This window comes from Pseudomonas sp. DL (assembly GCF_047199225.1).
Taxonomy (GTDB): Bacteria; Pseudomonadota; Gammaproteobacteria; order Pseudomonadales; family Pseudomonadaceae; genus Pseudomonas; species Pseudomonas aeruginosa.
The window spans coordinates 4,772,635-4,828,658 of record NZ_CP178323.1 but is presented as its reverse complement, the minus strand read 5'-3'; the positions used below and the strand labels follow the sequence as shown (position 1 = coordinate 4,828,658).

Below are 56,024 nucleotides of genomic sequence, written 5' to 3'. Positions count from 1 at the left end.
CGAGGTGGTCAACAGGCTGGTCTTCGCCGAGCCGGATAACCGGGCCGCGCGCGAGCTGCAGGCCGACGCCCTGGAGCAGCTCGGCTACCAGGCGGAGAACGCCGGCTGGCGCAACAGCTACCTCAGCGCCGCCTACGAACTGCGCCACGGCGTACCGCGCGACCAGCCGACGATGAAGGCCGGCAGCGCCGATGCCCTGGCGGCGATGGACACCGGCCTGCTGTTCGACTATCTCGGCGTGCGCCTGGACGCCGGCGCTGCGGAGGGCAAGGCGCTGAGCATCAACCTGCGCCTGCCGGACATCGGCGAGAACTACCTGCTGGAACTGAAGAACTCGCACCTGAACAACCTGCGCGGCGTGCAGAGCGAGGACGCCGGGCAGACCGTGAGCATCGACCGCGCCGATCTCAACCGGCTGCTGCTCAAAGAGGTATCGGCGGTACGCCTGGTCTTCGAGGGCAAGCTGAAGAGTTCCGGCAATCCGCTGTTGCTGGGGCAACTGTTCGGCATGCTCGGCGACTTCGACTTCTGGTTCGATATCGTCACGCCGGCGGCGAAGTCCGAAGGCTGACGACGAAGGCGCCCGAGAGGGGCGCCTGGTCTTTTCAGTAGGCCACGGTGAAGCGCTGGCGATGATGACGGGGCTGCTCGGCCTCGTCGAGCATGGCTACCGCCAGGTCTTCCAGGGAAATCCGGCTCTCGCCCTTGGCGTCGAACAGAACCTGGTCGCCGCCGAGGCGGAACTTGCCGCTGCGCTGGCCGGGTTCGAGGAGCATCGCCGGGCTGAGGAACACCCAGTCCAGTCGTTGCTCGCCGCGCAGTTGGTCGAGGGCGTCGGCGGCGCCGAGGGCGCCCTGCTTCCACTGCTCGGGGAATTCCGGGCTGTCCACCAGGCGCTGGCCGGGGGCGATCTCCAGGCTCCCGGCGCCGCCGAGAACCAGCAGGCGCGGCACGCCGGAGCGTTTCACGCCGTCGAGAATGGCCTGGCTGCCGGCGGTGTGGCGGGCGCGGAGGTCGGCGCTACCCCAGCCGCCGTTGAAAGCGCTGATGACCACTTCGTGGCCTGCCACGGCGCTGGCCACCTGGGCCGGGTCGCTGACGTCCGCCTGCACTACGCAGAGGCCGTCGCGCGCCGCCAGCTTGCTCGGGTCGCGGACCAGGGCGGTCACCGCGTGGCCGCGTTGCAGGGCTTCGTTGAGGAAATAGTGGCCGACGTGGCCGGTGGCGCCGATCAGGGCGATTTTCATGCTGCACCTTCCGTTCGAGAAATGCCGCAGAGCGGCGTCGATCAGCATCATCCGCCCTGCGCTCGCCGGGATAAACCGCTGCGCGGGGGATGCACTCGTTAGCCCAGCTTAATAATCAGACCTCCTCGCTGTCGCTCATCAGGGTCAGGCTGCGGGCCACGGCGAGGGCGATGAACAGGACCCCGATCACTCCTTCGCTGCCGGCCAGCAGGCGCGCCAGCGGGTTGATCGCCTGGATGTCGCCGTAGCCCACGGTGGTCAGGGTCACCAGGCTGTAGTAGACGAAGGTATCCAGGCCGAGTGCGCCATGGCTGGCGATGAAGCTGGCCGGCTGCATCTGTTCGACCATGTAGTAGGCGAGAGCGAAGGCCAGCGCCATCTGCAGGTAGAGTGCGCAGAGTCCGTAGAGCAGCTCGTGGGTCACCGGGCGCTCCTGGGTGACGCGGCGGAACAGCGCGGCGAACAGGGTCAGGTACAGCAGGATCAGGCTCAGCCCGCGCAGCAGGCCGGGCGGCAGGCTGGAGTAGGGACTGCTGAAGTCCGCAGTGGTGTACAGGGCCAGGCTGAACAGGCCGAAGAAGGCCGTCAGGTAGACCAGCGGACTGCGTCTGCGCAAGGTGTTCATCCCGGCCAGCACCAGCAGCAGGAGGCTGCCGAGCACCCGTGGCTTGGTGCTCGACGGCAGGCCGAGGATCGCCGTGAACAGCACGGTGGAAAAGAACAGCAGGCGGAAACGGTAACGCAGCAGCAGGGCGTTCAAGGCGGGCTCCTCGCATCGTCGAATCGACCAGCCTGGGCGCGGACCCGCCTGCCTGTCTATTGGCCTTGGGTCGGATCGAACAATTTCTGCACCACGGAAAAGTCCCGCTCCGCATAGCCCTGCTTCAGCAGCAGACGGTACAGGCTCAGCGCCAGGCTGCCCATCGGCGTGCTGCTGGCGCTGGCCTGGGCGGCTTCCTGGGCCAGCCCGAGGTCCTTGGCCATCAACTGGGCCATGAAGCCGCCGCTGTAGTCGCGCGACGCCGGAGCGTTCTCCATAACCCCCGGCCAGGGGTTGTAGACTTCCAGCGCCCAGTTGCCACCGGAGCTGCGGCGCATGATCTCGGCCAGCACCTTCGCGTCGAGGCCGTTGGCCACGCCCAGGGCCATGGCTTCTGCGGTACCGATCATCAGCACCGCGAGGAGCTGGTTGTTGCACACCTTGGCGACCTGGCCGGCGCCGTCGGGGCCGGCATGGAAGATGTTGCGACCCATGGCCTCGAACAGCGGCCGGGCCTTCTCCAGGGCTTCGGCGTCGCCGCCGACCATGAAGGTCAGGGTGCCGGCTGCCGCGCCGGCAGTGCCGCCGGACACCGGCGCGTCGAGCATCGCCAGGCCGCGCTCGCGGGCGGCGGCGTGGACCTTGCGCGCCGAGGTCGGGGCGATGGTCGAGCATTCCAGCACCAGGGTGCCGGGGGCGATGTGCGCGAGCAGGCCATCGTCGTCGAGGTACAGGCCTTCGACGTGCTGGCTGGCCGGCAGCATGCTGATGACCACGTCGGCGCCCTGCACCGCGTCGCGGGCGCTGCGGGCGGCGCTGGCGCCGGCGGCGACCAGGCCGTCGACGGCGCTCTGCACCAGGTCGAAGACGTTCAGCAGGTAGCCGGCCTTGAGCAGGTTGGTGGCCATCGGCGCGCCCATGTGGCCGAGGCCGATGAAGGCGATCTGTTTCATGGAGCTCCTCCTGTGGCGGCCGCGAGGCCTCTTGGGGATGCTGTGAAACAGCTTAGACGCTATGGACGTGGCGGGCCCGCGCCCTCCTTCGGCAGAGGGCGGCGCGGCGGATCAAAGCCCCGCCAGCGGATGCTCGCCCTCCCAGGTCGGCTCGAAGTGCGCCTCGATCACCGCCTGCGGGATCGATTCCACCTGCGGCCAATGCCAGTTCGGTGCGTTGTCGCGATCGATCAGCCTTGCGCGTACCCCCTCGGCGAAGTCCGGATGGCGCGTGCAGTTCAGGCTCATGGCGTATTCCAGGCGGAACACCTCGGCCAGCGACAGGTAGCGCGCACGCTCGATCTGCTGCCAGACCAGATGCGCGGTCATCGGGCAGCCCTCGGCCAGGGTCTTCGCGCCACGCGCAAGCAGCGGGTCGGCGTCGTCGCGCAGCGCCACCAGCGCCTGCCAGGCGCTCGCCAGGTCCGGCTGGTCGAGCAGTGCGTCCAGGCGCGGCCGGCGCGGGAGCAACTGGGCCTCCGGCAGTTCGCCGCGGGCCTCGTGTTCGAGGGCGCGAAGCAGGCTGTGAAGTTGCACCTGGGGCGACTCGTTCCAGTTCATCTGCACCAGGCCGGCGAGCAGGGCGTCCTGCTGGTCGTCGAGAAGGAAGCGGTCGGCCAGGTCGAGGTCGAGAGCGTCGCGGGCGTTCATCTGCGCCGCGCTCAGGCCGAGGAACAGGCCGAGCCTGCCGGGCAGGCGGGCGAGGAACCAGCTGGCGCCGACGTCTGGGTACAGGCCGATGCCGATCTCCGGCATCGCCAGGCGGCTGGACGGGGTGACGATGCGAATCCCGGCACCCTGCATCAGCCCCATGCCGCCGCCCATCACATAGCCGTGGGCCCAGCAGATGAAGGGTTTCGGGTAGGTATGGATGCGGTAGTCGAGGCGGTATTCATCGGCGAAGAAGCGTCGCGCCAGGGCCGGTACCTCGCCGGGTTGCTCACGGCAGGCGTCCACCAGCTTGCGCACGTCGCCGCCGGCGCAAAAGGCCTTGGCGCCGTTGCCGCGCAACAGCACGCAGGCGATGCCGGCGTCCTCGGCCCAGGCGTCGAGTTTCGCCGCCAGGGCCTCGATCATCGGCAGGGACAGGGCGTTCAGACTCTTTTCCGCATCCAGGGTGGCAATGCCGATGCGGAAGCCATGCAGGCTCGGGCGTTCTTCGAAAAGCACGTTCATGTCGGGGCTCTCGGCTCGGGCGGGCTGTGGCGCAGCCCGCCGGGTTCGATGGGAAGGCTCAGCAGTTGCGCCACTTGGGATCGCGCTTCTCGAGGAAGGCGTTGACCCCTTCGCGGGTGTCCTGGGCGTCGAACAGATCGACGAAGCGCTCGCGCTCCTCCGGCAGCCAGGTGTTCGGCGCGCGTTCGCGGGCACCCTGGATCAGCGGCTTGATGGTGCGGATCGCCACCGGGCTCTGGCGTGCCACCTTGGCCGCCAGCAGCAGGGCGGCGCCGCGCGCCTCGCCGCTGTCCACCACCTGTTCGACCAGGCCGATGCGCAGGGCGGTTTCCGCATCCACCCGCTCGTTGCAGAGGATCATCCGCTTGGCCCAGCCTTCGCCCACCAGCCAGGGCAGCGCCTGGGTCCCGCCGGCGCAGGGCAGCAGGCCCACCGCGGCCTCCGGCAGGGCCATCTGCGCCTGGCGCTCGGCGATGCGGATGTCGCAGGCGAGGGCGCACTCCAGCCCGCCGCCCATGGCGTAGCCGTTGATCGCCGCGATCGACACCCCGCGGAAATCGCGCAGCGCCTCGAAGGCTTCGCCGAAGCGGCGGGCCATCTCGCGAGCGCGGGCCTTGTCGCCGTCGGCGAACATGTTCAGGTCGGCGCCGGCGGAGAAGAACTTCGGCCCCTGGCCGGTCACTACCAGGGCGTAGATATCGTCGTCGCGGTTGAGGTGCTCGATCAGTTGGCGGAGGCCGATCAGCGAGTCGCGGTCCCAGGTGTTGGCCGGCGGGTGGTTGATGGTGATCAGCGCGGTGTGCCCGTGCTTTTCCACGGTGAGCTTGTGGGTCAGGTCGAAGGAGGAAGCCTTGTAGGGTTCGACGGCAGTGTTCATGAAGTCCCTCACTGGATCATGGGCCGGGGCGTCCCGGCACTATCGGATGCGATGGTTCGCGGCGTTCACAGCAGGCGATCGAGCATGCCACCCTGCTCCAGCAGGCGGCGGGCGACGATCACCCGCATGATTTCGTTGGTGCCTTCGAGGATCTGGTGCACGCGGGTGTCGCGTACCCAGCGCTCCAGCGGATAATCGTTGAGATAGCCGTAGCCGCCGTGCAGTTGCAAGGCCTCGTTGCAGACATCGAAGCAGCGGTCGGTGGCGAAGCGCTTGGCCATTGCGCAGTACAGGGTCGCCTCGGCGTCGCCGCGGTCCAGCCGATGGGCGCCGAGGCGGACCATCTGGCGGCTGGCGGTGAGTTCGGTGAGCATGTCGGCGAGCTTGAACTGCAAGGCCTGGAAGGTCGCCAGCGGCTTGCCGAACTGCTCGCGCTCCTCGACGTAGCGCATCGACTGCTCCAGCGCCGCCTGGGCGGCGCCCAGGGAACAACTGGCGATGTTCAGGCGGCCGCCGTCGAGGCCTTTCATGGCATAGACGAAGCCCTGGCCCTCCGGGCCGATGCGGTTGCCGGCGGGGATGCGCACGCCTTCGAAGGTGATGGTGCGGGTCGGCTGCGCGCGCCAGCCCATCTTGTCCTCGTTGCGGCCGTAGCGGATGCCGGGCGCGTCGGCCGGCACCAGGAAGCAGGAGATGCCCCTGGCGCCGTCCTCGCCGGTGCGCGCCATGACGATCAGCACCTGGGTGCTGCCGGCGCCGGAAATGAAGCACTTGCTGCCGTCCAGCACGTATTCGTCGCCCTCGCGGCGGGCGCGGGTGCGCAGGCGCGCGGCGTCGGAGCCGGCATCGGGCTCGGTGAGGCAATAGGAGGCGAGCGACTCGCCGCCGATCAGGCCGGGCAGCCAGGCCTCCTTCAGCGCCGCGTCGCCGAACGAGGCGAGCATCCAGGCGGCCATGTTGTGGATGCTGATGTAGGCGGTAGTGGCCACGCAGCCGGCGGCCAGTTGCTCGAAGATCAGCGAAGTGGACAGCCGCGACAGGCCCAGGCCGCCGTCTTCCTCGGCGATGTACAGGCCGAGGTAGCCCTGTTCGGCGGCGGCGCGGATGACTTCCACCGGGAAGTGATGGTCGCGGTCCCAGTCGGCCGCCTTCGGCGCCAGTTCGTGGCGGGCGAAGGCGCGGGCGCTCTCCACCAGCAGGCGTTGTTCTTCGGTGAGGTCGAAATCCATAGGTCCTCGGGTCACTTGAGATGGATGGTCATGTTCGGGCCGGCCGACGATTCGTCGGTCGTCGGTTCATCGTCGAACCAGCGGCTGGTGACGGTCTTGGTCTCGGTATAGAAGCGCACCGCCTGCTTGCCGTAGGCGTGCAGGTCGCCGTAGAAGGAACCCTTCCAGCCGGTGAAGGAGAAGAACGGCAGCGGTACCGGGATCGGCACGTTGATCCCCACCTGGCCGACCTGCACCGCGTGCTGGTAGCGCCGAGCGGCGCCGCCGGAGCGGGTGAACAGGCTGGTGCCGTTGCCATAGGGATTGGCGTTGACCAGGGCAATCGCCTCTTCCAGGGTATCGACCTCCAGGCAAGCCAGCACCGGGCCGAAGATTTCCTCGCGGTACAGGCCCATCTTCGGCGTCACTGCGCGGAACAGGGTGGGACCGAGCCAGTTGCCGTTGGGATAGCCTTCGACCTGGCACTGCGAGCCGTCGAGCAGGCACTCGGCGCCTTCCGCCTTGCCTTCGGCGATCAGGCGCAGCACGCGCTGGCGCGCCTGCGGGCTGATCAGCGGACCATAGGCGGCGTCCGGGTCCTGCCAGTGGCCGGGGCGCAGGGCGGCCATCCGCTCGGCCAGTTCGGGAATCCACTCGCGCGCCGCGCCGACGAACACCGCCGCGCTGATCGCCATGCAGCGCTGGCCGACGGCGCCGCAACTGGCGCCGACCAGGTTGCCGAGAACCTGGGCCTTGTTCGCGTCGGGGAGGATCACCATGTGGTTCTTCGCCCCGGCGAAGGCCTGCACCCGCTTCAGGTGCGCGGTGCCGGTGCGGTACACGTGCTGGCCGACGGCGACCGAGCCGACGAAGGAAATCGCCCGGATGTCCGGGTGGGTGAGGAGGGCATCGACCTGCTCGCGGCCGCCATGAATCACCTGCAGCACGCCCTTCGGCGCGCCGGCCTCGAGGAACAGCTCGGCGAGGCGGTTGGGTGTCAGCGGATCCTGTTCGGAGGGCTTGAGGACGAAGGTGTTGCCGCAGGCGATGGCCAGCGGGAACATCCACAGCGGGATCATCGCCGGGAAATTGAACGGGGTGATCCCGGCGCACACGCCGAGGGGCTGGATCCAACTGGCGGTGTCGATCTCGCGGGCGACGTTTTCCACCGTCTCGCCCATCATCAGGCTGGCCACGTTGGCGGCGTGTTCGACCACCTCGATGCCGCGCCACACGTCGCCCTTGGCATCGGCGAGGTTCTTGCCGGTCTCCCGGGCCAGCAGTTCGCCGAGTTCGTCGTGGTGTTCCTTGAGCAGGTGCTGGTAGCGCAGCATCAACCGCGCTCGCTCGGGAGCCGGGACTTCGCGCCAGGTCTCGAAGGCGCGCTGGGCGCTGGCGATGGCCTGCTCGATCTCGTCGGCGGTGGCCTTCGGCGCCAGCGCGAGGACGTCCTGGGTCGCCGGATCGGTGACTTCGACCAGCTCGCGGGAACGGCTGCCGCGCCATTCGCCGTCGATCAGCTGGGGGATTGCCTTGGCCATCGTCGCCTCCGCTTCCCGGTGGACCGGGATGTTGTTTTGAGTCGTTATAGCCGGCCGCAAGCCGCCTGTGGATTGACGATCTTGCGCAAGGGATGGACGATCTTGGGATTCAGACTACCGAGTCGCGTCGCCGTGAAGCGTTCCGTACAGACCTCCGCCTGGCCCCTGCCCAACCAGGGGGTGCGTTTCATCACGCCGCCCCGCCTGCGTCGCGCCCTGGCCCGCCATCCGCTCGGCCAGGCCTGCTACCCGCTGGCCCTCGGTTACTATCCGGAGGCGCATGGCCACCACATGCAGCGGCGCGCGCCGGACGACAACCTGTTGATCTACTGCCGGGCCGGACGCGGCTGGCTGGAGTGTGCCGGCGAGCGCGTCGAGGTCGGCGGCGGCGACCTGCTGGTCCTGCCCAAGGGCCGGGAACATGCCTACGGCGCCGACTCGCAGCGGCCCTGGAGCATCTACTGGGTACATTTCGAAGGCGGACTGGCGGAGGATTTCCTGCGTCCGCTGGGCAGCGCCCCGCGCCTGCGCCTGGGCATGCAGCCGCGCCTGCTGGCGGAGTTCGATGCGCTGCTGGCGCTGCGTCGCCAGGGCCTCAGCCTGCCGCACTTCATCCATGCCGCGCACCTGTTGCAGGGCCTGCTCACCTCGCTGGCGGTGCGTCCGGCGCGGGCCAGCCTGAAATCCGGACGGGTGCTGGACATCGACGCGGTGCAGGCGCTGATGCGCGCGCACCTGCACGACAGCCTCAACCTCGACGAGCTGGCGGCGCAGTTCAAGCTGTCGCGCTTCCATTTCGCCAAGACCTATCGCGCCCTGACCGGCCAGGCGCCGATCCAGGATTTCATCCAGATGAAGATGGCCCATGCCTGCCGCCTGCTCGACGAGGGCGCGCTGGAGGTGCGGCAGATCGCCGAGCAGCTCGGCTACGCCGATCCCTATTATTTCTCGCGGCTGTTCCGCAAGGTGGTGGGCATGGCGCCCAGTCACTACCGGGCGCTGCACCAGGGCTAGTGCTCCGGGCATAATGCTGCATCCTGCCCGTGGGCCGAGACCGACAAGGATCGTCGATGCGCAAACCCCTATCGCTCTACCACCCCTGGCTCTACTGGCTGCGGGTCTGGCAACGACGTCTCTGGCGGCACTGCCGCTGGCGTCTTGGCGGCCGTCGCTACGTGCGGTTGCCATCGGTCGACGAGCGGCTGCCGTACCGCTACATCAAGCACACCTCGAAGTTGATCCGCCGCCTCGGCGACAGCGACCTCGCCCTGCAACGCAACAAGGTGGTCAACCTGCGCCTGGCGGTGGACTGCATGAACGGCGTGAGCATCGGCCCCGGCGAGTACTTCTCGTTCTGCCGGCTGGTCGGTCGGCCCAGCGCCCGGCGTGGCTTCGTCGAAGGTATGGAGTTGTCCTTCGGCGAGGCGCGCAGCGGAATCGGCGGCGGCATCTGCCAACTGAGCAACCTGATCCACTGGATGGCCCTGCATTCCCCGCTGCGCGTGGTGGAGCGGGCCAACCACAGCTTCGACCCGTTTCCCGACGAGGGACGGATCCTGCCGTTCGGCTCGGGCGCGGCGATCTTCTACAACTTCATCGACCTGGTGCTGCACAATCCGACGGCGGATACCTTCCAGCTGCGCTTCCATATCGCCGCCCACCAACTGGAAGGCGAACTGCTGTGCAGCGCGCCGCGCCCTGTGCGCTACCACGTCTACGAGAGGGCCCAGCGCTTTGTCCGCGACGGCGATGCGGTGCTGAGGCTCAACGAGATCTGGCGCGACATCCGGGAAAAGGGCCAGGCCGGCACCCTGCTGGCCAGCGAGTGCCTGTACCGCAACCGGGTGCGCGTGAAGTATCCGGTGGAAGAGGCCCGCCTGTCCCGAGATTGACAAGCGCGGCGGGCTTTTCTACGGTTCCGCGGCCACAGGCTGTCGGCGACCTTCTGAAAAAGGCCGGACGACTTTTTCAGTACCGAGACAGGGGGTTCCATGACCGATAACGACGACCGCATCAAGCTCGAGGCGAGCTGGAAGGAAGCGCTGCGCGAGGAATTCGACAAGCCCTACATGAAGCAACTGGGCGAGTTCCTGCGCCAGGAGAAAGCCGCCGGCAAGGTGATCTTCCCGCCCGGGCCGTTGATCTTCAACGCGCTGAACACCACGCCGCTGGAGAACGTCAAGGTGGTGATCATCGGCCAGGATCCCTACCACGGACCAGGCCAGGCCCACGGCCTGTGCTTCTCGGTGCAGCCCGGCGTGCCGACGCCGCCGTCCTTGCAGAACATCTACAAGGAACTCAACCGCGACCTGAACATCCCGATTCCCAACAACGGCTACCTGCAGCGCTGGGCGGAGCAGGGCGTGCTGTTGCTCAATACCTCCCTGACCGTCGAGCAGGCCAAGGCCGGCTCCCACGCCAATGCCGGCTGGCAGCCGTTCACCGACCGCGTCATCGAGGTGGTCAACGAGCGTTGCGAGCGCCTGGTGTTCCTGCTCTGGGGCAGCCACGCGCAGAGCAAGCAGAAGCTGATCGACCCGCAGCGCCACCTGATTCTCAAGTCGGCGCACCCGTCGCCGTTGTCGGCCTACCGCGGTTTCCTCGGCAACGGCCACTTCAGCCGCACCAACAAGTTCCTCGAGCAGAACGGCAAGACGCCTATCGACTGGTCGCTGCCGGACCTCTGAAGGCCGCTGTCGCCCAGCTCTTCACATGGTGGGCGCCGCTGTGTGCCTCTGACCGCGCCCGGAAAAAAAAGCCCGCACGAGGCGGGCTGGAAAACGCCACACATCCAGTGTGGCGGCGTGGCTCGATCAGCCGGCGCGCTTCCTCCAGTAGCGGAAGCACGGCTCGGCGAGGAACAGCACCAGCAATAGCCTCAGTACCTGCAAGGCGGTGACCAGCGGCACCGAGAGCTGCAAGGCTTCGGCGGTCAGGCTCAGCTCGGCGATGCCGCCGGGCATCATGCCGAGCATCAGCGACTGGTGGTCGAGGGTGGTCAGCCAGCCGAGCAACTCGGCGGCGAGCGCCGCGGCGAACATCATCCACAGCGTGCAGACCAGGGTACGACTGACGAAGGCTGGAGCGCTGCGGAAGAAACTGCGGTTGAAATGGCAACCCAGGGCGCTGCCGATCAGCCATTGGCCGACGCCGCTGGAACCGGCCGGCAGGCCGATATGCAGGTCGAAGCCGAGGCTGACGCCGGCCGCCAGCAACAGCGGGCCGAGCAGCCAGGGATTGGGTTGGCGCAACTTCTGCCAGCCCAGCGCGACCAGCGCCCCGGCCGGGAACAGCAGGGCCAGCCAGTGCCAGTCCACCGGCGCGGCCTGGTGCGGGCCTGGCTGGCCGCCGCCGAGCAGGTACTGGAACGCCGCCGGCACCAGCAGCACTACCAGCAACAGGCGCAGGCTCTGCGCTGCAGCGACGCGGCTGAGCACCGCGCCGTGGCGCTGCCCGAGGTTGACCATCTCGCTGGCACCACCGGGCATGCTGGCGAAGAACGCGGTGGCGCGGTCCTCGCCGCTGCGGCGCATGAAGGCGATCGCCAGCACGCTGGAAAGCGTGGTGGCCACGGCGCCGAAGACGATGATCACGCTATGCGCCAGCACTTGCTCGATCACTGCCGGGGTGAAGTGCAGGCCGATGCCGATGCCGACGATCCATTGCCCGCACTTGCGTGCCCCCGGCACTTCGGCCAGCGGCAGGTCGGCCAGGCAACGCACCAGCATCACCGCAAGCAGCGAGCCGATCATCCACGGCAGCGGCCAGCCGACCAGGCTTGCCAGCCAGCCGCCAAGGGCGCCCACCAGCGGCGTCGCCCAGTACAGCCTCCAGGTGACGCGCTCAGGCATCGGCCAGCCCTGTCGCGCGACGGGCCACGCGGCGGCGCCAGGCGCGGACCAGCGGCAACAGCAGCATTACCACCACCAGCGCCCAGGTCACCAGGCTGATCGGGCTCGACCAGAGGATGCCCAGTTCACCGTTGGAGATCGACAGCGCGCGGCGCAGGTTCTGCTCCATCAGTCCACCGAGGATGAAGCCCAGCAGCAGCGGCGAGAGCGGGAAGTCGAGCTTGCGCAGGATATAGCCGATCACGCCGATGCCGACCATCAGGAACAGGTCGAAGGTGGTCGCATGCACGCCGTACACGCCGATCCCGGTGATGATCGCGATGGCCGGCACCAGGGCCCAGTTCGGCACCGCGAGGATGCGGGTGAATACGCGGACCATCGGCACGTTGAGGATGATCAGCATGACGTTGGCGATGAACAGCGAGGCGATCAGGCCCCAGACGATGTCCGGTTGCTGCTGGAACAGCAGCGGGCCGGGAGTGATGTTGTACAGGGTCAGGGCGCCGATCATCACCGCAGTGGTACCCGAGCCGGGCACGCCGAGGGTCAGCATCGGCACCATGGCGCCGCAGGCGGAGGCGCCGATGGCGGTCTCGGGAGCGGCCAGGCCGCGCATGTCGCCCTTGCCGAACTCGCCCTTGGCACCGGCCAGCTTCTTCTCGGTCATATAGGCCACCGCGCTTGCCAGGGTCGCGCCGGCGCCGGGCAGTACGCCCATGACGAAACCGAGCAGACCGCAGCGCAGGTTGACCAGGAATACGCTGGCGGCCTCCTTGAAGTTGAACAGCATGCGTCCGGTGGCTTTCACCGCCTCCTGGCCGTGGTGGGTCTTCTCCAGCAGCAGGAGGATCTCGCTGACCGAGAACAGGCCCAGCACCAGGACCACGAACTGGATGCCGTCGGCGAGGTGGATGCTGTCCCCGGTGAAGCGGTACACGCCGCTGTTGGCGTCGATCCCGACGCTCGACAGGAACAGCCCGAGCAGCGCCGCCAGCAGGGTCTTCAGCGGGCGGTCGCCGGCCATCCCGCCGAGGCAGACGATGGCGAACACCATCAGCACGAAATATTCCGCCGGACCGAAGGCGATCGCCCACTTGGCCAGCAGCGGGGCGAACAGGACCATCCCGCAGGTGGCGATGAAAGCGCCAATGAACGAACTCCAGGCCGACAGCGACAGGGCCACGCCGGCCAGGCCCTTGCGTGCCATCGGGTAGCCGTCGAGGGTGGTCATCACGGTCGAGGCTTCGCCGGGGATGTTGAGCAGGATCGAGCTGATCCGCCCGCCGTATTCGCAGCCCAGGTATACGGCGGCGAGCAGGATCAGCGCGGTTTCCGGCGGCAGGCCGAGGGCGAAGGCCACCGGGATCAGCAGTGCCACGCCGTTGATCGGACCGAGGCCTGGCAGCAGGCCTACGATGGTGCCGATCAGGGTGCCGATCAGCGCGGTGATCAGGTTGGTCGGCGTCATCGCGACGCCGAAGCCCTGGCCGAGGTAGTTCAAGGTTTCCATCACGAAGTCCTCACAGCGGCAGGAAGTCGAGAACGCCCAGCGGCAGCGGGACGTCCAGGGCGCGGTCGAACAGCCAGTAGAGGCCGATCCCGAGCAGGCTCGCGGTGACCACCGCAGGGATTGGCCGGGCGCCGTAGAGAATGGCCATGCAGGAGCCGACCAGGGCGGCGCTGAGGATGAAGCCGAGCGTTTCGAACAGGCCGGCGAACACCAGCAGCAGGGCGATGCAGGCGAGCACCTTGAGCAGCACGGCGCCGCCCAGCGGTTGTTCGTCCTCGGCGTGGCGGATCGGCGTCGGCCGCGCGATCAGCCACGCCAGGCCGGCGCCCATCAGTGCCAGGCAGAGCAGCGGGTAGGCGCGCGGGCCGACCGGTTCGTAGGAAAACGGCGCCTGGTAACGCCAGCCGGCGACCGCCAGGCCGACGCAGGCGAGCAGCCAGAGCCCGGCGAACAGGCGCTGGTACAGGTTGGAACGGGTCATGGGACGATCCTCGTGGCGCGGCCGGGGTCCGGCCGCGCGCGGGCTGGCTTACTGGATCAGGCCGAAGTCCTTGGCCAGTTGCTTGTACTGCTGGACCTGCTGCTTCACGTAGCCGTCGAGTTCCTCGCCGGTCATGGCGAAGGGGAACAGCTCGCGCTGGTCGCGCAGCTTGGCGAAGTCCTCGGAGGCCAGCAGTTGGTCGAAGGCGTTCTTCCACCAGGCGTAGTCTTCGTCGCTGACCTTCGGCCCGAGGTAGAACCCGCGAACCACCGGCCAGACGATGTCGTAGCCCTGTTCCTTGGCGGTGGGGATGTTGGCCATCGCCGCCTCCGGCAGGCGTTCTTCGGAGAACACCGCGAGCAGGCGCATGTCGCCGCTGAGGATGTGCGGCATGGAGTCGGAAATGTCGGTGCTGCCGACCTGGATGTGCCCGCCGAGCAGCGCGGTGGCGATCTCGCCGCCGCCTTCCAGGGCCACGTAGCGCAGGTCGCGCGGATTGATCCCGGCGGCCTTGGCGATCAGCGCGGTCTGCATCCAGTCCTGGCTGCCGACGGTGCCGCCGGAGCCGATCACCACCTTGCTCGGGTCGGCCTTGAGCGCCTTCACCAGGTCGTCGAGGCCCTTGTAGGGCGAGTCGGTGCGCACCGCGATGGCGCCGTAGCTGGTGCCGATGGCGGCCAGCCATTTCACCGCGTTCTCGTCGAAGCGGCCGAACTTGCCCTGGGCCAGGTTCAGCAGCGAGCCGCTGGAGAAGGCGGTGATGGTGCCGGCGTCGCCCGGGCGTTGGGCGACCACCGCGTTATAGGCGACCGCGCCGACGCCGCCGGGCATGTAGGTGACGCGCATCGGCTTGCTCAGCAGCTTGGCCTCGACCAGGGCGCTCTGGGCCAGCTTGCAGGTGAGGTCGAAACCGCCGCCGGGGGACGCCGGGGCGATGCATTCGGGACGCTTGGGTTCGGCCACGGCGGCGCCGGCCAGCAGCAGGCCGGCGGCAACCAAGGCGAGGGGACGAAAAGACAGTTTCATCATCATCGGTGCTCCTGTGGAGTTCTTGTTCTGGCTTACCAGATCGGCAGGGTATAGCTGACGATCAGGCGGTTCTCATCGATGTCGCGGGTGAAATTGGAACGGAAGGTCGCGTTGCGCCAGCGGATTCCGAGGTTCTTCAGCGCGCCGCTCTGGAACACGTACTGCAGTTCGGTGTTGCGTTCCCATTCGCGGCCTTCGCCGCTCTGCCCGGCGAGTTCGACATTGTCGCCCTTGACGTAGCGGGTCATGAAGGTCAGGCCGGGAATGCCGAGGCCGACGAAGTCGTAGTCGTAGCGCAGTTGCCAGGAACGCTCCTTGGGGCCGGCGAAGTCGTTGACCTGGACGAAGTTGACCAGGTACGGGTTGCTGCCTTCCAGGTAGGGGAAGGCGTCGTCGCCGTTCATTCGCTGCCAGGCCGCACCGAAGGCATGGTTGCCAAGGCTGTAGGTGAACATGCCGTTGAGCGACTTGTTGTCGATGCCGCCGGCCTTGGCCGAGCCGCTGTCGGTGCTGCGGGCGAAGCGCAGGTCGCTGGTCAGTTCGCCGGGACCGATCGGCCAGCTGTGCAGCAGGCCGACGAAGTGCTGGCGGTAGACGTCCTGCAGGTTGCTGTAGTGATAGCTGGCGGTGAGTTGGTCGGTGAGCTTGTAGTCCAGTCCGCCGAGGTCGAAGTGATCGGCGCTGACCCCGGCGAAGCGGCCGTTCTTGTCGTTCAGCGCGAGGTCCTCGGAGTCGCTGGAGTCGCGGATCTTGGTCTTTTCCAGGCGCCCGGCGGTGAAGCCGAGGTCCTTGATCTCCTTCGAGGTGAGCAGCGCGCCTTCGAATATCTGCGGGAAGATCCGCCCGTTGTTCGGTTGTACCGATGGCAGCTTCGGAATCAGCGTGCCGACCTTCAGCTCGCTCTGCGAGACCTTGACCTTGGCGGTCAGGCCCAGTTTCGAGTAGGTGTCCGGCGCGCGGCCGTCGGAATCCTTCGGCAGCAGTCCGGTACCGCTGCGGCCGCGGCCGGAGTCGAGCTTGACGCCGAGCATGCCCATGGCGTCGAGGCCGAAGCCGACGGTGCCCTGGGTGTAGCCGGACTGCAGGTTGAGGATGAAGCCTTGCGCCCACTCCTCGCGCTTGGACTGGCCGGGGCCGTCGCGGAAGTCGCGGTTCATGTAGAAGTTGCGGGTTTCCAGGCTGGCCTTGCTGTCTTCGAGGAAGCCGGCGGCGTTGCCCAGGGGCGCGATGCCGGCGAGCACGACGGCGGTGGTGGTCAGGGTGGTGCTGCGGGACGAACGTACAGACCTTGCGGCCTGCGGCAGGGAAGTCGACATGCAGTGGTCTCCGATTCTTGTTCTTGTACGCCGAGCACCACGCTGCAGGGCGTTTTGGCGGACGATCTGCGCCGTCCATCGACTGATCCTAAGACGCCAAGCTTTCGCCAGGCTTTCAGCAATCCCCGGTGGCAGAGAAGCCATTTACCGGAGGGTTTTCCCCGGTACACTTCGCCTCTTGTGCCCTCATCCGGTGGTGGAGAACCGTCCATGCGCATCCTTCTGGTGGAAGATCATCCGCAGCTCGCCGAAAGCGTGGTCCAGGCGCTCAAGGGCGCCGGCTGGACGGTAGACCTGCTGCAGGACGGGGTGGCCGCCGACCTGGCCCTGGCCAGCGAGGAGTACGCCCTGGCGATCCTCGACGTCGGCCTGCCGCGGATGGACGGCTTCGAGGTGCTGGCGCGCCTGCGCGGGCGCGGCAAGACCCTGCCGGTGCTGATGCTGACTGCGCGCGGCGAGGTGAAGGACCGGGTGCACGGCCTCAATCTCGGCGCCGACGACTACCTGGCAAAGCCTTTCGAACTGTCCGAGCTGGAGGCGCGGGTCAAGGCCCTGCTGCGCCGCAGCGTGCTCGGTGGCGAACAGTTGCAGCGCTGCGGCGCCCTGGTCTACGACCTCGGCACCCGGCGCTTCAGCCTCGACGAGCAGCCGCTGACCCTGACCTCGCGGGAACAGGCGGTGCTGGAAGCGATGATCGCCCGTCCGGGGCGGGTGATGAGCAAGGAGCAACTGGCCGCCCAGGTCTTCGGCCTGGACGAGGAGGCCAGCGCCGACGCCATCGAGATCTACGTTCACCGCCTGCGCAAGAAGCTGGAAGGCGGCGCCGTGCGCATCGTCACCTTCCGCGGCCTCGGCTACCTGCTGGAGGCGCAGGGTGACTGATGCCGGCAGCCTGCGCGGAAGGCTGCTGCTGTGGCTGGCCCTGCTCCTGCTGCTGGTGCTCCTGGCGAGCGGCCTGAGCGCCTACTGGAACGGTCGCGAGGTGGCCGACACCGCCTACGACCGGACCTTGCTGGCCTCGGCGCGGGCGATCGCCGACGGGCTCTACGAGAAGGACGGCACCCTGCGCGCCGACGTCCCCTACGTGGCACTGGATACCTTCGCCTACGACAGCGCCGGGCGGATCTTCTACCAGGTCAACGACATCCACGGACGGATGATCTCCGGCTACGAGAATCTTCCGGCGGCACCCGCCGATACCCTGCGCACCGACGACTACCCGGCCCTGGCCAAGTTCTACGACGGCGTCTACCAGGGCGTCGACGTACGCGTGGTGAGCCTGCTGCAACCGGTCAGCGAACCGAGCATGAGCGGCATGGCGGAGATCCGCGTGGCGGAGACCGAAGGCGCCCGCGAGCGCATGGCGCGCAGCCTGATGACCGATACCCTGCTGCGCCTGGGCGTCCTCGGCGTCGGCGCGCTGGTGCTGGTGTGGCTGGCGGTGAGCGCCGCGCTGCGTCCGCTGGATCGCCTGCGCCGCGAGGTGGAAGAGCGCCAGCCGGACGACCTGCGGCCGTTGCCGATGCTAGAGGTCCAGCATGAATTGCGGCCGCTGGTGGAGTCGCTGAACCACTTCACCCAGCGCCTGCGCAGCCTGTTCGAGCGGCAGTCGCAGTTCATCGCCGATGCCGCCCACGAGTTGCGCACGCCGCTGGCGGCGCTCAAGGCGCGCCTGGAACTGGGCCTGCGCGAGCAGGAGCCGGAAGCCTGGCGTTCGACCCTGGAGACCACGGCGAAGAACACCGACCGCCTGATCCACCTGGCCAACCAGCTGCTTTCCCTGGCGCGCATCGAAAGCGGCGCCCAGGCCATTGCCGAGGGTGGCGCCGAGCGTATCGACCTGACCGCCCTGGCCCGGGAACTGGGCCTGGCGCTGGCGCCGCTGGCCTATGCGCGGGGAGCCTCGCTGGCGCTGGAAAGCGCCGGGCCGGTGTGGATCCAGGGTGAACCGACGCTGCTCAACGAATTGCTCAGCAACCTGCTGGACAACGCGCTGGCGCACACCCCGCAGGGCGGCAACGTGATCCTCAGGGTGCTGGAGGGGGGCGTGCTGGAAGTGGAAGACGATGGTCCGGGAATTCCCGCCGCCGACCGCGAGCGGGTCTTCCAGCGCTTCTACCGGCGCGGCGACAGCCCCGGCAGCGGCCTGGGGCTGGCGATCGTCGGCGAGGTCTGCCGGGCGCACCGGGCGCAGATCCAGCTCGACCAGGGCGAACTGGGCGGCTTGCTGGTGCGGGTGCGCTTCCCGGCGGAGTAGGGCGGGGTCTATTGCAGCATGCTGGTGGCGGCTTCCAGGGCGCTGGAGAGGTCTTCGTCTTCCTTCATGTCGACGGTCGGCTCGAGGCCGAGCTTGGCGAACGCCGGGATCTGGCTCCAGTCCAGGCGGGTATAGGGATGCTCGCTGCCAAGGTAGCTCTGCAGGGTGGCGACCTGGACCAGGTCGGTATAGTCCGCGCGCGGCGAGTTGCGGGCGAAGTCCAGGTGCTGGCGCGGGACCTCGGCGATCGGCGCGGGGAAATCCCAGGCCTTGAGAATGCGCTCGCCGATCAGCGGATGGATGCGCTCGATCACATGGCTCAGGCTGATGGAGTCCGACAGCAGCTCGTTGTGATCCTCGGCGTAGGTGAGGATCGGCAGCACGCCGATCTGGTGCACCAGTCCGGCCAGGGTCGCCTGGTCCGGCGCCAGGCGGGTGTAGTGACGGGCCAGCACGTGGCAGATGCCGGCGATCTCGGTGCTCTTGTTCCAGACTTCGCGCATCTTGCGGTCGACCACGTCGGTGGTGGCCTGGAACATCTGCTCCATGGCCAGGCCGGTGGCCAGGTTGCAGGTGTAGTTGATGCCCAGCCGGCTGATCGCCATCTGCAGGTCGGTGATTTCCTTCGGGCTGCGCAGCAGCGGACTGTTCACCACGCGGATGATGCGCGCGGTCAGCGCCGCGTCGTTGCCGATCACCTTGCTCAGGGCCTGGATGCTGACATCCGGGTCTTCCGCCGCCTCACGGACCTGCAGGGCCACCTCGGGCAGGGTCGGCAGCACCAGTTCATCCTGATCGATGGCGCGGATCAGGTCCTGTTGGACTTTGTCGGCAAGCTTGCTCATGGCATTTCCTTTGAAAACGCAATGGCCGGAGCACGCTCTACGTGCACCGGCCATGGGAATACTGGCGGGCCGTCCGCGGACGGCGAGGCACAGTTTACGGTCAGCGCTGGATTTCGCGGTCGCTGTCCAGCGTGTAAGGCAGATTGAGGAGGACGAGCGGCGCTCCTTCGGCGCTTCCGAGGCTGATCCGGCCGTCGGCGACGGCGTCGTCCTGCAGCACGGCGAGCAATTCCACGCTGTTCTCCGGCGTACGGGCGGCCAGTACCACTTCGCCGACGCTGGTGGAATGGACTGGCGAGAACAGCCCGGTGCCGGGCGCCGGCACCTCGTCTGCGTCCAGCGCCAGGCGATACAGGCGGCGCTTGAGGCGGCCGAGATACTGCATGCGGGCGACGATTTCCTGGCCGGTATAGCAGCCCTTCTTGAAGCTGACCCCGCCGACCGCCTGCAGGTTGATCATCTGTGGGATGAACAGCTCGCGGGTAGCGCCGAACACCTGGCCGATGCCTGCGCGCACCTGGCCGAGCAGCCAATCGTCGAGCGGCGCCTCGCGGCTGTGCTCGCGGAGCGTGGCAAGCACCGCCTCGGCGCGCTGCGCCGGAACCCATAGCTCGACGCGGCCGTCGCCCAGGGCGACGGCGAGCAGGTCGCCGTGGCGGGCGATCCTGCCGCTCTCCGCCGGGGTGTCTATCCCCAGGGCGCGCAGTGCCTCGCTGGCGTCGCGCAAGCCTATGCGGAGCCAGGCTGCGCTCTCGTCGGTAAGGCTGGCCTTGGAGAATACGGCGTATTTCTTCAGGTCCGCCAACTGGGCCTCGAGCAGCTCGCCGGCCATCGCCAGCAGCAGGCCGTCGCCCTCGGGCAGGATGCGGAAGCTCGATAGCAGGCGGCCCTTGATGTTGCAGCGGCCGCCGAGGCTGGAGGTCTCGTCGTTGAGGTAGGCGAGGTTGCAGGTCAGCTGGCCCTGGAGGAACTTGGCGGCGTCAGGGCCGCGGACGGCGAGGATGCCTTCATGGACTAGCGGGGTGTGGAAAGCGGGGTCGGCCATTGCGATGCTGCGCGGTCAGTCAGTCAGGACCGTCATCATAGAACTCGGTCCGAGGCTTGTCAGCGGGCAAGAATGCCTGGCGCATCCGCCTTGGCGGTTGTCGGACACTTCCGAGGCCGCCGTCGGCATGGGCCTGCGTCCCGCGCGGATACCCTTGGTTTTCCGGGCAATACGACCAAGGGCGGACGCCGGCGGAGCGACGCCTCGTCATCGGGCCGCGCCATTCGAGCGCAACCGCCCTATAATGCCGGGCGTTTTCGAGGAGCCCGAACATGGCAGATGAAACCGAACTGAAACGACTCTACTGGCACAGCCGTCGCGGCATGCTGGAACTGGATGTGCTGCTGGTGCCTTTCGTGCAGGAGGTTTACCCGGGCCTGGACGCCGAGGACCAGGCGCGCTTCCGCAAGCTGCTGGAGTGCGAGGACCAGGACATGTTCGGTTGGTTCATGCAGCGCGGCGAGCCGGAAGACGCCGACCTGCGGCGGATGGTGCGGATGATCCTGGACCGTGTCCAGCCGGATTGAGCCGTTCGAATGCCGCTGGCGGGTCTCTCCGATCCTGCTGGCGGCGAGCCTGGCACTGTGGGCCCTGGCGCTGCTGTCGATCCTGCTGGCGGCGCTGCCGGTCTGGCTGAAGCCGCCGCTTGCGCTGGTCTGCCTGGCCTACGGTGCCTGGGGGCTGTACCGCCAGGTACTGCTGCGCGGCTCGCGGGCCTTCCGCGGCTTGCGCCATGACGAGCGGGGCTGGCAGCTGTGGAGCGCCGGAAGCGGCTGGCAAGCGGTGCAATTGCGCCCTGACAGCCTGGCGTTGCCCTGGCTGATCGTACTGCGCGTGCGCCTGCCGGGCCGCTGGCGCATCCTCGGCTGCTGTATCCCGGCCGATGCATTGGGCGCCGACAGCCATCGGCGCCTGCGTGTCCGCCTGCGCTTCAGTCGCCGTAGATGGGCGGCACCAGGATAGTGTCGCGGGCTTCGGGCAGCAGGTCCGGATAATCCAGCGTGTAGTGCAGGCCCCGGCTTTCGCGGCGCTGCATGGCCGAGCGGATGATCAGTTCGGCGACCAGTGCCAGGTTGCGCAACTCGATCAGGTCGCGGCTGACCTTGTAGTTGCTGTAGAACTCGTCGATCTCGCTGAGCAGCAGGCGTACCCGGTGCTGGGCGCGCTGCAGGCGCTTGTTGGTGCGCACGATACCGACGTAGTCCCACATGAAACGCCGCAGTTCGTCCCAGTTGTGCGCGATGATCACGTCCTCGTCGGAGTCGGTGACCTGGCTGGCGTCCCAGCTCGGCAGGCTTTCCGGCACGGGCGTGCCGGGCAGGCGCTGGAGCATGTCGGCGGCGGCAGAGCGGGCATAGACGAAGCATTCCAGCAGCGAATTGCTGGCCATGCGGTTGGCGCCGTGCAGGCCGGTGAAGGTGGTTTCGCCGATGGCGTAGAGGCCCGGCACGTCGGTATGCCCGTGCTGGTCGACGAGCACGCCGCCGCAGGTATAGTGAGCGGCCGGCACTACCGGGATCGGTTGCTGGGTAATGTCGATGCCGAAGTCCAGGCAGCGCTCGTAGACGGTGGGGAAGTGCGCCTTGATGAACTCGGCCGGCTTGTGGCTGATGTCCAGGTAGACACAGTCGATCCCCAGACGCTTCATTTCATGGTCGATGGCGCGGGCCACGATGTCCCGGGGCGCCAGTTCGCCACGCGGGTCGAAGCGCGGCATGAAACGCTCGCCATTGGGCAGGCGGAGCAGGGCGCCTTCGCCGCGCAATGCCTCGGTGATGAGGAAACTCTTGGCCTGCGGGTGGTACAGGCAGGTCGGGTGGAACTGGTTGAACTCCAGGTTGCCGACCCGGCAGCCGGCGCGCCAGGCCATGGCGATGCCGTCGCCGGAGTTGCCGTCGGGATTGCTGGTATAAAGGTAGACCTTGCTCGCGCCACCGGAGGCCAGCACGCTGAAGCGGGCACGGAAGGTATCGACTTCGCCGCTTTCCCGATTCAGCACGTAGGCGCCCAGGCAGCGCTTGCTCGGCAGGCCTAGCTTGCGCTCGGTGATCAGGTCGACCGCCACCCGCTGCGACAGCAACTCGATGTTCGGTCGCCGCCGGGCCTGGGCCAGCAAGGTATTGAAGATCGCGGCGCCGGTGGCGTCGGCGGCATGGATGATGCGCCGGTGGCTGTGCCCGCCTTCGCGGGTCAGGTGGTATTCGAAGCTGCCTTCCTCGTGGTTGTGCTGCTCGTCGCGGGTGAAGGGCACCCCCTGTTCGATCAGCCACTGGATCGCTTCGCGGCTATGCTCCACGGTGAAGCGCACCGCATCCTCGCGGCACAGGCCGCCACCGGCGACCAGGGTGTCCTCGACGTGGGATTCCACGGTGTCGGTATCGTCCAGCACGGCGGCCACGCCGCCCTGGGCCCAGTAGGTCGAGCCCTGCGACAGTTCGCCCTTGCTGAGGACGGCGATGCGCAGGTGTTCCGGAAGGGTCAAGGCCAGACTCAGGCCGGCGGCGCCGCTGCCGATGACCAGTACATCGTGTTGATAATGTTGGCTCATGCCCGCATTTCCCCGTGGTGGAGCCCTAGTATATAGAAGGGCCTGGCGGCACAATAGCGCACCCCCGCTGCCGGTCCGGCGGATGAGCTGCGGGCCTGTCATCGGCAGGCGTCATCAGAGCGGGGCGATGTAGTGCTGGAACTTTCTTAGACGCATCGGTTCCAAAGCAGGATGCCTGAAGACCTCGTCCGGTTGGCCTACCCAGCGGCACAGAGGCCGGGCCCTGAGCCCGATGCAATCCATTTTCGCGGGGCCCGGACACGATGTCCGGGGCCGCACGTCACGAGCGAGGAAAAAACTCGTGACGCATGCTTGGAGGGGAGAACTTTTGCAAGAAGCCCGAGTCTATCTTGGCAAGACGATTCGCTGGGACGCTCGAAGCTCCTCCAGGTTCGAAGAGGAGCTTTCATGCTAACCCAGGAACAGGATCAGCAACTGGTTGAACGGGTACAGCGCGGAGACAAGCGGGCTTTCGATCTGCTGGTACTGAAATACCAGCACAAGATACTGGGATTGATCGTGCGGTTCGTGCACGACGCTCAGGAAGCCCAGGACGTAGCGCAGGAAGCCTTCATCAAGGCATACCGTGCGCTCGGCAATTTCCGCGGCGATAGTGCTTTTTATACCTGGCTGTATCGGATCGCCATCAACACCGCGAAGAACCACCTGGTCGCTCGCGGGCGTCGGCCACCGGACAGCGATGTGACCGCAGAGGATGCGGAGTTCTTCGAGGGCGACCACGCCCTGAAGGACATCGAGTCGCCGGAACGGGCGATGTTGCGGGATGAGATCGAGGCCACCGTGCACCAGACCATCCAGCAGTTGCCCGAGGATTTGCGCACGGCCCTGACCCTGCGCGAGTTCGAAGGTTTGAGTTACGAAGATATCGCCACCGTGATGCAGTGTCCGGTGGGGACGGTACGGTCGCGGATCTTCCGCGCTCGTGAAGCAATCGACAAAGCTCTGCAGCCTTTGTTGCGAGAAGCCTGACACAGCGGCAAATGCCAAGAGAGGTATCGCTATGAGTCGTGAAGCCCTGCAGGAAACTCTGTCCGCTGTGATGGATAACGAAGCGGATGAACTCGAGTTGCGGCGGGTGCTCGCAGCTTGCGGCGAGGATGCCGAGCTGCGTTCCACCTGGTCGCGTTACCAGTTGGCGCGGTCCGTCATGCACCGCGAGCCTACCCTGCCGAAGCTGGATATCGCTGCGGCGGTCTCTGCTGCCCTGGCCGACGAGGCCGCTCCGCCGAAAGCGGAGAAGGGACCGTGGCGGATGGTCGGTCGCCTGGCGGTCGCTGCCTCGGTGACCCTGGCGGTGCTGGCCGGCGTGCGTCTGTACAACCAGAACGACGCCCTGCCGCAGATGGCGCAACAGGGGACCACCCCGCAGATCGCCCTGCCTCAGGTGAAAGGCCCGGCCGTGCTGGCCGGCTACAGCGAAGAGCAGGGGGCGCCGCAGGTGATCACCAACTCCTCGTCCAGCGATACCCGCTGGCATGAGCAGCGTCTGCCGATCTACCTGCGTCAGCACGTGCAACAATCCGCCGTCAGTGGTACAGAGAGCGCGCTGCCCTACGCTCGGGCAGCCAGCCTGGAAAACCGCTGAGGAGAGACATGCGCACCACCTCCCTGTTGCTTTTGCTTGGCAGCCTGATGGCGGTTCCCGCCACTCAGGCTGCCGACGCTTCCGACTGGCTGAATCGTCTCGCCGAGGCCGATCGCCAGAACAGTTTCCAAGGCACCTTCGTCTACGAGCGCAATGGCAGCTTCTCCACCCATGAGATCTGGCATCGCGTGGAGAGCGATGGTGCGGTTCGCGAGCGCCTGCTCCAGCTCGACGGCGCGCGCCAGGAAGTGGTCCGGGTCGACGGGCGCACCCAGTGCATCAGCGGCGGCCTTGCCGACCAACTGGCCGATGCCCAGCTGTGGCCGGTGCGCAAGTTCGATCCCTCCCAGCTGGCTTCCTGGTACGACCTGCGCCTGGTCGGCGAATCCCGTGTCGCCGGCCGCCCGGCAGTGGTCCTTGCGGTGACTCCGCGCGACCAGCATCGCTACGGCTTCGAGCTGCACCTGGACCGCGACACCGGCCTGCCGTTGAAGTCGCTGCTGCTGAACGAGAAGGGGCAGTTGCTCGAGCGCTTCCAGTTCACCCAGTTGAATACCGGCGCGGCACCTGCCGAAGACCAGTTGCAGGCGGGCGCCGAATGCCAGGTCGTCGGCCCGGCCAAGGCCGACGGCGAGAAGACCGTGGCCTGGCGCTCGGAATGGCTGCCGCCAGGTTTCACCCTGACCCGCAGTTTCATGCGTCGCAGTCCGGTCACCCCCGATCCGGTCGCCTGCCTGACCTATGGCGATGGCCTGGCACGATTCTCGGTGTTCATCGAGCCGCTGCACGGTGCCATGGTTGGCGACGCGCGCAGCCAGCTCGGCCCGACCGTGGTGGTTTCCAAGCGCCTGCAGACCGATGACGGCGGCCAGATGGTGACCGTCGTCGGCGAAGTGCCGCTGGGCACCGCCGAGCGGGTGGCGCTGTCCATCCGGCCCGAGGCCGCCGCCCAGAAATGATCGAGGAGCAGGGGCGAGTGGTGGCGACCGAGCCGGGAGCGGTATGGGTCGAGACCGTGCGCCGCAGTACCTGCTCGTCCTGCTCGGCCAATGCCGGTTGCGGCCAGGGGCTGATGCAGCGCCTGGGCGTCGGCGCGGGGCGTGCCCGGGTGCGCGCGTTGAGCGACCTGAGCCTGCGGGTCGGCGATGCGGTCGTCCTAGGAATTCATGAAGACCTGTTGTTGCGCGCCTCCGTCCTCTTCTATCTTTTCCCTCTGCTCGGGTTTTTCGTGGCAGCATTGCTGGCGACCCGGGCGGGCCTTGTCGAACCTCTGATCATCGTGTCCGGGCTGGCGGGTTTGCTGGCGGCCTGGCTATTGGTGCGTCGGCATGCTCGTCGTCATGCCGATGATCCAGCCTCGCAGCCGGTGGTTCTGCGAGCGCTGATTTCCGGGCCGTCCGATTCGGCCTGAGTCTTTCTCTTCCCTCGAACATCACGGGAGCTGTAGTCGATGCATACCCTAAAACGCTGTATGGCTGCGATGGTGGCCTTGCTGGCCTTGAGCCTGGCGATGACGGCCCGGGCAGAACTGCCGGACTTCACGCCTTTGGTCGAACAGGCGTCGCCGGCGGTGGTGAATATCAGTACGCGGCAGAAGCTGCCGGATCGCGCCATGGCGCGCGGGCAGCTGTCGATCCCCGACCTCGAAGGGCTGCCGCCGATGTTCCGCGACTTCCTCGAACGCAGCATCCCGCAGGTTCCGCGCAATCCGCGCGGCCAGCAGCGCGAGGCGCAATCGCTGGGTTCCGGCTTCATCATCTCCAACGACGGCTACATCCTCACCAACAATCACGTCGTGGCCGATGCCGACGAGATCCTGGTGCGCCTGTCCGACCGTAGCGAGCACAAGGCCAAGCTGGTCGGCGCGGACCCGCGCAGCGACGTGGCGGTGCTGAAGATCGAGGCGAAGAACCTGCCGACCCTGAAACTGGGCGATTCGAACAAGCTGAAAGTGGGCGAATGGGTCCTGGCCATCGGTTCGCCGTTCGGCTTCGATCACTCGGTCACCGCCGGTATCGTCAGTGCCAAGGGTCGTAGCCTGCCGAACGAGAGCTACGTACCCTTCATCCAGACCGACGTGGCGATCAACCCGGGTAACTCCGGCGGTCCGCTGCTGAACCTGCAGGGCGAAGTGGTCGGCATCAACTCGCAGATCTTCACCCGTTCCGGCGGCTTCATGGGCCTGTCCTTCGCCATTCCGATCGATGTCGCGCTGAACGTCGCCGACCAGTTGAAGAAAGCCGGCAAGGTCAGTCGCGGCTGGCTGGGCGTGGTGATCCAGGAAGTGAACAAGGATCTCGCCGAGTCCTTCGGCCTCGACAAGCCGTCCGGCGCGCTGGTGGCGCAACTGGTGGAAGACGGCCCGGCGGCCAAGGGTGGCCTGCAGGTGGGCGATGTGATCCTCAGCCTGAACGGCCAGTCGATCAACGAGTCCGCCGACCTGCCGCACCTGGTGGGCAACATGAAGCCGGGCGACAAGATCAACCTGGACGTGATTCGCAACGGCCAGCGCAAGTCCCTGAGCATGGCGGTAGGCAGCCTTCCGGACGACGACGAGGAAATCGCCTCGATGGGCGCTCCGGGCGCCGAGCGCAGCAGCAACCGCCTGGGCGTGACCGTCGCCGACCTGACCGCCGAGCAGCGCAAGAGCCTGGATATCCAGGGCGGCGTGGTGATCAAGGAAGTCCAGGACGGTCCGGCCGCGGTCATCGGCCTGCGTCCGGGCGATGTCATCACCCACCTGGACAACAAGGCGGTGACCTCGACCAAGGTCTTCGCCGACGTGGCCAAGGCCCTGCCGAAGAACCGTTCGGTTTCGATGCGGGTGCTGCGCCAGGGACGCGCCAGCTTCATTACCTTCAAGCTGGCCGAATAAGCCGGCTGGCGAAAAAAGGGCGGTTTCCACCGCCCTTTTTCATGCCCGTCAATCCGTTACCTGCGTGACGCCTTGCCCGAGCATCAGGTAAACTCCCCGGCTATTTTTCGGCGGATTGCCGCCCTTGCCCTTTTCGAGTGTGTTGAGCCGTGAGCGACCTGAGCCATATCCGCAATTTCTCCATCATTGCCCATATCGACCATGGCAAGTCGACGCTGGCCGATCGCTTCATCCAGATGTGCGGCGGCCTCTCCGATCGCGAAATGGAGGCCCAGGTCCTGGACTCCATGGACCTGGAGCGCGAGCGCGGGATCACCATCAAGGCCCACAGCGTGACCCTGCACTACAAGGCGCAGGACGGTAAGACCTACCAGCTCAACTTCATCGATACCCCCGGCCACGTCGACTTCACCTACGAAGTCAGCCGCTCGCTGGCCGCCTGCGAGGGCGCGCTGCTGGTAGTGGACGCCGGCCAGGGCGTCGAGGCGCAGTCCGTCGCCAACTGCTACACCGCCATCGAGCAGGGGCTGGAAGTGATGCCCGTGCTGAACAAGATGGACCTGCCCCAGGCCGAGCCGGAGCGGGTGAAAGAGGAAATCGAGAGCATCATCGGCATCGACGCCACCGACGCCGTGGCCTGCAGCGCCAAGAGCGGGATGGGCGTGCTGGAGGTGCTGGAGCGCCTGGTGACCGCCATCCCCGCCCCGGAAGGCGAGATCGAGGCGCCGCTGCAGGCGCTGATCATCGACTCCTGGTTCGACAACTACCTCGGCGTGGTCTCGCTGGTACGGGTGAAGAACGGCCGGGTGAAGAAGGGCGACAAGATCCTGGTGAAGTCCACCGGCAAGGTCCACCAGGTGGACAGCGTCGGGGTATTCACTCCGAAGCACACCGAGACCGTCGACCTGAAGGCGGGCGAGGTGGGCTTCATCATCGCCGGTATCAAGGATATCCACGGCGCGCCGGTGGGCGATACGCTGACCCTGAACAACACGCCGGACGTCGAGGTCCTGCCGGGCTTCAAGCGGGTCAAGCCGCAGGTCTACGCGGGCCTGTTCCCGGTCAGCTCGGACGATTTCGAGGACTTCCGCGACGCCCTGCAGAAACTGACCCTCAACGACTCGTCGCTGCAATACGAGCCGGAAAGCTCCGAAGCCCTGGGCTTCGGCTTCCGTTGCGGCTTCCTCGGCATGCTGCACATGGAGATCATCCAGGAGCGCCTGGAGCGCGAATACGACCTGGACCTGATCACCACCGCGCCCACGGTGGTCTTCGAGATCGTGCAGAAGAATGGCGAGATCATCTACGTCGACAACCCGTCCAAGCTCCCGGACCTGGCGTCGATCCAGGAAATGCGCGAACCGATCTGCCGCGCCACCATCCTGGTGCCCAAGGACCACCTGGGCAACGTGATCACCCTGTGCATCGAGAAGCGCGGCGTGCAGCGCGACATGCACTTCCTCAGCGGCCAGGTGCAGGTGGTCTACGACCTGCCGATGAACGAGGTGGTGCTCGACTTCTTCGATCGCCTCAAGTCCACCAGCCGCGGCTATGCTTCCCTGGACTACAGCTTCGATCGTTTCGAGCCGTCCAACCTGGTTCGTCTCGACGTGCTGATCAATGGCGAGAAGGTCGACGCCCTCGCCCTGATCGTCCACCGCGACAACGCCCCCTACAAGGGCCGCCAGCTGGTGGAGAAAATGAAGGAACTGATCCCGCGGCAGATGTTCGACGTGGCGATCCAGGCAGCCATCGGTGGGCAGATCATCGCCCGCTCGACGGTCAAGGCGCTCAGGAAGAACGTGCTGGCCAAGTGTTACGGTGGCGACGTGAGCCGTAAACGCAAGCTGCTGGAGAAGCAGAAGGCTGGTAAGAAAAGGATGAAGCAGGTCGGTAGCGTGGAAATTCCCCAGGAAGCCTTCCTCGCCGTGCTCAAAGTGGATAGCTAGAACCCATGACACTCAATTTCCCGTTGTTGCTGGTCATCGCCGTGGCTGTATGCGGCGCCCTGGCCCTGGTCGACCTGGTGCTGTTCGCGCCGCGTCGGCGGGCCGCGATCTCTTCCTACGAAGGGCAGGTGAACGAGCCCGATCCGGCAGTGCTGGAGAAGCTCAACAAGGAACCGCTGCTGGTGGAGTACGGCAAGTCGTTCTTCCCGGTGCTGTTCATCGTGCTGGTGCTGCGTTCCTTCCTGGTCGAGCCGTTCCAGATTCCCTCGGGGTCGATGAAACCTACCCTCGAGGTCGGCGATTTCATCCTGGTCAACAAGTTCGCCTACGGTATCCGCCTGCCGGTGCTGGACACCAAGGTGATCCCGATCGGTGATCCGCAGCGCGGCGATGTCATGGTGTTCCGCTATCCCAGCGAACCGAACATCAACTACATCAAGCGCGTGGTCGGCCTGCCCGGCGACACCGTGCGCTACACCAAGGAAAAGCGCCTGTACGTCAACGGCGAGCTGGTGGCGGAGAAACTGGTCGGCGAGGAACCGGGCACCCTGGGCAGCGTGACCCTGTACCAGGAGAAGCTGGGCCAGGCCGAGCACCTGATCCGCAAGGAAATGAGCCGCTATCGCATCGAGCCCGACCGCCAGTGGACCATTCCCGCCGGCCACTACTTCATGATGGGCGACAACCGCGACAACTCCAACGACAGCCGCTACTGGAACGATCCGAAGATCCCCAAGGATCTGCTGGGCATGGTTCCGGACCGCAATATCGTCGGCAAGGCCTTCGCTGTATGGATGAGCTGGCCCGATCCGAAGATGAGCAACCTGCCGAACTTCTCCCGGGTCGGCGTGATTCACTGACCTGTGCGCAGGTTCGCCACGCGGAAGGGCGCTCCTGCTGAATAATCGCGAAGCGGGGCTGCTCCCGAGGGCAGCCCCGCTTTCACTTCCGCGAACGCCGCCGCAGGGCCCTGCCCGATGGCGTTACCGCTCGCTGGACGGAATAACTACACTGACATGAGGTCCGACATGAGGTTCGCGCGTTCGCAGAAGGGGATGTCCCTGCTGGGGTGGCTGGTGGTGCTGGGCGTGGTGGCGTTCTTCGCCAGCGCCGCGTTCAAGATCATCCCGCACTACTTGGATTACTACTCGCTGGAGAAGGTGATCACTTCCGTGGAGACCGACAAGGCGGCCGAGGTGCGTTCCGTGCCGGAGTTCTACAGCTACGTCGGCAAGGGGATGCAGATCAACGGCATCCGCAACCTGGACCTGGAGAAGGCCCTGGAGGTGCAACTGGAAGACAACCAATTCCGGGCGCACCTGAAATATGAAAAACGCGAGCCACTGATCAGCAATATCGACCTGGTGGTCCACTTCGACAAAGAATTCCGTGTACGCATGCCGTGAGTAATTCGCTGGACCGACTCGAGCGCAAGCTCGGCTATACCTTCAAAGACCGGGACCTGATGGTCCTGGCCCTGACCCATCGCAGCTACGCCGGGCGCAACAACGAGCGCCTGGAGTTCCTCGGTGACGCCATTCTCAACTTCGTCATCGGCGAGGCGCTGTTCCACCACTTCCCGCAGGCTCGCGAAGGCCAGCTTTCGCGCCTGCGCGCGCGATTGGTCAAGGGCGAGACCCTGGCCCTGCTGGCGCGCGGCTTCGAGGTGGGCGACTACCTGCGGCTGGGCTCGGGCGAGCTGAAGAGCGGCGGGTTCCGCCGCGAGTCGATCCTCGCCGATGCGATGGAAGCCCTGATCGGCGCCATCTACCTGGATACCGGCATGGACTCCGCGCGCGAGCGGATCATCGCCTGGCTCGGACCGCAACTGCGCGAGCTGACCCCGGTGGACACCAACAAGGACCCCAAGACCCGCCTGCAGGAGTTCCTGCAGTCGCGTGGCTGCGACCTGCCGCGCTACGAGGTGGTGGATATCCAGGGCGAACCCCATTGCCGGACCTTCTTCGTCGATTGCGAAGTGGCCCTGCTGAGCGACAAGACCCACGGGCACGGCGGCAGCCGCCGCATCGCCGAGCAGGTGGCCGCGGCCGCCGCGCTGGTGGCCCTGGGCGTGGAGAATGGCCATGACTGACATGCACGACGACATCCCCGCCGGCAGCCGTTGCGGCTACGTGGCGATCGTGGGGCGCCCCAATGTGGGCAAGTCCACCCTGCTCAACCACATCCTCGGGCAGAAGCTGGCGATCACCTCGCGCAAGCCGCAGACCACCCGCCACAACATGCTCGGGATCAAGACCGAGGGCGAGGTGCAGGCCGTCTACGTCGATACGCCCGGCCTGCACAAGAGCGGCGAGAAGGCCCTCAACCGCTACATGAACCGTACCGCCAGCGCGGCATTGAAGGATGTCGACGTGGTGATCTTCGTGGTCGACCGCACCCGCTGGACCGAAGAGGACCAGATGGTCCTGGAGCGCGTGCAGTACGTCAGTTGCCCGGTGCTGATCGCGGTGAACAAGACCGACCGCATCGAGGAAAAGGCCGACCTGCTGCCGCACCTCGAATGGCTCACCCAGCAGTTGCCGAAGGCCGAGGTAGTACCGATCTCGGCGCAGCACGGGACCAACCTGGACGTGCTGGAGAAGCTGGTCGCCGAGCGTCTGCCGGAAAGCGAGCACTTCTTCCCCGAAGACCAGATCACCGACCGCAGCAGCCGCTTCCTGGCCGCCGAGCTGGTCCGCGAGAAGATCATGCGCCAGCTCGGCGCCGAGCTGCCCTACCAGATCACCGTGGAGATCGAGGAGTTCAAGCAGGAAGGTCGCATCCTGCATATCCATGCGCTGATCCTGGTGGAGCGCGAGGGGCAGAAGAAGATCATCATCGGCGACAAGGGCGAGCGGATCAAAAGCATCGGCCAGAACGCGCGCAAAGACATGGAAGTGCTGTTCGACTCCAAGGTCATGCTCAACCTCTGGGTCAAGGTCAAGGGCGGCTGGTCCGACGACGAGCGCGCCCTGCGCTCGCTGGGCTACGGCGACCTCTGACCGTTCCCGGCAGCCCGGCGCCAGCCGGGCGCCATCCCTCTCGCGCCCGGTCGACCCGCCATGTCCTTCGCCGCCGCCCAAGCCACCTACGTGCTGCATAGCCGGCCGTACAAGGAAACCAGCGCCCTGGTGGACTTCTTCACCCCGCTGGGTCGCCTGCGCGCGGTCCTGCGCGGCGCCCGCGGCAAGGCTGGCGCCCTGGCGCGGCCATTCGTGCCGCTGGAAGCGGAGTGGCGCGGGCGCGGCGAACTGAAGACCGTGGCCCGCCTGGAAAGCGCCGGTGTTCCCAACCTGCTCAATGGCCAGGCGCTGTTCAGCGGTCTCTACCTCAACGAGCTGTTGATCCGCCTGTTGCCGGCGGAAGACCCGCAGCCGGAAATCTTCGCCCACTACGCCGCGACCCTGCCGCTGCTGGCGGCGGGGCGCCCCATCGAACCGCTGCTGCGCGCGTTCGAATGGCGCCTGCTGGAGCAACTGGGCTATGGTTTCGCTCTCGATGTCGACATCGATGGGCGCCCGATCGAGCCGCAGGCGTTGTACCAGCTTTTGCCAGAGGCCGGCCTGGAGCCGGTGGCGCAACTGCAACCCGGGCTGTTCCAGGGCTCCGAACTGTTATCCATGGCCGACGCCGACTGGAGCGCCCCCGGCGCCCTGGCGGCGGCCAAGCGCCTGATGCGCCAGGCGCTCGCTCCCCATCTGGGCGGCCGGCCGCTGGTCAGCCGCGAGCTGTTCATGAACCGTAAGGAGTCACCCCGTGACTGAAGCCACTCGAATTCTGCTCGGCGTGAACATCGATCACGTCGCCACCCTGCGCCAGGCCCGGGGCACCCGCTATCCGGACCCGGTGAAGGCCGCCCTGGACGCCGAGGAAGCCGGCGCCGACGGTATCACCGTGCACCTGCGCGAGGACCGCCGGCATATCCAGGAACGCGACGTGCGGGTGCTCAAGGAAGTGCTGCAGACGCGGATGAACTTCGAGATGGGGGTCACCGAGGAAATGCTCGCCTTCGCCGAGGAGATCCGGCCGGCGCATAGCTGCCTGGTCCCCGAGCGCCGCGAGGAACTGACCACCGAGGGCGGCCTCGACGTCGCCGGCCAGGAACAGCGCATCCGCGACGCGGTGCGACGCCTGGCTGCGGTGGGCAGCGAAGTGTCGCTGTTCATCGATCCCGATCCGCGGCAGATCGAGGCCTCCGCCCGGGTCGGCGCGCCGGCTATCGAACTGCATACCGGTCGCTACGCCGACGCCGAAGACCCCGAGGAGCAGGCCCGCGAGCTGCAGCGGGTACGCGAGGGCGTGGCCCTCGGGCGTTCCCTCGGCCTGATCGTCAACGCCGGGCATGGCCTGCACTACCACAATGTCGAGCCGGTCGCGGCCATCGACGGCATCAACGAGCTGAACATCGGCCACGCCATCGTCGCCCACGCCCTGTTCGTCGGCTTCAGGCAGGCGGTGGCCGAGATGAAAGCGCTGATGCTGGCCGCGGCGACCAAGCGCTGAGGCAATCGCGCCCCGCTTCCCGTCGACCTGCGGGGCGGATGAAAGCATGAAAAAAAGCCCATCCGAGGATGGGCTTTTCCCTATTCGCTGTCAGGGCTTGCGCGCCACCAGCGTGGCGCGCATCGGTGCCGGCAGGCCTTCGACGGTTCGCGAACGGTCCTGCGGATCGAGGAATTCCGGCAGCGACTGGAAACGCATCCATTCGGTGGAGCGTTGTTCCTCGACGCTGGTCAGGCTGACGTCGACGCAGCGCGCGTCGGCGAACCCGGCGCGGCGCAGCCAGAGCTCCAGGGCTGCCACCGAGGGCAGGAACCAGACGTTGCGCATCTGCGCGTAGCGGTCCTCGGGCACCAGCACGGTGCTGGCGTCGCCTTCCACCACCAGGGTCTCCAGGACCAGTTCGCCGCCGCGCTTCAGGCAGTCCTTGAGCGCCAGCAGGTGGTCGATGGGCGAGCGACGGTGATAGAGCACGCCCATGGAGAATACCGTGTCGAAGCCTTCGAGCTTCTCCGGCAGGTCTTCCAGGGCCAGCGGCAGGTGCCAGGCCGGCAGCTCCGGCAGGTAGCGCTTGGCGGCGAGGAACTGGCAGAGGAACAGCCAGTTCGGATCGACCCCGACCACGCTTTCCGCGCCGGCGCCGAGCATGCGCCACTGGTAGTAGCCGTTGCCGCAGCCGACGTCGAGGACGCGTTTGCCACGCAGTTCGACATGTGGCGAGACACGCTCCCATTTCCAGTCGGAACGCCATTCGGTATCGACCTGTACGCCGAAGAAGTCGAACGGCCCCTTGCGCCAGGGAATCAGCCCTTGCAGCGCTTCCTTCACCTGCGCTTGTAGCGCCGCATCGTGGTCGCTGTGCAGGGCGAAGCGCTGGGCCAGTTCGACCTTCGGCGCGGGCACCTGGGGCAGGCGCTGGACCGCGCTCCACCAACGGGCCAGGTCGCCGTGGCCTTCCTCGATGCGCGCGGCGATCTGCGCGGGCAGGCTGGTCGCCCAGCCGTACAGCGGAGAGCCGGCGAGGTGTCGCTGGAGGGCGTCGAGGGCGAGGTGCTGGATCATGGCAGGGCGATCATCGAGGCGAAGTTGAGACACTGGAACCATTGGCTGACCCGGCTGAAGCCGGCGGCCAGGAGCCGTTCACGGTGTTCCTCGAAGGTGTCGGGGAGCATGACGTTTTCCAGCGCGCTGCGCTTCTGCGCGATCTCCAGCTCGCTGTAGCCGTTGGCACGCTTGAAGGCGATGTGCAGGTCGGTGAGCAGCGCGTGCTCCTGCGCATCGGCGAAGCGCAGTTTCTCCGAGAGGATCAGCGCGCCGCCGGGCAGCAGTGCCTGGCGGATCCTGCGCAGCAGGCCGAGGCGCTGGTCGGGGGCGACGAACTGCAGGGTGAAGTTCATCGCCACCAGCGAGGTGGGTTGCAGGTCCAGGGCGAGAATGTCGGCCTCGATCAGCTCGACCGGCAGCAGCTCCTGGTACATGGCGTCCTGGGCATGCAGGTATTCACTGCAGCGCTCGATCATCGCGTGCGAGTTGTCCACCCCGATCACCCGGCAGCCGTCGTTGCGGACGTGGCGGCGCAACGACTGGGTGACCGCGCCGAGCGAGCAGCCTAGGTCGTAGAGCACGCTGTTCGGCTGGGCGAACTGCGCGCCGAGTACGCCGATGTTCTCGACGATGGTGGGGTAGCCCGGCACGGAGCGCTTGATCATGTCGGGGAACACGCGCACCACGTCTTCGTTGAACACGAAGTCGGCGACACGTTGCTGGGGTTGGGCGAACAGGCGATCGGACTCGCTCACGCGGGTGACCTCGGGCATCACGGCTTTTCAGGGGGCCGAATTGTAGCCGAGGGATGAGCGTCGCCCAACTGCGCGGCGACGATTCACCCATGCGCGCAGGCGAATCACCTGAGCTTGTCGGAGAAGTACTCTCCCGCGCCCTGCAGCGGACCCAGCGGGTTCTTCTTGTCTTCCAGGCGATGGATGTTCGGTTCGCCGTTGCTGACCTTGTGCACCAGCACGTCGTTGACGAAGACGAACACCGCCTTGAACGACCAGCCCTGCAACTCCCGTTTCTTGCGGAAGTTGAACACGTCCGCCCAGAAGCTGCCGACCCGCTGGGTGTCGGTCTTGCTGAAATCGAAGGCGTAGCCGATGCAACGGTCCTTCGCTTCCAGGCATTGCACCAGGCCGCCCGGCAGGTAATCGATGGGGATGTTCGGCTGGATGAACATGAGCCGCACGTCGATGAACGACAGCATGCGGCCGTTGCCCTGGGTCAATGGATCGAAACCCAGCCCGAACAGCTGCGAACGGGTCGTGCTGCCGGGTTGCGCCTGGGAATAGCGCAGTTCGGCATCGAGGTAGTCGACGAAGGGGGATTGGACTTCCGCTCGTTCGCTGGGCAGCAGGCTGCCGCAGGAGGAAACGAAGACAGTGGATGCCCAGAGCAGTGAGTAACGAAGAGCGGTGCCCATGACGCGCCTCCTTTCGGTGCCGTCGTAGATTGAGTAATAGACGACGCCAAAAAGGCCTGCCGGAATTTATTCAATCGGCTGAAAGCAGCGTGGTTGCTGGTCTGGCGGCGGATTTCCGGCGGCCCGGAAAGTCATTCGAAAGAAAGCCTATAGCGCTCGCCGAGGACCTTCAGGGTGCCTTCGCGACGCAGTTGGCGCAGCCCTTCGTCGAGTTCCGCGAGACGCGCGTCGACCTCCGGCAGGTGCGGACTGAGGCCGACGTGCAGCGGCTGCCGCCCGGGCAGTTCGCCAGCGCGGCGGACCTGTCCGGCGAGCTGCGGATGATGCTCCAGGTAGTGCTCGATGATGTCGCGGTCTTCCAATAGCACGTCGATGCGGCCGAGCAGCAGTTTCTGCAGGTTGCGCGGCAGCACGCGCTCGCCGCCGAGGACCTGCAGGTGCAGGTCGTCGTCGCCGGCCTGGCTGCGCCAGGCTTCGAAGCGCGGATTGTTCACGTAGCCCTGGGCGAGGCCCAGGCGCTGGCCGAGCAGGGATGCATCGCCGGAGTAGCGCCAGTCGCTGTCGTGGCGGGTGTAGAAGGCCAGCCCGACCCAGCCGATGGGCTCGCTGCCGACCCGCAGGCCGTCGAGTCCATAGGCGCCGACCAGGCCGTCGCGATGGCCGTCGCGGACCATCTGCACGGCGCGCGGCCAGGGCAGGCTGTCGAAGTGCGGTGGCTCCCGAAGGACCTGGCTGAGCGCCTCGACCAGGTAGCCGGGCCGCTGCGGCGTGCCAGGGCACAGGTAGGGGCAGCCGTCGTCGCCTGCGAAGCGCAACGGTTCGGCCAGCGAGAGCAGAGGAGCGGCGCAGGACAGGGCGAGCAGGACGAAGGAGGCGCGGAGCATGGAGTCCTCGGGGCGACGGGGCCTGTCAGGATAGGCCAGGTCGCCACGGCGCAGGACGTCGGTCTTCGTACAGAATGTGTCCGCCGCGGGCAGCGGTTTCAGCGCACCTGGATCGCGCAGGAAAAGCTTTCCGCCGGTTCCGCGTCCTTTTCCCAGGGCCGCCGGTAGACCAGTTCCAGGCGGTCGTCGCCGCTGGCGGCGACGCGGAAGCGCCAGGTCGATTCGCCGCCGCTGCCAACCAGGCCACTGTCTTCTTCGGAATTGCTGTAGACCTCCGGGCCAAGGCGCTTGAGCACGCTGGCAGCAGGGTTGCGCAGTTCCCAGCGGAAGCCGGTGGTGGGATTGCTCGGCAGGGTCAGCACCAGTTCCTGGCCTTGCGTCAGCTTCAGCGGCGAACAGTCGTCGGCGTCGTCCAGGGTGACCACCGGCTTCTGTTGCCCGGCGCAGCCGGCCAGGACCACGATGGACAATGGCAGCAGCAGACGGGGGGGGGAAAAGGACATGCAGCGCTCCTCGGCTCGAATGGAAAGGGCGCCAGCATAAACCCTGCTGGCGCCCGAGTGCCAAGGTTGGCGCGGCGGACGGCTGAACCGGTCGGCCATCCGCCGCCGGCTCAGGCCGGGAACAGCACCTTGGCCACGTCGCCGTAGCGCTTGGCGAAATGCACGGTCAGCCCTTCCCTGAGATAGTCGGGCAACTCTTCGAAGTGGCCGCGGTTGGCTTCCGGCAGGATCAGCTCGAAGATCTTCTGCCGGCGCGCGGCGATCACCTTCTCGCGGACCCCGCCGATGGGCAGGACCTGGCCGGTCAGGGTCAGTTCGCCGGTCATCGCCACGCCTTTCTTCGGCACCTGGTTGCGCGCCAGGGAGAGCAGGGCGCTGGCCATGGTGACGCCGGCGCTGGGACCGTCCTTGGGCGTGGCACCTTCCGGCACGTGCAGGTGGACGAACGCCTGGTCGAAGAAGGTCGGGTCGCCGCCATACTTCTTCAGGTGCGAGCCGATGTAGCTATAGGCGATCTCGGCGGATTCCTTCATCACGTCGCCGAGCTGGCCGGTGAGCTTGAAGCCACGGTTCAGCGTGTGGATGCGGGTCGCCTCGATCGGCAGGGTGGCGCCGCCCATGCTGGTCCAGGCCAGCCCGGTGATCACGCCGATCCCGGAAAGCACCTGCTCGCTGCGGAACACCGGCATGCCGAGGTAGTCCTCGAGGTCCCTGGGACCGATCTTCACCTTCGACTCGGGATCCTCCAGCAGTTTGACCACCGACTTGCGCACCAGCTTGCCGAGCTGTTTCTCCAACTGGCGCACCCCGGCTTCCCGCGCATAGCCCTCGATCACCGCGCGCAGCGCGGCATCGCTGATGCTCAGGCGGCCCTTGGGTACGCCGGCCTTTTCCAACTGCTTGGGCCACAGGTGGCGCTTGGCGATGGCCAGTTTTTCCTCGGAGATGTAGCCGGACAGGCGGATCACTTCCATCCGGTCGAGGAGCGGTCCGGGGATCGAGTCGAGGGTGTTGGCGGTGCAGACGAACAGCACCTTGGACAGGTCCAGGCGCAGGTCCAGGTAGTGGTCGAGGAATTCGACGTTCTGCTCCGGGTCGAGGGTTTCCAGCAGCGCCGAGGCCGGGTCGCCCTGGTAGCTGGCGCCGAGCTTGTCGATCTCGTCGAGCATGATCACCGGGTTCATCACCTCGACTTCCTTCAATGCCTGCACCAGCTTGCCGGGCAGGGCGCCGATGTAGGTGCGGCGGTGGCCCTTGATCTCCGCCTCGTCGCGCATGCCGCCGACGCTGAAACGGTAGAACGGCCGGCCGAGGCTCTCGGCGATGGATTTGCCGATGCTGGTCTTGCCCACTCCCGGCGGGCCGACCAGGAGCACGATGGAGCCGGCGATCTCGCCCTTGAAACTACCCACGGCGAGGAACTCGAGGATGCGATCCTTGATGTCGTCGAGGCCCGCGTGATGCTTGTCGAGGACCTTGCGCGCATGCTTGAGGTCGAGCTTGTCCTTGCCGTACACGCCCCAGGGCAGGGCTGTGGCCCAGTCCAGGTAGTTGCGGGTGACGGCGTACTCGGGCGAGCCGCTCTCGAGGATCGACAGCTTGTTCAGCTCTTCGTCGATACGCTTGCGCGCCTGCTCGGGCAGCACCTTGCCTTCCAGGCGGGCGCGGAATTCGTCGGCGTCGGCGCTCTTGTCGTCCTTGGTGATGCCCAGCTCCTGCTGGATGATCTTCAACTGTTCCTTGAGGAAGAATTCGCGCTGGTGTTCGCCGATCTTGCGGTTGACCTCGGCGGACAGTTCCTTCTGCAGGCGCGCGACTTCCACTTCCTTGCGCAGCAGCGGCAAGACCTTCTCCATCCGCTTGAGGATCGGCACGGTGTCCAGCACTTCCTGCAGTTCGCCGCCGGGCGCGGTGGTCAGGGCCGCGGCGAAGTCGGTGAGTGGCGACGGGTCGTTGGGACTGAAGCGGTTCAGGTAGTTCTTCAGTTCCTCGCTGTACAGCGGATTGAGCGGCAGCAGCTCCTTGATCGCGTTGATCAGGGCCATGCCGTAGGCCTTCACTTCGTCACTGGGATCGATCGGGGTCTTCGGATAGTCCACCTCCACCATGAACGGCGGACGATGGCGCTTGATCCAGCCCCGGATACGCACCCGCGACAGGCCCTGGGCGACGAACTGCAGCTTGCCGCCCTCGCGCGAGGCATGGTGCACCCGGACCAGCGTGCCGTGCTCGGGCAGGCTGTTGACGTCGAAGTGGCGCGGGTCTTCCGGAGGATTGTCCATGAAGAACAGGGCCAGCGAATGGTGGTCGGTCTTGGCCACCAGTTCGAGGGTTTCCGCCCAGGGTTCTTCGTTGACGATCACCGGCAGCACCTGCGCCGGGAAGAACGGGCGGTTGTGGATCGGGATCACGTAGAGGGTGGTCGGCAGGGTCTGGCCGGGCAGCACCAGGCCGGTGCCGGCGGGCTGCGCGTCGCTGATGTGTTCGGGATTAACGTCCTGGTCGCTCATGAGGCACCTGACTGACTGAAACATGAGAGTCTAGATGGGGCCCCGGGGGCGGGTTTCAATCCCTGTCCGTTCAAGGATGTTGCCGAAGGTTTCCACGCAGCACGCGGTACGCGGGTACCACTTGCGGCAAGGTGCTGGGCAGCGTCGGGCAAGTCGAGTAGAGTGCGCAAAAATTGAGCAGTTGCCGTTCATGTTCGACACCCGCCTCATCCGTCTGCCCGACCAGTCGCACACCCACGCCCACGAGCATCACCAACTGGTGATGTCGCTGGCCGGGCGCGCCGAATTCGAGGTCAACGGCTGTGGCGGGGAAGTCTGCCGGATGCGCGCCTGCCTGGTGCCGGGCGAGGCGGGCCACGTGTTCGCCGGGGTGGGCGACAACCGCATGCTGATCATCGACCTGGGCGAGGACAACCCGACCCCGGAAGACCCCGACCTGCTCGCGCGCCTGTTCGAGGCGCCGCGCTACCCGACCCTGGACGCCGACTTCCAGAACCTGCTCAGCTACGCCGGCGCCGAACTGGCCCGCTACGGCAGCGACCCGCTGCTGACCCGTGCCCTCGGCGGAGTGCTGATCCGCGCCCTGCACCTGCGCCTGTTCGGCGAGCAGCAGCCCCTGGCGGCCAGCGGGCCGCTCGACCTGGAGCGCCTGGACGCGCATATCGTGCGGAACCTGGCGCGGCGCATCACGGTCGCCGAACTGGCCCAGGTCGCCTGTCTCAGCCCGAGCCATTTCCACGCGCAGTTCAAGGACAGCGTCGGCCTGACCCCGCACCAGTACCTGCTCAAGGTCCGCCTCGACTGCGCCGCGCGGTTGCTGCGGGAAAGCCGCCTGCCTCTGGTGCGGATCGCCGAGGAATGCGGCTTCTCCAGCCAGAGCGCGCTGACCACGGCGATGCGCCGCTACCTGGGGCTGACGCCGAAGTCGCTGCGCAAGGGCTGAGCGCCATCCGCCACCTTCGGCGGATAACCGCAGGCGGTTATTCGCCCTACCGGGAGTGGTGTAGGACGGATAACGGCGCGGACGTCATCCGCCGAGCGAATTCGTCCCGCACGGCCTGTCTCAGAACGCCACCTTCACCCCCGCCTCGATGCCGCGTCCCGCCGCCGGCACCCGGTCGCGCAGGATCGAACTGGCGTAGCGCACGGTCTGGTTGGTCAGGTTGGTGCCCTTGACGAAGGCCAGCCAGCGGCTCTCGCCGAGGTCGAAGTTGTAGCCGAGGCTGGCGCCGAGGGTGGTGTAGCCGTCGGTGGAGAGTTCTTCCTCCGGCACGCGGTGCTGCGAGGCGGCGTGTTCGACGTCGACCCGCGCCTGCCACTGCTGCAACTCCCAGATCAGCGCGGTGTTCAGGCGCAGCGGGGCGATGCGTGGCAGCGGTTCGCCGGTGTCCTTGTTCTTGGCGCGGGTGTAGTCCCCGGAGAGTTCCAGGTCGAAGTTGCCGTACGGGCTTTCCAGCAGGTGGATGCGGTCCTGCGCCTCGACGCCGTAGAAGTCCGCGCGAACGCCGCTGTAGAGGTATTCCGGCAGCGCCTCGTCATCGCCGGCGGCGACCACTTCGCCTTCCTCGTTGCGATGGCGACCGCTGGCGAGCAGGCCGATGTAGTTGGAGAAGCGGCTGTAGAACACCCCGACGCTGCCCTTGTGCACGCCGTTGTCGAAGCGCAGGGCGAGGTCGGTGGAGACCGCCTTTTCCTTGTCCGCGTCGGCATCGCCTACCTCGTAGGTGCCGGTGGCGGCGTGCGGACCGTTGGCGTACAGCTCGTAGAAGGTCGGGGCGCGCTCGGTGTAGCTGAGGGTGGCGGCCAGCGACCAGGTCGGCGTCAGCTTGTACACCGCGCCGGTGGACAGGCTGCCGGTGGTGAAGCTCTGTGAACCGTCGTTCTCGGCGAAGCGCTCGTTGCCCTTGGCGTCGGGGTCCACGCGGGTGTGCTCCAGGCGGGCGCCGAAGCTGAGGTCGAGGCGGTCGCTGAGCTTCCATTCCTCCAGGGCGAACAGCGCGGCGCTGTCGGTTTCCGTGTGCGGCACGAAGGCTTCCTCGCCGAGGGCGGAGAAGCGGCTGTTGGCGAACTGCGCGCCGACCACCCCGTTCAGCGGGCCGAGCGGGCGGTGGCGGGCCTCGATGCGGCCTTCGTAGCCTTCGTTCTTGAAGGTGGTGCCGGTCTCGCCGTCCTCGATTTCCTTGTGCTCGTACTTGGTATAGGCGGCGTCCAGCTTCAGCGAGGTGAACGGGCCTTCGAGGTCGCGGATCTCGGAGGCGAAGGCGTAGCGGTCCTGCTGCATCTTCAGGCGCACGTCGTCCTCGGCCGGCGAGCCATAGTTGCTGTCGTAGCCGCTGTAGGAGAGGCCGGCGTAACCGTGCTCCCAGTGATAGGAGCCACCGACGGCGCCGCCGTCCTGGCGGCCGTCGCTGTTCTGCACCCGATGCTTGCCGGTGTCGCCGTCGATCTGCCGCTGGCGGCTGGAATGGGCGTAGCCGGGAATCCTGACGTCGTTGAACTCGCGGCTGGCGGCGTCCACGTGCAGGGCGAAGTTGCCGTCGCCGGCCTCCAGTGCGCCGGAGCGGCTACGGGTGGTGTCGGCGCCGCCGTAGCGCAGTTCGCCGCTGCCGTGGATGCCGTCGACGGGTTCGCTGGGGATGCGGTTGTCGAAGCTGTTCACCACCCCGCCGATGGCATTGCCGCCGTAGAGCAGGGCGGCCGGGCCGCGTACCACTTCCAGGCGCTCGACGCTGTTGGGGTCTTCCGGCACCGCGTGGTCGTAGGACAGCGACGAGGCGTCGAGCGCACCGATGCCGTTGCGCAGCAGGCGGATGCGATCACCGTCCATGCCGCGGATCACCGGTCGGCTGGCGCCCGGTCCGAAGTAGGTGGAGGACACCCCGGGCAGGCCGTTGAGGGTTTCGCCGAGGCTGCCTTTCTGTCGCAGGGTCAGCTCGTCGCCTTCGAGCACGCTGCTGGGCGTGGCGGGAGATTCGTTGCCCAGCGGGTTGGCGGTGATCACCTGGGAGGGCAATTCGCTGGGGCGGCCGTCGGCGCCGAGCGTTTCCCCCGAAACGATCAGGCAGGCCAGCGCCAGTGGCGTGAGAGGCCAGAGCGGACGGGAAGGGAAAAGGCCGGAAGAGGACATTGCGGGCTCCATGGTCATGGGTCGGACTTTTTTCAGGCCAAAGCGAACCCAGGCCCTTCCCGGAGGAAGGGCGACGGGGTCGGATCGGCGTATTTATTGGGATGTTATATTATTTCTTTTTGTGTCGGTAGACCCGCGTAGCCACTCTGCATGGCGTCGTGCCGACGTGCAGCGGCAATGTCCGCATGCCTGCCGGCGAAGAGGAACGGGAAAGTTCCGCAGCCAGGAGTTTTCCGCAAAAACTCCAGAGTCTTTCGCAAGAATCGCCCCTCTCGCAGCCACTACATTCCGCTATCCGCTGGTGCCTCGCGCCGGCGGAATGGGCCTGACCCATACTGATCCGTATTCCCGCGCCACAGGACGTGCCGCGCCGCCGGCACAACCCGCCGGCGGCGGTGCCCCGGGCAATGGACGCCTGGCCGGACTTCTTTCAATAACAATGGCTCCACAAGAGGAGGGCGTGATGTTCAAAGCCAGTCACGTCTTGCAGGGCGAGGACCAGACCCGGTCCGCAGCCGAATTCTTCCCTGTCATCAGCGCCAACTACGCGGTCGACGAGGAAGCCTACCTGGGCGAACTGCTGCAGCTCGCCGACCCCGGTCCCGACGGCATCGAGGCTATCCGCCGCAACGCCCGCGCACTGATCGAAACCGTGCGCAGCCGGGACAACGCCGTCGATACCCTCGACGCACTCCTGCGCCAATACAGCCTGGACACCCAGGAAGGCCTGATGCTGATGTGTCTGGCCGAGGCGCTGTTGCGTGTGCCTGACGCGGCGACCGCCGACGCGCTGATCCGCGACAAGCTGTCCGCCGCCGACTGGCAGCGCCATCTCGGCCAGAGCGACAACGTTCTGGTCAATTTCGCCGCCTGGGGCCTGGTGATGACCGGCAAGGTGGTGAACATCGACGAACGCACCGACGGCCGCGCCCCGAGCGTCATCAGCCGGCTGGTGCAGCGCTCTGGCGAACCGGTGATCCGCGCCGCGATGAACCAGGCGATGAAGCTGATGGGCAAGCAGTTCGTGCTTGGCCGGACCATCTCCGAAGCGCTGAAGAACGGTCGTCCATGCCGCGAGCAGGGCTACACCTATTCCTTCGACATGCTCGGCGAGGCCGCGCTGACCGCCGCCGACGCCGAGAAATACATGGCCGACTACCGCCAGGCCATCGACACCGTCGGCGCCGAGCCGCAGGTCGGTCCGGGGCCGCGGCCGTCGATCTCGATCAAGCTCTCGGCGCTGCATCCGCGCTACGAAGTGGCGCAACGCGAGCGGGTGCTCAGCGAGCTGTTCGCCAATGTCCTGGAACTGGCGGTGCGCGCGCGCAAGCTGAACGTCGGCATCACCATCGACGCCGAGGAAGCCGATCGCCTGGAGCTGTCCCTCGAACTCTACGAGAAGCTGATGCGCGACCCGGCCATCGCCGGCTGGGGCGAGTTCGGCCTGGTCATCCAGGCCTACTCCAAGCGCTGCCTGCCGGTGCTGGTATGGCTGACCCTGCTCGGCCGCGAGCTTGGCGCACGCATCCCGCTGCGCCTGGTGAAGGGTGCCTACTGGGACAGCGAGATCAAGCAGTGCCAGGTGCAGGGCGCCGATGGCTACCCCGTCTACACCCGCAAGGAAGGCACCGACACTTCCTACCTGGCCTGCGCCCGCTACCTGCTCAGCGAGCACACCCGCGGGGTGATCTACCCGCAGTTCGCCAGCCACAACGCCCACACCGTGACCGCCATCCTCGCCCTGGCCGACGAAGCCAGGGCCGCCGGCGGCGAGGAGCGCGACTTCGAGTTCCAGCGCCTGCACGGCATGGGCGACGCGCTGTACGACACGGTGATCGAGAAGTACCGCCGCAACGTGCGCATCTACGCCCCGGTCGGCGCGCACAAGGACCTGCTGCCGTACCTGGTCCGCCGCCTGCTGGAGAACGGCGCCAACTCTTCCTTCGTGCACAAGCTGGTGGACCCGCGCGTGCCGGTGGAGACGCTGATCCAGCACCCGGTTACCCAACTGCGCCAGTTCAAGACGCTGGCCAACGACCGTATCCCTCTGCCCCAGGCGATCTTCGGCGCCGGGCGGAAAAACTCCCAGGGCATCAACATGAACATCCAGAACCAGTGGAACGAGCTGGAGCTCGCCTACAAGCCGCACCTGACCCGCCAGTGGCAAGCCGCGCCGATCGTCAACGGCGAGAAGCTCTCCGGCCCGGCCCACGAAGTGCGTTGCCCGTACGACCTGGAGAGGCTGGTCGGCAGCGTCCAGTACGCGTCCGCCGAGCAGGCCGGCAAGGCCCTCGACGTGTTGCAGGCGGCCTGGCCGCGCTGGAGCGCCACCCCGGTGGACGAGCGTGCCGGCATCCTCGAGCGTCTCGCCGACCTGCTGGAAGCCCAGCGCGGCGAGCTGATGGCGCTGTGCACCCTGGAAGCCGGCAAGTCGTTGCAGGACGGTATCGACGAGATCCGCGAGGCGGTCGACTTCTGCCGCTACTACGCCCAGCAGGCCCGCCAGCGCCTGGTCCGCGAGGAACTGCGCGGCCCGACCGGCGAGCGCAACGAGCTGTTCTACGAAGGCCGCGGCATCTTCGCCTGCGTCAGCCCGTGGAACTTCCCGCTGGCGATCTTCCTCGGCCAGATCAGCGCCGCGCTGGTGGCCGGCAACACTGTGCTGGCCAAGCCGGCCGAGCAGACCAGCCTGATCGCCGCGCGCACCGTCGAACTGATGTTCGAAGCAGGCCTGCCGAAGGACGTTATCGCCCTGCTGCCGGGCGACGGCGCCACCCTCGGCGGCGTGTTCTGCCGTGACGCGCGGGTCGCCGGGGTGGCCTTCACCGGCTCCACCGACACCGCCCGCATCATCAACCGCCAACTGGCCGAGAAGCCCGGCGCCATCGCCACCCTGATCGCCGAGACCGGCGGGCAGAACGCGATGATCGTCGATTCCACCGCTTTGCCGGAACAGGTGATCAAGGATGCGGTACAATCCGCGTTCACCAGCGCCGGCCAGCGCTGCTCCGCGCTGCGCGTGATGTACGTGCAGCAGGACATCGCCGAGCGGGTGATCGAGTTGCTCAAGGGCGCCATGGCCGAGCTGAAGGTCGGCCCGACCGACGTGCGCGTCAGCGACGTCGGCCCGGTGATCGACGCCGAGGCCAAGGCCGGCCTGGAGCAGCACATCGCCGCGCTGAAGGCCGCCGGCAAGCTGATCGCCGAGACCAAGGTGCCGGGCAACCTGAACGGTCACTTCGTCGCTCCCGTCGCGTTCGAGATCAGCGGCATCGACGAGCTGAAGAAAGAGAACTTCGGCCCGGTGCTGCACGTGGTGCGTTATGCCGCGCAGGACCTGGAAAAGGTCGTGCAGGCGATCAACGCCACCGGTTTCGGCCTGACCATGGGGGTCCATAGCCGCAACGAGGAAACCGCCCGTCGCATCGAAGAGCTGGCGCGGGTCGGCAACCTCTACATCAACCGCAACCAGATCGGCGCGGTGGTGGGCGTGCAACCGTTCGGCGGCCACGGCCTGTCCGGCACCGGTCCCAAGGCCGGCGGGCCGAACTACCTGCTGCGTTTCGTCAGCGAGCGCACCACGTCGGTGAACACCACCGCGGTGGGCGGCAACGCGTCGCTGCTGTCGCTGGCCGACGCCGAGTGATACTCCGTTCCCGGGCGCCTTGGCGCCCGGGTCGGTTTCCGGGGTTCGCCGCAGCGAACGCCGAGGGAAATGACCGCCGTTCCGGTGCGTGCCCGGAACGGACCATAAAGGACGATTTTCCCTGCCCGACAGGGGAGGGATCGTGAGGCGTGGGCCTGTTCGGACTCGTTTGAGGCCACCCACGTTTCCGGCTTGCTCCGGCAAGCGCTCACGGAGTGACGCCACAAGCGCCATTCTGCCAACCAAGGGCCCGCTACCCGTTGCTTGCACACGCAAGGGCCCGGATAAAAACAAGCAATAGGGGAGTCCCTATGAGTGTCAATACGCCCACGCTGATCACCTTCGTGATCTACATCGCGGCCATGGTCCTGATCGGCCTGGCGGCATATCGCTCCACCAACAACTTCTCCGACTACATCCTCGGTGGCCGCAGCCTCGGCAGCTTCGTCACGGCGCTGTCCGCCGGCGCCTCCGACATGAGCGGCTGGCTGCTGATGGGCCTGCCCGGCGCGGTGTACCTGTCGGGCCTGTCCGAAAGCTGGATCGCCATCGGCCTGATCGTCGGCGCCTACCTCAACTGGCTGTTCGTCGCCGGCCGCCTGCGGGTGCAGACCGAGCACAACGGCAACGCGCTGACCCTGCCCGACTACTTCACCAACCGCTTCGAGGACAACAGCCGCCTGCTGCGGATCTTCTCGGCCCTGGTGATCCTGGTGTTCTTCACCATCTACTGCGCTTCCGGCATCGTCGCCGGTGCGCGCCTGTTCGAGAGCACCTTCGGCCTCTCCTACGAGACCGCGCTGTGGGCCGGCGCCGCGGCGACCATCGCCTACACCTTCATCGGTGGCTTCCTCGCGGTGAGCTGGACCGACACCGTGCAGGCCTCGCTGATGATCTTCGCGCTGATCCTCACCCCGGTGATCGTGATGCTCGCCACCGGCGGCGTCGAGCCGACCTTCACCGCCATCGAGCTGAAGGACGCGACCAGCTTCGACATGCTCAAGGGCGCCTCCTTCATCGGCGTGATCTCGCTGATGGCCTGGGGCCTGGGCTACTTCGGCCAGCCGCACATCCTGGCGCGCTTCATGGCCGCCGACTCGGTGAAATCGATCCCGGCCGCGCGCCGCATCTCCATGACCTGGATGATCCTCTGCCTCGGTGGCGCCGTGGCCGTGGGCTTCTTCGGCATCGCCTACTTCCAGGCGCATCCGGAGCAGGCCGGCGCGGTCAGCGAGAACCCCGAGCGGGTATTCATCGAGCTGGCCAAGATCCTGTTCAACCCGTGGATCGCCGGCGTGTTGCTGTCCGCCATCCTCGCCGCGGTCATGAGCACCCTGAGCTGCCAGCTGCTGGTCTGCTCCTCGGCGCTCACCGAGGACTTCTACAAGGCCTTCCTGCGCAAGGGCGCCAGCCAGCTGGAACTGGTCTGGGTCGGTCGCGCCATGGTGCTGCTGGTGGCGGTGATCGCCATCTGGCTGGCCTCCAACCCGGAAAACCGCGTGCTCGGCCTGGTGTCCTATGCCTGGGCCGGCTTCGGCGCCGCCTTCGGCCCGCTGGTGCTGTTCTCCCTGCTGTGGAAGCGGATGACCCGCAACGGCGCGCTGGCCGGCATGATCGTCGGCGCGGCGACGGTGATCCTGTGGAAGAACCTGTTGGGCTGGACCGGCCTGTACGAGATCATCCCCGGCTTCCTCTTCGCCAGCGTCGCCATCGTCGTCTTCAGCCTGCTCGGCAAGGCGCCTTCGACGAGCATGCTCAAGCGCTTCGACGATGCGGAGCAGGAGTACCGCGAGGCGCACCAGGGTTCCGCCGCTCCGGTAACCCAGCGCTGATCGAGCCTGCGGGCGGGTAAAGCGCCCGCGCATGGAGACGGCCCGCCCCGCAAGGTGCGGGCCGTCGTTTTGTCCGGCGGCTGCTGCGCCTGGCCGCGCAGGACGGATAACGGCAGCCGCGTTGTCCCTGTCCCGCCGCGCCGCTCAGGCGTCCCGCTCCAGCCGGCAAGCGTGCCCCGACTGTCGTGCCTCCAGCCTCAGCCATTCGAAGAATGCCTTCACCGGCGGATGACGTTCCCGTCCGGGCACGCATAGCGCGCTGTAGCCGGCGCCGTCGACACTGATATCCGCTCTGTAGGGTCGCAGCAGGCCGCTGGCGACGCTTTCCGAAACCAGGATCGAACTGGCCAGCACCAGTCCCTGGCCGGCGATGGCCGCCTGCAGGGCGTAGTGCTCCTCGTCGTACTGGCGGATCACCGGCTGGCCCTCCATCCAGTCTTCGCCGGCCTGCGCGCACCAGGCCTCCCAGCCGTGGGCGTAGAGCCTGGAGTTGTGCCAGCGCACGCTGATCAGGGTCGGCTGCCGTTCTGCGGCCAGGGCGACCTGGGCCGGCGAGCCGTAGACCGCGAAGCATTCGTCGAACAGGCAGAGACCGTAGAAGTTCGGATGGTCGTCGAGGCTGTAGCGGATCACCAGGTCGATGCTGGCGTCCTGGTGCAGGTCGAGGACTTCGCAGTTGGTGTCCAGGCGCAGGTTGATCTGCGGGTGCGCGGCGTAGAAGCGGCCGAGACGCGGCACCAGCCAGAGGGCGGCGAAGGCCGGGGTGGTGGAGACCGTCAGGTTGCCTACGCTGCGCTGCGGACGCAGCGTGTCGACGCTCTGCGAAATTTCCAGCAGGGCCCCGTGCAGGCTGCGGAACAGCCGTTCGCCACAGTCGGTCAGGCGCACTTTCCGTGGCAGGCGCTGGAACAGCGGAACGCCGAGCCAGGCTTCCAGCGAACGGATCTGGTGGGAAACCGCGGTTGGCGTTACCGCAAGCTCCTCGGCGGCGGCCTTGAAGCTCGACTGGCGGGCCGCCGATTCGAAGGTGCGCAACGCGGTCAGCGGCAGGGAAGCGAACATTGGAATCTCCATGGGTGAACTGAATTCACCCTGAACAACTATTGCTCATTTGTCGGGAACCCCCGCTGCCAATAATTTCTGGCTCCAGGAGAAGGGCCTTGAGGCCATTCGAGTCTAGCCGAATCCAAGGAGATACAGATGAGTAGAATTCTTGCAGTGCATGCCAGTCCGCGAGGCGAGCGCTCGCAGTCCCGGCGTCTCGCCGAGGTTTTCCTGGCGGCCTATCGCGAAGCCCATCCGCAGGCCCGCGTGGCTCGCCGCGAAGTCGGCCGGGTACCGCTTCCGGCGGTCACCGAGGCCTTCGTCGCCGCCGCCTTCCATCCCCAGCCGGAACAGCGTTCGCTGGCGATGCAGGCCGACCTGGCGCTGAGCGACCAACTGGTCGGCGAACTGTTCGACAGCGACCTGCTGGTGATCTCCACGCCGATGTACAACTTCAGCGTGCCCAGCGGCCTGAAGGCCTGGGTCGACCAGATCGTGCGCCTCGGGGTGACCTTCGATTTCGTCCTCGACAATGGCGTCGCCCAGTACCGGCCGCTGCTGCGTGGCAAGCGTGCGCTGATCGTCACCAGTCGCGGTGGCCATGGCTTCGGCCCGGGCGGCGAGAACCAGGCGATGAACCACGCCGATCCCTGGTTGCGCACCGCGCTGGGTTTCATCGGCATCGACGAGGTCACGGTGGTCGCGGCGGAAGGCGAGGAATCCGGCGGCAGGTCCTTCGAGGACTCCTGCGCCGAGGCGGAACAGCGCCTGCTGGCGCTGGCGCGGTCGGCCTGAGGAGCCGCCATGGCCTGGTTCCATCTGCTGGTGGCGGCGGCCTTCGAGGTCGCCTTCGCCATGGGCATGAAGTTCTCCAACGGCTTCGGCAGACTCTGGCCGTCGTTGCTGACGGTGGTCGCGGCGATCGGCGGGATCTATTTCCTGACCCTGGCGCTGCGCGAGTTGCCGGTCAGCGTCGCCTATCCGATCTGGACCGCGATCGGCTCGCTGGGCACGGTGTTCCTCGGCGTCCTGCTGCTTGGCGAGAGCCTGACGGCGGTGAAGCTGGTTTCTGTCGGGTTGATCGTCGCCGGGGTGGCCGGGCTCAAGTAAGCGATGCGGCATTTGGCCTACAATCGGCCGCGTTTCCGTTCCTTCGAGAGCAGCCATGCTGACCACCCTGGCGGTGTCCAACTACCGCACCCTGCGCGACCTGGTGATGCCGCTGCGGCGCCTGAACCTGATCACCGGCGCCAACGGCGCCGGCAAGTCCAACGTCTACCGGGCCTTGCGCCTGCTGGCGGACAGCGCGCGCGGCGAAGTGATCCCGTCGCTGGCGCGCGAGGGCGGCCTGCCATCGACCCTGTGGGCGGGACCGGAGGACATCAGCCGGGCCATGCGCAGTGGCGCCCAGCCGATCGAAGGCAGCGTGCGCCGGCAGTCGGTGAACCTGCGCCTGGGCTTCGCCGGGGAGGATTTCGGTTATTGCATCGACCTCGGCCTGCCGGAGCCAAGCCAGAGCAAGTTCGGTCTCGACCCGGTGATCAAGCGCGAATGCATCTGGGCCGGCCCGTTCCTGCGCCCGGCCAATGTCCTCGTCGACCGTCGCGGGCCGTTGTTGCGCGCACGCGGCGGCGGTCGCTGGGAAGTGGCGGCGCAGCACCTCGCCACCTTCGACAGCATGCTGGGCGCGGCGGTGGACCCGCGACAGGTGCCGGAACTGCTCGGCCTGCGCGAGCGGATCCGCTCCTGGCGCTTCTACGACCATTTCCGCAGCGACGCCGAGGCACCGGCGCGGCGGCCGCAGATCGGCACCCATACGCCGGTGCTGGGCGCCGACGGCGCCGACCTGGCCGCGGCCCTGCAGACCATCCGCGAGATCGGTGATGCGGCGGCGCTGGACGAGGCGGTGGACGATGCCTTTCCCGGCAGCCGCCTGCACATCGACAACCCGGGAGGGCGCTTCGAAGTGCTGATCGAGCAGCCCGGCCTGCTGCGGCCGCTGCGCACCGCGGAGCTGTCGGACGGCACCCTGCGCTACCTGCTGTGGATCGCCGCCCTGTTGTCGCCGCGGCCGCCGGCGCTGCTGGTGCTCAACGAACCGGAAACCAGCCTGCATCCCGACCTGCTGCCGGCCCTCGGGCGCCTGGTCGGCCAGGCCGCGCAGCACTCCCAGGTGCTGGTGGTGTCGCACGCCGCGCGGCTTGTCGCGACGCTCGAAGAGCACCCGGAATGCCATTCGCTGGGGCTGGAGAAGGACTTCGGCGAGACCCGCATCCAGGGGCTGCGCGAGCTGGACCGACCGGCCTGGTACTGGCCGGTGCGCTGAACCGCTACAGGCGGCCGATCTGTTGCGGCGACAACGGTACCTGGCAGCGGGTGGCGGTGCGTGGGTCGAGGTAGTCCCTGAGGAGCGGTGCCATGCCCTTGAGTACCTGCACTGGCAGGGCCGAGGTGAACTTGAACTGGCTCGACTCGCTGCCGTCGACGTAGGCGGTGAGGGTACCGAAGTGCCGCGGGCCGATGTAGAAGACGAAAGTGGCGGTGCGGTTCAGTGCCTTCGAACTGCGCACGTGGCCGCCGGCGCTGAAGGTCTGCAGGCGGTTGTCGCCGGTGCCGGTCTTGCCGCCCATCACCAGTGGCGCGCCGTCCGGACGGCTGAAGGTGCCTTGCAGGCGCCGCGCGGTGCCGGCGTCGACCACCTGGGACAGCGCGTTGCGCAGGGTCGTGGCGACCTCCGAGGTCATCACCCGCTGGCCGAGGGTGGCTTCCGGGGCGAAGCGCGTCTCGTAGGGCGTACCCAGGGCGAAGTCGAGGTGCTCCAGGCGCAGGGTCGGCATGCGCACGCCATCGTTGACGATGATCCCCATCAGTTCGGCCAGCGCCGCCGGGCGGTCGCCGGAGCTGCCCAGGGCGGTGGCGTAGGAGGGCACCAGGTGATCGAAGGGATAGCCGAGTTTCTTCCATTGCTGGTGCAGGTCGAGGAAGGCCTCCACCTCCAGCAGGATGCGGATGCGCTTGTCGCGGGCGTTCTTGTGCCGCGACTTGAACAGCCAGCCGTAGACCTCCTTGCGCTCGGCGCCGCTGGCCGCCACCGCCTCGCCGAAGGTCGCCTGCGGCTGCTTCTGCAGATAGCCGAGCAGCCATAGCTCCAGCGGGTGCACGCGGGCGACGTAGCCCTGGTCGTTGAGGTTGAACTTGCCCGGGCCGTAGCGCTCGTACAGCTCGGCGGCGCGCTTGTCGGTCAGGCTGCCGTGGGGCAGGCGTTCGCGGAGGAAGGCGCTGAAGCTCGCCAGGTCGGCCTGTGGCTGCAGGTAGCGGTGGATCGCGGCCAGCCGCACCGGCCAGGGACGCAGGCCGTCGAGGAAGGTCTCCAGGCGCTGGTTGGCGTCCTTGTCGCGGTACTTGACCCAGAAGCGGCGCAGGTAGACCTGGCTTTCCTTGTCGACGAAACGGTCGAGGTAGTCGGCGCGGCGCGGGTCCTTGTCGTCGGCCAGCAACTGCACCTTGCTCCCGGCGTTCTGGTAGATATCGTGGCGGATCAGGTCGCGCAGCAGGCGCACGAAGGGCAGGTTGATCGATTCGCGCAGGGCTTCCAGCAGCATCGGCCGGCGGCCGTTGTCTTCCTTGCGGAAGTTGTTGAAGGTGTGCAGCCCGCCGCCGGTGAAGAAGCTCTCGTAGGGGCTGGCCGAATAGCGCCGTTCCATGGCCGCCTGGAGCATCGCGGAAAGATCGCGGTCGCGGCTGGCGACCAGGTAGTCGATGCCCCAGCGGAGGATGAAATCGAGCGGCTCCACTTCCACCTTGCGCAGCTCGGCGACGCTCATGCCGCCATAGTCGCGGTGGATCTGCGCGACGGTCTCCAGGTAGCTGGCCAGCACCCGTAGCTTGGCGGTGGAGCCCAACTCCAGCTTGCTGCCTTCGTTGATGTCGAAGGGCTGGTCGGTGTTGTCGGTCTGCACCCGCACCTGGTTGCCGCTCGGCGTACGTTCGAACAGGGTGAAGCTGTAGCGTACCGAGCGGGTCGAGGTCGGGGTCAGCAGGCGTTCGCCGATCAGCCCGAGCTGGGCGGCGTAGTCCGGGTCGGCGAGTTTCTGCAAGTAGGCGGTGACGCTTTCCTGCAACTCGTGCTGGAGGGTGGTATTGGCCCGCAGGTCGAGACGGTCGAGGTCGTACAGTGGCACGCCGAGCATCCCGGCCAGGCGGGTGCGAGCCAGGGTCACGCCCTTGTTGGTCGGCAGCGGTTGCACCGTCGGCTGGCTGCGTGGGTCGCGGAACGCCAGCTTCTGCGCCAGCGCCGCATCGCGTAACGGCGCCTCGATGACGCCGGCCTGGGTCAGGACCCGCAGGTGGCTGTCGGTCATCCGGTCCAGCTCGTCGCGGCCGCGCGGCGCCAGATAGAAGGAAGGCCGGCGGTGGGCGATCATCAGCGCCAGCACCTGGCGCAGGGCCAGGCCCTGGGCGGCGAGTCCGGCCTTGCCGTCGAGTGCCTCGCCGACCTGCCGGTAGTCGGCGCCGTACCAGACCCACAGGCCATCGGCCAGGCCGGTGACCTCGCCGTAGCCCGGCGCCGCCGACAGCGGCACCGAGTTGAGGTAGGTGAGCACGATGTCCTGGCGCGCGGCGAAGTTGGCCGGGCCTTCGCGATAGCTGCGTACGCTGGCCGAGAGCATCTGCCGCAGCTTGTCGCCGATGCTGCCGGTGCGCCCTTCGGCAGAGTGGCGGTATTTCTCGATCTGGGTCGCCAGGGTGCTGCCGCCGGAGGAGTGCGCGCTGAAGCCGAGCATCTTGCCGACCTGCGACAGCGCCGCCTGGGTGAAGCGACCCCAGTCCACCGCCGGGTTGAGGTAGGGGCGTTCGTGATCGAGCAGGTCGCGGTTCTCGATGAACAGCAGGCTCTGCACCACCAGCGGCGGCAGGCTGGCGAAGTTCGCGTAGCGCCGTTGCGGATAGCGGAAGTCGTAGATCGGCACGCCGCGGCAATCGGCGATGTCCAGCCCGGCCTGGGCCTTTTCCGCGTAGGGCGGGAACAGCCGGTGTTCGGCGTAGCGCATCAGTGCCGGGGAGAAGTGCGCCTGGCGGGTGATGGCGTAGTCGCGGTCGTACAGGCGCTGCATGAACGAAGGCAGCAACTGGTAGCCGAGGCGGCGGTCGAAGGGGCCGTCCGCCGGGAACAGGATGGCCTCGCTGGGACCCTGGCGCACCTCGTAGTCCAGGGTCGCGGCATAGCGTGCCAGCTCGCGTGCCTGCAGCCGCGAGGTGTGCGCTTCGTGAAGTACCACGATGCCCACCGCGGCGAGGATCGGCAAGGCGAAGCCGATCAGCATCAGGCGTTGGCGGAGACGGCTTTTTCGAGGAGAAGCGGAGGCAGGGAGACTGCAGGGTTGCAGCTCGGAAGGGTCGTTCGTGGATCGTTCTGATGCACCCATGCTCGCACCGCCTGTAGCTGCGCAATTCATCCGCACCTGGGGGGAAGTCTAGTTGTCCCGCTGCAACCCTGCTGTCATTCGTGCAAGGAAAATCTCCCCGGTGGCAATCGGACGACCGAGGATTGGAGCGGCGTGGCGCAGGGGTTAGAGTGTCTGTCTGAGTTCCTTGTGTTTCGGGTCCGGAATGTCGATGCGCACACTTTTTCCCCTTCTCGTCGGTGTCGTCCTGGCGGGTTTCTCCGGCCTCGCGGCGCAGGCCGCGCCGGCGCCCTTCTACAAATGGCAGAGCAAGCTCGACGGCCAGGTCGCCTGCATGCAGACCTCGCCGGGAGACGGCTGGGTCAGGCTCGACGGCCCCTACCGCGATCTCCGCTGCCGCGAACCCCTGCGCTGACCCCATGCAGCGCAGCCGGCTGCTCGAGCGCAGCTGGCGCCTGCAAGGCCAGCGCGAAACCGTCCACTCCCGGCTCGGCCGGCCGCTGTCCCTGCTGCTGCGCGCGCGGCCCAGGGAGTGAATCCATTCAGCGTTGGCGGTCCTTACGCCTTTGGTCCAGTTGCCCCATCGCGGGGCATGACGGCCTTGAAATCTTGTGTAAAACTCCGGCCCGACCTCAGTTGTAGTCGACTCCCGCAATGCCCACGTCCGCTCCACGAGAGCGGACAGCCTCTTCCGGTGTGCAGTCCTGGAACCTATGACGCCCCGTCGTCGCCCGCTGTGCGGTATCGCGCAGGGGCCGCGCCGTTGGTGAAATCCGCTTCCCTACCCCGACCGCACGAGCGAGTCCGCAACTGATCTATCTCAATAACAAAATGAGGTTGTTCCCATGTCGTCTGTCGGCGAACAGAAGGTTCAAGACGGCTCCCTGAAGCGCGAGCTCGGTGAGCGACACATCCGCCTGATGGCGCTCGGCGCCTGTATCGGCGTCGGCCTGTTCCTGGGCTCGGCGAAGGCCATCCAGATGG

The 56,024-nt window shown here is 67.0% G+C and carries 52 protein-coding genes (2 of these 52 only partly in view); 28 read left to right on the top strand and 24 right to left on the bottom strand.

From position 1 onward, the window contains the following. On the top strand, window positions 1–571 hold the end of the coding sequence (locus ACI766_RS22545) for an alkyl/aryl-sulfatase (RefSeq protein ID WP_019372103.1). It extends 1,406 nt beyond the left edge of the window; 571 of the gene's 1,977 nt are visible here — the last part of the coding sequence; its start codon lies beyond the left edge, outside the window; its stop codon occupies window positions 569–571. 34 nt (window positions 572–605) lie between these two features. On the opposite strand, the gene ACI766_RS22540 is transcribed toward ACI766_RS22545, so the two are convergent. The 7 genes from ACI766_RS22540 to ACI766_RS22510 form a co-directional block, all read right to left on the bottom strand. Then, window positions 606–1,247 carry an NAD(P)-dependent oxidoreductase gene (locus ACI766_RS22540; RefSeq protein WP_031689765.1) on the bottom strand — a complete coding sequence of 214 codons (642 nt, stop codon included), beginning with the start codon at window positions 1,245–1,247 and terminating at the stop codon, window positions 606–608. 115 nt (window positions 1,248–1,362) lie between these two features. Continuing rightward, the gene (locus ACI766_RS22535) at window positions 1,363–2,007 is read right to left on the bottom strand and encodes a potassium channel family protein (protein ID WP_003085490.1); all 645 of its coding nucleotides are present in this window, start codon (window positions 2,005–2,007) and stop codon (window positions 1,363–1,365) included. Between the two features lie 56 nt (window positions 2,008–2,063). Next, a complete protein-coding gene (gene mmsB / locus ACI766_RS22530) occupies window positions 2,064–2,960 on the bottom strand; it encodes a 3-hydroxyisobutyrate dehydrogenase (RefSeq protein ID WP_003454697.1) in 897 nt (298 codons plus the stop codon). 111 nt (window positions 2,961–3,071) lie between these two features. Beyond that, window positions 3,072–4,175 (bottom strand): enoyl-CoA hydratase/isomerase family protein, encoded by a 1,104-nt coding sequence (locus ACI766_RS22525; RefSeq protein ID WP_003114169.1) that lies wholly within the window; start codon window positions 4,173–4,175, stop codon window positions 3,072–3,074. A gap of 58 nt (window positions 4,176–4,233) precedes the next feature. Next, a complete protein-coding gene (locus tag ACI766_RS22520) occupies window positions 4,234–5,052 on the bottom strand; it encodes an enoyl-CoA hydratase (RefSeq protein ID WP_003085498.1) in 819 nt (272 codons plus the stop codon). A 65-nt stretch (window positions 5,053–5,117) separates the two neighbouring features. Further along, a complete protein-coding gene (locus ACI766_RS22515) occupies window positions 5,118–6,281 on the bottom strand; it encodes an isobutyryl-CoA dehydrogenase (protein ID WP_003085499.1) in 1,164 nt (387 codons plus the stop codon). A gap of 11 nt (window positions 6,282–6,292) precedes the next feature. Further along, window positions 6,293–7,801: a CoA-acylating methylmalonate-semialdehyde dehydrogenase gene (locus ACI766_RS22510; protein ID WP_031689764.1), complete on the bottom strand. Its 1,509-nt coding sequence runs from the start codon at window positions 7,799–7,801 to the stop codon at window positions 6,293–6,295. A gap of 132 nt (window positions 7,802–7,933) precedes the next feature. Between ACI766_RS22510 and ACI766_RS22505 the strand changes: the two genes are divergently transcribed. The 3 genes from ACI766_RS22505 to ung all read left to right on the top strand — a co-directional run bounded on the left by ACI766_RS22505 (window position 7,934) and on the right by ung (window position 10,488). Further along, window positions 7,934–8,815 (top strand): AraC family transcriptional regulator, encoded by an 882-nt coding sequence (locus ACI766_RS22505; protein WP_003106441.1) that lies wholly within the window; start codon window positions 7,934–7,936, stop codon window positions 8,813–8,815. 56 nt (window positions 8,816–8,871) lie between these two features. Further along, on the top strand, window positions 8,872–9,693 hold the full coding sequence (locus ACI766_RS22500) for a VanW family protein (RefSeq protein WP_003114171.1): 822 nt from the start codon (window positions 8,872–8,874) through the stop codon (window positions 9,691–9,693). Between the two features lie 99 nt (window positions 9,694–9,792). Then, window positions 9,793–10,488 carry a uracil-DNA glycosylase gene (gene ung, locus ACI766_RS22495; protein ID WP_003106436.1) on the top strand — a complete coding sequence of 232 codons (696 nt, stop codon included), beginning with the start codon at window positions 9,793–9,795 and terminating at the stop codon, window positions 10,486–10,488. Between the two features lie 126 nt (window positions 10,489–10,614). Here ung and ACI766_RS22490 read toward each other — a convergent pair whose 3' ends face one another. Genes ACI766_RS22490 through ACI766_RS22470 form a run of 5 tightly spaced genes read right to left on the bottom strand, consistent with a single transcriptional unit; the run spans window position 10,615 to window position 15,988 of the window. Then, window positions 10,615–11,652 (bottom strand): AbrB family transcriptional regulator, encoded by a 1,038-nt coding sequence (locus ACI766_RS22490; protein WP_003114172.1) that lies wholly within the window; start codon window positions 11,650–11,652, stop codon window positions 10,615–10,617. Next, entirely contained in the window at window positions 11,645–13,162 is a 1,518-nt protein-coding gene (locus ACI766_RS22485; RefSeq protein ID WP_003116509.1) for a tripartite tricarboxylate transporter permease, read from the bottom strand. Before ACI766_RS22485 ends, ACI766_RS22490 begins: the two co-directional genes overlap by 8 nt. 10 nt (window positions 13,163–13,172) lie before the next feature. Beyond that, the gene (locus ACI766_RS22480) at window positions 13,173–13,643 is read right to left on the bottom strand and encodes a tripartite tricarboxylate transporter TctB family protein (RefSeq protein WP_003101933.1); all 471 of its coding nucleotides are present in this window, start codon (window positions 13,641–13,643) and stop codon (window positions 13,173–13,175) included. Window positions 13,644–13,691: 48 nt separating this feature from the next. Continuing rightward, window positions 13,692–14,675, bottom strand: a complete 984-nt coding sequence (locus tag ACI766_RS22475; protein WP_004348207.1) for a tripartite tricarboxylate transporter substrate binding protein — start codon at window positions 14,673–14,675, stop codon at window positions 13,692–13,694. Between the two features lie 29 nt (window positions 14,676–14,704). Continuing rightward, the gene (locus tag ACI766_RS22470) at window positions 14,705–15,988 is read right to left on the bottom strand and encodes an OprD family porin (RefSeq protein WP_003114177.1); all 1,284 of its coding nucleotides are present in this window, start codon (window positions 15,986–15,988) and stop codon (window positions 14,705–14,707) included. A 210-nt stretch (window positions 15,989–16,198) separates the two neighbouring features. Between ACI766_RS22470 and ACI766_RS22465 the strand changes: the two genes are divergently transcribed. Together ACI766_RS22465 and ACI766_RS22460 are read left to right on the top strand one after the other, a co-directional pair. Next, the gene (locus ACI766_RS22465) at window positions 16,199–16,870 is read left to right on the top strand and encodes a response regulator (RefSeq protein WP_003085524.1); all 672 of its coding nucleotides are present in this window, start codon (window positions 16,199–16,201) and stop codon (window positions 16,868–16,870) included. Beyond that, a complete protein-coding gene (locus ACI766_RS22460; RefSeq protein WP_003101943.1) occupies window positions 16,863–18,245 on the top strand; it encodes a sensor histidine kinase in 1,383 nt (460 codons plus the stop codon). The genes ACI766_RS22465 and ACI766_RS22460 overlap by 8 nt, the downstream gene beginning before the upstream one ends. 8 nt (window positions 18,246–18,253) lie before the next feature. On the opposite strand, the gene ACI766_RS22455 is transcribed toward ACI766_RS22460, so the two are convergent. Then, the gene (locus tag ACI766_RS22455; RefSeq protein ID WP_003114179.1) at window positions 18,254–19,090 is read right to left on the bottom strand and encodes an HDOD domain-containing protein; all 837 of its coding nucleotides are present in this window, start codon (window positions 19,088–19,090) and stop codon (window positions 18,254–18,256) included. Window positions 19,091–19,190: 100 nt separating this feature from the next. Beyond that, window positions 19,191–20,135, bottom strand: a complete 945-nt coding sequence (locus tag ACI766_RS22450) for a YgfZ/GcvT domain-containing protein (RefSeq protein WP_019396903.1) — start codon at window positions 20,133–20,135, stop codon at window positions 19,191–19,193. Window positions 20,136–20,407: 272 nt separating this feature from the next. On the opposite strand from ACI766_RS22450, the gene ACI766_RS22445 reads away from it, so the two are divergent. Then, window positions 20,408–20,662 (top strand): succinate dehydrogenase assembly factor 2, encoded by a 255-nt coding sequence (locus tag ACI766_RS22445; RefSeq protein ID WP_003085532.1) that lies wholly within the window; start codon window positions 20,408–20,410, stop codon window positions 20,660–20,662. Then, the gene (locus tag ACI766_RS22440; protein ID WP_003454678.1) at window positions 20,646–21,098 is read left to right on the top strand and encodes a protein YgfX; all 453 of its coding nucleotides are present in this window, start codon (window positions 20,646–20,648) and stop codon (window positions 21,096–21,098) included. Before ACI766_RS22445 ends, ACI766_RS22440 begins: the two co-directional genes overlap by 17 nt. Here ACI766_RS22440 and nadB read toward each other — a convergent pair. Continuing rightward, on the bottom strand, window positions 21,067–22,683 hold the full coding sequence (nadB, locus tag ACI766_RS22435) for an L-aspartate oxidase (protein WP_003114182.1): 1,617 nt from the start codon (window positions 22,681–22,683) through the stop codon (window positions 21,067–21,069). The two genes, ACI766_RS22440 and nadB, sit on opposite strands and share 32 nt — an antisense overlap. Before the next feature lie 408 nt (window positions 22,684–23,091). Here nadB and rpoE point away from each other — a divergent pair, with 408 nt between their 5' ends. The 12 genes from rpoE to pdxJ all read left to right on the top strand — a co-directional run bounded on the left by rpoE (window position 23,092) and on the right by pdxJ (window position 33,616). Next, window positions 23,092–23,673: an RNA polymerase sigma factor RpoE gene (gene rpoE / locus ACI766_RS22430; protein ID WP_003085543.1), complete on the top strand. Its 582-nt coding sequence runs from the start codon at window positions 23,092–23,094 to the stop codon at window positions 23,671–23,673. A 31-nt stretch (window positions 23,674–23,704) separates the two neighbouring features. Then, on the top strand, window positions 23,705–24,289 hold the full coding sequence (gene mucA, locus ACI766_RS22425) for an anti-sigma factor MucA (protein ID WP_003101958.1): 585 nt from the start codon (window positions 23,705–23,707) through the stop codon (window positions 24,287–24,289). An 8-nt stretch (window positions 24,290–24,297) separates the two neighbouring features. Next, a complete protein-coding gene (mucB, locus tag ACI766_RS22420) occupies window positions 24,298–25,248 on the top strand; it encodes a sigma factor AlgU regulator MucB (RefSeq protein WP_003101960.1) in 951 nt (316 codons plus the stop codon). After that, a complete protein-coding gene (gene mucC / locus ACI766_RS22415) occupies window positions 25,245–25,700 on the top strand; it encodes an alginate biosynthesis regulator MucC (protein ID WP_003110245.1) in 456 nt (151 codons plus the stop codon). Before mucB ends, mucC begins: the two co-directional genes overlap by 4 nt. Before the next feature lie 39 nt (window positions 25,701–25,739). Then, complete coding sequence (gene mucD / locus ACI766_RS22410; protein WP_003101964.1) at window positions 25,740–27,164, top strand: serine protease MucD; 1,425 nt, start codon at window positions 25,740–25,742, stop codon at window positions 27,162–27,164. 149 nt (window positions 27,165–27,313) lie between these two features. After that, entirely contained in the window at window positions 27,314–29,113 is a 1,800-nt protein-coding gene (lepA, locus tag ACI766_RS22405) for a translation elongation factor 4 (RefSeq protein WP_003085555.1), read from the top strand. Between the two features lie 5 nt (window positions 29,114–29,118). Then, window positions 29,119–29,973 carry a signal peptidase I gene (gene lepB, locus ACI766_RS22400; protein WP_003101969.1) on the top strand — a complete coding sequence of 285 codons (855 nt, stop codon included), beginning with the start codon at window positions 29,119–29,121 and terminating at the stop codon, window positions 29,971–29,973. A gap of 168 nt (window positions 29,974–30,141) precedes the next feature. Further along, complete coding sequence (locus ACI766_RS22395) at window positions 30,142–30,519, top strand: DUF4845 domain-containing protein (protein ID WP_023086589.1); 378 nt, start codon at window positions 30,142–30,144, stop codon at window positions 30,517–30,519. Continuing rightward, window positions 30,516–31,205, top strand: a complete 690-nt coding sequence (rnc, locus tag ACI766_RS22390; protein WP_003085565.1) for a ribonuclease III — start codon at window positions 30,516–30,518, stop codon at window positions 31,203–31,205. Before ACI766_RS22395 ends, rnc begins: the two co-directional genes overlap by 4 nt. Further along, window positions 31,198–32,115: a GTPase Era gene (gene era, locus ACI766_RS22385; protein ID WP_003085566.1), complete on the top strand. Its 918-nt coding sequence runs from the start codon at window positions 31,198–31,200 to the stop codon at window positions 32,113–32,115. Before rnc ends, era begins: the two co-directional genes overlap by 8 nt. A gap of 60 nt (window positions 32,116–32,175) precedes the next feature. Continuing rightward, window positions 32,176–32,877 carry a DNA repair protein RecO gene (gene recO / locus ACI766_RS22380; protein ID WP_003101972.1) on the top strand — a complete coding sequence of 234 codons (702 nt, stop codon included), beginning with the start codon at window positions 32,176–32,178 and terminating at the stop codon, window positions 32,875–32,877. Continuing rightward, window positions 32,870–33,616: a pyridoxine 5'-phosphate synthase gene (pdxJ, locus tag ACI766_RS22375; protein ID WP_003101974.1), complete on the top strand. Its 747-nt coding sequence runs from the start codon at window positions 32,870–32,872 to the stop codon at window positions 33,614–33,616. Before recO ends, pdxJ begins: the two co-directional genes overlap by 8 nt. Window positions 33,617–33,706: 90 nt before the next feature. On the opposite strand, the gene cmoB is transcribed toward pdxJ, so the two are convergent. From cmoB to lon, 6 genes are all read right to left on the bottom strand, one after another. Continuing rightward, a complete protein-coding gene (gene cmoB / locus ACI766_RS22370; protein WP_003085573.1) occupies window positions 33,707–34,675 on the bottom strand; it encodes a tRNA 5-methoxyuridine(34)/uridine 5-oxyacetic acid(34) synthase CmoB in 969 nt (322 codons plus the stop codon). After that, window positions 34,672–35,412, bottom strand: a complete 741-nt coding sequence (cmoA, locus tag ACI766_RS22365; RefSeq protein ID WP_003123029.1) for a carboxy-S-adenosyl-L-methionine synthase CmoA — start codon at window positions 35,410–35,412, stop codon at window positions 34,672–34,674. Before cmoA ends, cmoB begins: the two co-directional genes overlap by 4 nt. A gap of 104 nt (window positions 35,413–35,516) precedes the next feature. Beyond that, window positions 35,517–36,089, bottom strand: coding sequence for a hypothetical protein (locus ACI766_RS22360; RefSeq protein ID WP_003085577.1), 573 nt, complete (start codon window positions 36,087–36,089; stop codon window positions 35,517–35,519). Between the two features lie 131 nt (window positions 36,090–36,220). Beyond that, entirely contained in the window at window positions 36,221–36,973 is a 753-nt protein-coding gene (locus ACI766_RS22355; RefSeq protein ID WP_023086588.1) for a substrate-binding periplasmic protein, read from the bottom strand. A gap of 98 nt (window positions 36,974–37,071) precedes the next feature. Next, window positions 37,072–37,476 carry a protease inhibitor I42 family protein gene (locus ACI766_RS22350; RefSeq protein ID WP_412828468.1) on the bottom strand — a complete coding sequence of 135 codons (405 nt, stop codon included), beginning with the start codon at window positions 37,474–37,476 and terminating at the stop codon, window positions 37,072–37,074. A 110-nt stretch (window positions 37,477–37,586) separates the two neighbouring features. Then, on the bottom strand, window positions 37,587–39,986 hold the full coding sequence (lon, locus tag ACI766_RS22345; RefSeq protein ID WP_003101982.1) for an endopeptidase La: 2,400 nt from the start codon (window positions 39,984–39,986) through the stop codon (window positions 37,587–37,589). A 190-nt stretch (window positions 39,987–40,176) separates the two neighbouring features. Here lon and ACI766_RS22340 point away from each other — a divergent pair, with 190 nt between their 5' ends. Further along, on the top strand, window positions 40,177–40,929 hold the full coding sequence (locus ACI766_RS22340; RefSeq protein WP_003085585.1) for an AraC family transcriptional regulator: 753 nt from the start codon (window positions 40,177–40,179) through the stop codon (window positions 40,927–40,929). A gap of 120 nt (window positions 40,930–41,049) precedes the next feature. Here ACI766_RS22340 and ACI766_RS22335 read toward each other — a convergent pair whose 3' ends face one another. Continuing rightward, window positions 41,050–43,113 (bottom strand): TonB-dependent receptor, encoded by a 2,064-nt coding sequence (locus ACI766_RS22335; protein WP_023084573.1) that lies wholly within the window; start codon window positions 43,111–43,113, stop codon window positions 41,050–41,052. A gap of 463 nt (window positions 43,114–43,576) precedes the next feature. Between ACI766_RS22335 and putA the strand changes: the two genes are divergently transcribed. Further along, window positions 43,577–46,759, top strand: coding sequence for a bifunctional proline dehydrogenase/L-glutamate gamma-semialdehyde dehydrogenase PutA (gene putA, locus ACI766_RS22330; protein WP_003085590.1), 3,183 nt, complete (start codon window positions 43,577–43,579; stop codon window positions 46,757–46,759). Between the two features lie 311 nt (window positions 46,760–47,070). Further along, window positions 47,071–48,591 (top strand): sodium/proline symporter PutP, encoded by a 1,521-nt coding sequence (putP, locus tag ACI766_RS22325; RefSeq protein ID WP_003103073.1) that lies wholly within the window; start codon window positions 47,071–47,073, stop codon window positions 48,589–48,591. Window positions 48,592–48,735: 144 nt separating this feature from the next. Here putP and ACI766_RS22320 read toward each other — a convergent pair whose 3' ends face one another. Next, entirely contained in the window at window positions 48,736–49,665 is a 930-nt protein-coding gene (locus tag ACI766_RS22320; RefSeq protein ID WP_023912739.1) for a LysR substrate-binding domain-containing protein, read from the bottom strand. 126 nt (window positions 49,666–49,791) lie between these two features. On the opposite strand from ACI766_RS22320, the gene azoR1 reads away from it, so the two are divergent. Genes azoR1 through ACI766_RS22305 form a run of 3 tightly spaced genes read left to right on the top strand, consistent with a single transcriptional unit; the run spans window position 49,792 to window position 51,961 of the window. Continuing rightward, window positions 49,792–50,430, top strand: a complete 639-nt coding sequence (gene azoR1 / locus ACI766_RS22315) for an FMN-dependent NADH-azoreductase AzoR1 (protein WP_087823782.1) — start codon at window positions 49,792–49,794, stop codon at window positions 50,428–50,430. 9 nt (window positions 50,431–50,439) lie between these two features. Then, window positions 50,440–50,745, top strand: coding sequence for a DMT family transporter (locus ACI766_RS22310; RefSeq protein WP_003103070.1), 306 nt, complete (start codon window positions 50,440–50,442; stop codon window positions 50,743–50,745). Window positions 50,746–50,800: 55 nt separating this feature from the next. Further along, entirely contained in the window at window positions 50,801–51,961 is a 1,161-nt protein-coding gene (locus ACI766_RS22305) for an AAA family ATPase (protein WP_003123024.1), read from the top strand. A gap of 4 nt (window positions 51,962–51,965) precedes the next feature. Here the strand turns inward: ACI766_RS22305 and ACI766_RS22300 are convergent, their stop codons facing one another. Then, complete coding sequence (locus ACI766_RS22300; RefSeq protein WP_029528597.1) at window positions 51,966–55,091, bottom strand: transglycosylase domain-containing protein; 3,126 nt, start codon at window positions 55,089–55,091, stop codon at window positions 51,966–51,968. Window positions 55,092–55,245: 154 nt separating this feature from the next. Here ACI766_RS22300 and ACI766_RS22295 point away from each other — a divergent pair, with 154 nt between their 5' ends. Both ACI766_RS22295 and ACI766_RS22290 read left to right on the top strand, forming a co-directional pair. Next, window positions 55,246–55,455, top strand: a complete 210-nt coding sequence (locus ACI766_RS22295) for a hypothetical protein (RefSeq protein WP_009875978.1) — start codon at window positions 55,246–55,248, stop codon at window positions 55,453–55,455. Window positions 55,456–55,885: 430 nt separating this feature from the next. After that, window positions 55,886–56,024: the start of an amino acid permease gene (locus tag ACI766_RS22290; protein ID WP_003103066.1), read on the top strand. 1,277 nt of this gene lie beyond the right edge of the window; the window shows 139 of its 1,416 coding nt (coding positions 1–139); the start codon lies at window positions 55,886–55,888; its stop codon lies off the right edge, out of view.

Coding starts and splice junctions, on each gene's coding strand:
- rpoE (WP_003085543.1), top strand. CDS start 23,092: ATGCTAACCCAGGAACAGGATCAGCAACTGGTTGAACGGGTACAGCGC.
- era (WP_003085566.1), top strand. CDS start 31,198: ATGACTGACATGCACGACGACATCCCCGCCGGCAGCCGTTGCGGCTAC.
- mucD (WP_003101964.1), top strand. CDS start 25,740: ATGCATACCCTAAAACGCTGTATGGCTGCGATGGTGGCCTTGCTGGCC.
- ACI766_RS22360 (WP_003085577.1), bottom strand. CDS start 36,089: ATGGGCACCGCTCTTCGTTACTCACTGCTCTGGGCATCCACTGTCTTC.
- ACI766_RS22450 (WP_019396903.1), bottom strand. CDS start 20,135: ATGGCCGACCCCGCTTTCCACACCCCGCTAGTCCATGAAGGCATCCTC.
- ACI766_RS22395 (WP_023086589.1), top strand. CDS start 30,142: ATGAGGTTCGCGCGTTCGCAGAAGGGGATGTCCCTGCTGGGGTGGCTG.
- recO (WP_003101972.1), top strand. CDS start 32,176: ATGTCCTTCGCCGCCGCCCAAGCCACCTACGTGCTGCATAGCCGGCCG.
- ACI766_RS22470 (WP_003114177.1), bottom strand. CDS start 15,988: ATGTCGACTTCCCTGCCGCAGGCCGCAAGGTCTGTACGTTCGTCCCGC.
- ACI766_RS22520 (WP_003085498.1), bottom strand. CDS start 5,052: ATGAACACTGCCGTCGAACCCTACAAGGCTTCCTCCTTCGACCTGACC.
- lepB (WP_003101969.1), top strand. CDS start 29,119: ATGACACTCAATTTCCCGTTGTTGCTGGTCATCGCCGTGGCTGTATGC.
- ACI766_RS22525 (WP_003114169.1), bottom strand. CDS start 4,175: ATGAACGTGCTTTTCGAAGAACGCCCGAGCCTGCATGGCTTCCGCATC.
- nadB (WP_003114182.1), bottom strand. CDS start 22,683: ATGAGCCAACATTATCAACACGATGTACTGGTCATCGGCAGCGGCGCC.
- ACI766_RS22310 (WP_003103070.1), top strand. CDS start 50,440: ATGGCCTGGTTCCATCTGCTGGTGGCGGCGGCCTTCGAGGTCGCCTTC.
- mucA (WP_003101958.1), top strand. CDS start 23,705: ATGAGTCGTGAAGCCCTGCAGGAAACTCTGTCCGCTGTGATGGATAAC.
- lon (WP_003101982.1), bottom strand. CDS start 39,986: ATGAGCGACCAGGACGTTAATCCCGAACACATCAGCGACGCGCAGCCC.
- ACI766_RS22490 (WP_003114172.1), bottom strand. CDS start 11,652: ATGCCTGAGCGCGTCACCTGGAGGCTGTACTGGGCGACGCCGCTGGTG.
- ACI766_RS22305 (WP_003123024.1), top strand. CDS start 50,801: ATGCTGACCACCCTGGCGGTGTCCAACTACCGCACCCTGCGCGACCTG.
- mmsB (WP_003454697.1), bottom strand. CDS start 2,960: ATGAAACAGATCGCCTTCATCGGCCTCGGCCACATGGGCGCGCCGATG.
- ACI766_RS22515 (WP_003085499.1), bottom strand. CDS start 6,281: ATGGATTTCGACCTCACCGAAGAACAACGCCTGCTGGTGGAGAGCGCC.
- ACI766_RS22510 (WP_031689764.1), bottom strand. CDS start 7,801: ATGGCCAAGGCAATCCCCCAGCTGATCGACGGCGAATGGCGCGGCAGC.
- putA (WP_003085590.1), top strand. CDS start 43,577: ATGTTCAAAGCCAGTCACGTCTTGCAGGGCGAGGACCAGACCCGGTCC.
- ACI766_RS22485 (WP_003116509.1), bottom strand. CDS start 13,162: ATGGAAACCTTGAACTACCTCGGCCAGGGCTTCGGCGTCGCGATGACG.
- ACI766_RS22355 (WP_023086588.1), bottom strand. CDS start 36,973: ATGCTCCGCGCCTCCTTCGTCCTGCTCGCCCTGTCCTGCGCCGCTCCT.
- ung (WP_003106436.1), top strand. CDS start 9,793: ATGACCGATAACGACGACCGCATCAAGCTCGAGGCGAGCTGGAAGGAA.
- mucB (WP_003101960.1), top strand. CDS start 24,298: ATGCGCACCACCTCCCTGTTGCTTTTGCTTGGCAGCCTGATGGCGGTT.
- ACI766_RS22335 (WP_023084573.1), bottom strand. CDS start 43,113: ATGTCCTCTTCCGGCCTTTTCCCTTCCCGTCCGCTCTGGCCTCTCACG.
- ACI766_RS22480 (WP_003101933.1), bottom strand. CDS start 13,643: ATGACCCGTTCCAACCTGTACCAGCGCCTGTTCGCCGGGCTCTGGCTG.
- cmoB (WP_003085573.1), bottom strand. CDS start 34,675: ATGATCCAGCACCTCGCCCTCGACGCCCTCCAGCGACACCTCGCCGGC.
- ACI766_RS22340 (WP_003085585.1), top strand. CDS start 40,177: ATGTTCGACACCCGCCTCATCCGTCTGCCCGACCAGTCGCACACCCAC.
- ACI766_RS22475 (WP_004348207.1), bottom strand. CDS start 14,675: ATGATGATGAAACTGTCTTTTCGTCCCCTCGCCTTGGTTGCCGCCGGC.
- ACI766_RS22350 (WP_412828468.1), bottom strand. CDS start 37,476: ATGTCCTTTTCCCCCCCCCGTCTGCTGCTGCCATTGTCCATCGTGGTC.
- putP (WP_003103073.1), top strand. CDS start 47,071: ATGAGTGTCAATACGCCCACGCTGATCACCTTCGTGATCTACATCGCG.
- ACI766_RS22320 (WP_023912739.1), bottom strand. CDS start 49,665: ATGGAGATTCCAATGTTCGCTTCCCTGCCGCTGACCGCGTTGCGCACC.
- ACI766_RS22500 (WP_003114171.1), top strand. CDS start 8,872: ATGCGCAAACCCCTATCGCTCTACCACCCCTGGCTCTACTGGCTGCGG.
- ACI766_RS22465 (WP_003085524.1), top strand. CDS start 16,199: ATGCGCATCCTTCTGGTGGAAGATCATCCGCAGCTCGCCGAAAGCGTG.
- ACI766_RS22540 (WP_031689765.1), bottom strand. CDS start 1,247: ATGAAAATCGCCCTGATCGGCGCCACCGGCCACGTCGGCCACTATTTC.
- mucC (WP_003110245.1), top strand. CDS start 25,245: ATGATCGAGGAGCAGGGGCGAGTGGTGGCGACCGAGCCGGGAGCGGTA.
- ACI766_RS22455 (WP_003114179.1), bottom strand. CDS start 19,090: ATGAGCAAGCTTGCCGACAAAGTCCAACAGGACCTGATCCGCGCCATC.
- ACI766_RS22295 (WP_009875978.1), top strand. CDS start 55,246: ATGTCGATGCGCACACTTTTTCCCCTTCTCGTCGGTGTCGTCCTGGCG.
- ACI766_RS22300 (WP_029528597.1), bottom strand. CDS start 55,091: ATGAATTGCGCAGCTACAGGCGGTGCGAGCATGGGTGCATCAGAACGA.
- azoR1 (WP_087823782.1), top strand. CDS start 49,792: ATGAGTAGAATTCTTGCAGTGCATGCCAGTCCGCGAGGCGAGCGCTCG.
- ACI766_RS22445 (WP_003085532.1), top strand. CDS start 20,408: ATGGCAGATGAAACCGAACTGAAACGACTCTACTGGCACAGCCGTCGC.